General features: G+C 68.8%; 37 protein-coding genes. 11 read left to right on the forward strand and 26 right to left on the reverse strand.

What is annotated here, in order from left to right:
* Window positions 1–37 precede the first annotated feature (37 nt).
* From HUW62_RS14650 to HUW62_RS14670, 5 genes are all read right to left on the reverse strand, one after another.
* A complete protein-coding gene (locus tag HUW62_RS14650; protein WP_176434796.1) occupies window positions 38–1,822 on the reverse strand; it encodes a monovalent cation:proton antiporter-2 (CPA2) family protein in 1,785 nt (594 codons plus the stop codon).
* 135 nt (window positions 1,823–1,957) lie between these two features.
* On the reverse strand, window positions 1,958–2,341 hold the full coding sequence (locus HUW62_RS14655) for a DUF4150 domain-containing protein (protein WP_176434797.1): 384 nt from the start codon (window positions 2,339–2,341) through the stop codon (window positions 1,958–1,960).
* A gap of 53 nt (window positions 2,342–2,394) precedes the next feature.
* Entirely contained in the window at window positions 2,395–3,420 is a 1,026-nt protein-coding gene (locus HUW62_RS14660; protein ID WP_176434798.1) for a DUF2169 domain-containing protein, read from the reverse strand.
* A 28-nt stretch (window positions 3,421–3,448) separates the two neighbouring features.
* On the reverse strand, window positions 3,449–4,735 hold the full coding sequence (locus tag HUW62_RS14665) for a TIGR02270 family protein (RefSeq protein WP_176434799.1): 1,287 nt from the start codon (window positions 4,733–4,735) through the stop codon (window positions 3,449–3,451).
* A gap of 10 nt (window positions 4,736–4,745) precedes the next feature.
* The gene (locus HUW62_RS14670) at window positions 4,746–5,219 is read right to left on the reverse strand and encodes a DUF6484 domain-containing protein (RefSeq protein WP_176434800.1); all 474 of its coding nucleotides are present in this window, start codon (window positions 5,217–5,219) and stop codon (window positions 4,746–4,748) included.
* A gap of 195 nt (window positions 5,220–5,414) precedes the next feature.
* Here HUW62_RS14670 and HUW62_RS14675 point away from each other — a divergent pair, with 195 nt between their 5' ends.
* Entirely contained in the window at window positions 5,415–6,479 is a 1,065-nt protein-coding gene (locus HUW62_RS14675) for a beta-ketoacyl synthase N-terminal-like domain-containing protein (RefSeq protein ID WP_255203436.1), read from the forward strand.
* Between the two features lie 18 nt (window positions 6,480–6,497).
* On the opposite strand, the gene HUW62_RS14680 is transcribed toward HUW62_RS14675, so the two are convergent.
* The 3 genes from HUW62_RS14680 to HUW62_RS14690 form a co-directional block, all read right to left on the reverse strand.
* Window positions 6,498–7,064: a DUF1629 domain-containing protein gene (locus HUW62_RS14680; RefSeq protein ID WP_176434801.1), complete on the reverse strand. Its 567-nt coding sequence runs from the start codon at window positions 7,062–7,064 to the stop codon at window positions 6,498–6,500.
* A 15-nt stretch (window positions 7,065–7,079) separates the two neighbouring features.
* Window positions 7,080–7,982: an AHH domain-containing protein gene (locus HUW62_RS14685; protein WP_176434802.1), complete on the reverse strand. Its 903-nt coding sequence runs from the start codon at window positions 7,980–7,982 to the stop codon at window positions 7,080–7,082.
* A gap of 160 nt (window positions 7,983–8,142) precedes the next feature.
* Window positions 8,143–9,018: a class I SAM-dependent methyltransferase gene (locus HUW62_RS14690; RefSeq protein WP_176434803.1), complete on the reverse strand. Its 876-nt coding sequence runs from the start codon at window positions 9,016–9,018 to the stop codon at window positions 8,143–8,145.
* A gap of 75 nt (window positions 9,019–9,093) precedes the next feature.
* Between HUW62_RS14690 and HUW62_RS14695 the strand changes: the two genes are divergently transcribed.
* Both HUW62_RS14695 and HUW62_RS14700 read left to right on the forward strand, forming a co-directional pair.
* Complete coding sequence (locus tag HUW62_RS14695; RefSeq protein WP_176434804.1) at window positions 9,094–9,522, forward strand: helix-turn-helix domain-containing protein; 429 nt, start codon at window positions 9,094–9,096, stop codon at window positions 9,520–9,522.
* A gap of 98 nt (window positions 9,523–9,620) precedes the next feature.
* Complete coding sequence (locus tag HUW62_RS14700; RefSeq protein WP_255203437.1) at window positions 9,621–12,047, forward strand: arylsulfatase; 2,427 nt, start codon at window positions 9,621–9,623, stop codon at window positions 12,045–12,047.
* A gap of 56 nt (window positions 12,048–12,103) precedes the next feature.
* On the opposite strand, the gene HUW62_RS48730 is transcribed toward HUW62_RS14700, so the two are convergent.
* The 10 genes from HUW62_RS48730 to HUW62_RS14750 all read right to left on the reverse strand — a co-directional run bounded on the left by HUW62_RS48730 (window position 12,104) and on the right by HUW62_RS14750 (window position 24,298).
* Window positions 12,104–12,322, reverse strand: a complete 219-nt coding sequence (locus HUW62_RS48730) for a hypothetical protein (RefSeq protein WP_255203438.1) — start codon at window positions 12,320–12,322, stop codon at window positions 12,104–12,106.
* Window positions 12,323–12,490: 168 nt separating this feature from the next.
* Window positions 12,491–13,135: a helix-turn-helix transcriptional regulator gene (locus HUW62_RS14710; RefSeq protein ID WP_176434805.1), complete on the reverse strand. Its 645-nt coding sequence runs from the start codon at window positions 13,133–13,135 to the stop codon at window positions 12,491–12,493.
* A gap of 57 nt (window positions 13,136–13,192) precedes the next feature.
* Window positions 13,193–14,674 (reverse strand): potassium/proton antiporter, encoded by a 1,482-nt coding sequence (locus HUW62_RS14715; protein WP_163870962.1) that lies wholly within the window; start codon window positions 14,672–14,674, stop codon window positions 13,193–13,195.
* 34 nt (window positions 14,675–14,708) lie between these two features.
* On the reverse strand, window positions 14,709–16,397 hold the full coding sequence (locus tag HUW62_RS14720; RefSeq protein WP_176434806.1) for an ATP-binding protein: 1,689 nt from the start codon (window positions 16,395–16,397) through the stop codon (window positions 14,709–14,711).
* Between the two features lie 100 nt (window positions 16,398–16,497).
* A complete protein-coding gene (gene cheB / locus HUW62_RS14725; protein ID WP_163870960.1) occupies window positions 16,498–17,559 on the reverse strand; it encodes a chemotaxis-specific protein-glutamate methyltransferase CheB in 1,062 nt (353 codons plus the stop codon).
* Window positions 17,556–19,796 carry a response regulator gene (locus tag HUW62_RS14730; protein ID WP_163870959.1) on the reverse strand — a complete coding sequence of 747 codons (2,241 nt, stop codon included), beginning with the start codon at window positions 19,794–19,796 and terminating at the stop codon, window positions 17,556–17,558. Before HUW62_RS14730 ends, cheB begins: the two co-directional genes overlap by 4 nt.
* Window positions 19,796–21,439: a methyl-accepting chemotaxis protein gene (locus HUW62_RS14735; RefSeq protein ID WP_176434807.1), complete on the reverse strand. Its 1,644-nt coding sequence runs from the start codon at window positions 21,437–21,439 to the stop codon at window positions 19,796–19,798. Before HUW62_RS14735 ends, HUW62_RS14730 begins: the two co-directional genes overlap by 1 nt.
* Entirely contained in the window at window positions 21,436–22,038 is a 603-nt protein-coding gene (locus HUW62_RS14740; RefSeq protein ID WP_163870957.1) for a chemotaxis protein CheW, read from the reverse strand. The genes HUW62_RS14735 and HUW62_RS14740 overlap by 4 nt, the downstream gene beginning before the upstream one ends.
* A complete protein-coding gene (locus HUW62_RS49665; protein WP_176434808.1) occupies window positions 22,038–23,828 on the reverse strand; it encodes a CheR family methyltransferase in 1,791 nt (596 codons plus the stop codon). The genes HUW62_RS14740 and HUW62_RS49665 overlap by 1 nt, the downstream gene beginning before the upstream one ends.
* The gene (locus HUW62_RS14750) at window positions 23,825–24,298 is read right to left on the reverse strand and encodes a chemotaxis protein CheW (protein WP_163870955.1); all 474 of its coding nucleotides are present in this window, start codon (window positions 24,296–24,298) and stop codon (window positions 23,825–23,827) included. Before HUW62_RS14750 ends, HUW62_RS49665 begins: the two co-directional genes overlap by 4 nt.
* 266 nt (window positions 24,299–24,564) lie before the next feature.
* Between HUW62_RS14750 and HUW62_RS14755 the strand changes: the two genes are divergently transcribed.
* Window positions 24,565–26,025, forward strand: a complete 1,461-nt coding sequence (locus HUW62_RS14755; protein ID WP_176434809.1) for an RluA family pseudouridine synthase — start codon at window positions 24,565–24,567, stop codon at window positions 26,023–26,025.
* Between the two features lie 18 nt (window positions 26,026–26,043).
* Here HUW62_RS14755 and HUW62_RS14760 read toward each other — a convergent pair whose 3' ends face one another.
* Window positions 26,044–27,924, reverse strand: a complete 1,881-nt coding sequence (locus HUW62_RS14760; RefSeq protein ID WP_176434810.1) for an RICIN domain-containing protein — start codon at window positions 27,922–27,924, stop codon at window positions 26,044–26,046.
* A 262-nt stretch (window positions 27,925–28,186) separates the two neighbouring features.
* On the opposite strand from HUW62_RS14760, the gene fdhA reads away from it, so the two are divergent.
* Window positions 28,187–29,383 carry a formaldehyde dehydrogenase, glutathione-independent gene (fdhA, locus tag HUW62_RS14765; RefSeq protein ID WP_176434811.1) on the forward strand — a complete coding sequence of 399 codons (1,197 nt, stop codon included), beginning with the start codon at window positions 28,187–28,189 and terminating at the stop codon, window positions 29,381–29,383.
* A gap of 303 nt (window positions 29,384–29,686) precedes the next feature.
* Here fdhA and HUW62_RS14770 read toward each other — a convergent pair whose 3' ends face one another.
* A complete protein-coding gene (locus HUW62_RS14770) occupies window positions 29,687–30,796 on the reverse strand; it encodes a TlpA disulfide reductase family protein (protein ID WP_176434812.1) in 1,110 nt (369 codons plus the stop codon).
* A gap of 114 nt (window positions 30,797–30,910) precedes the next feature.
* Between HUW62_RS14770 and HUW62_RS14775 the strand changes: the two genes are divergently transcribed.
* Both HUW62_RS14775 and HUW62_RS14780 read left to right on the forward strand, forming a co-directional pair.
* Window positions 30,911–31,849, forward strand: a complete 939-nt coding sequence (locus tag HUW62_RS14775; protein ID WP_176434813.1) for an AraC family transcriptional regulator — start codon at window positions 30,911–30,913, stop codon at window positions 31,847–31,849.
* 310 nt (window positions 31,850–32,159) lie between these two features.
* Complete coding sequence (locus HUW62_RS14780) at window positions 32,160–33,866, forward strand: DUF3616 domain-containing protein (protein ID WP_176434814.1); 1,707 nt, start codon at window positions 32,160–32,162, stop codon at window positions 33,864–33,866.
* Between the two features lie 10 nt (window positions 33,867–33,876).
* On the opposite strand, the gene HUW62_RS14785 is transcribed toward HUW62_RS14780, so the two are convergent.
* On the reverse strand, window positions 33,877–35,166 hold the full coding sequence (locus HUW62_RS14785; protein ID WP_176434815.1) for a glycosyltransferase: 1,290 nt from the start codon (window positions 35,164–35,166) through the stop codon (window positions 33,877–33,879).
* Window positions 35,167–35,297: 131 nt separating this feature from the next.
* Between HUW62_RS14785 and HUW62_RS14790 the strand changes: the two genes are divergently transcribed.
* On the forward strand, window positions 35,298–35,963 hold the full coding sequence (locus tag HUW62_RS14790; RefSeq protein WP_163870948.1) for a hypothetical protein: 666 nt from the start codon (window positions 35,298–35,300) through the stop codon (window positions 35,961–35,963).
* A gap of 45 nt (window positions 35,964–36,008) precedes the next feature.
* On the opposite strand, the gene HUW62_RS14795 is transcribed toward HUW62_RS14790, so the two are convergent.
* Both HUW62_RS14795 and HUW62_RS14800 read right to left on the reverse strand, forming a co-directional pair.
* Entirely contained in the window at window positions 36,009–36,749 is a 741-nt protein-coding gene (locus tag HUW62_RS14795) for a double-CXXCG motif protein (protein ID WP_163870947.1), read from the reverse strand.
* Window positions 36,750–37,454, reverse strand: coding sequence for a TIGR02269 family lipoprotein (locus tag HUW62_RS14800; RefSeq protein ID WP_163870946.1), 705 nt, complete (start codon window positions 37,452–37,454; stop codon window positions 36,750–36,752).
* 299 nt (window positions 37,455–37,753) lie between these two features.
* On the opposite strand from HUW62_RS14800, the gene HUW62_RS14805 reads away from it, so the two are divergent.
* The 3 genes from HUW62_RS14805 (at window position 37,754) to HUW62_RS14815 (ending at window position 40,155) form a co-directional block, all read left to right on the forward strand.
* On the forward strand, window positions 37,754–38,035 hold the full coding sequence (locus HUW62_RS14805; protein WP_163870945.1) for a hypothetical protein: 282 nt from the start codon (window positions 37,754–37,756) through the stop codon (window positions 38,033–38,035).
* Between the two features lie 150 nt (window positions 38,036–38,185).
* Window positions 38,186–39,688, forward strand: a complete 1,503-nt coding sequence (locus HUW62_RS14810; protein ID WP_176434816.1) for a glycosyltransferase family 39 protein — start codon at window positions 38,186–38,188, stop codon at window positions 39,686–39,688.
* A gap of 98 nt (window positions 39,689–39,786) precedes the next feature.
* Entirely contained in the window at window positions 39,787–40,155 is a 369-nt protein-coding gene (locus HUW62_RS14815; RefSeq protein ID WP_176434817.1) for a hypothetical protein, read from the forward strand.
* Window positions 40,156–40,173: 18 nt separating this feature from the next.
* Here HUW62_RS14815 and HUW62_RS14820 read toward each other — a convergent pair whose 3' ends face one another.
* From HUW62_RS14820 to HUW62_RS14830, 3 genes are all read right to left on the reverse strand, one after another.
* A complete protein-coding gene (locus HUW62_RS14820; RefSeq protein WP_163870942.1) occupies window positions 40,174–40,488 on the reverse strand; it encodes a hypothetical protein in 315 nt (104 codons plus the stop codon).
* Between the two features lie 108 nt (window positions 40,489–40,596).
* Entirely contained in the window at window positions 40,597–43,605 is a 3,009-nt protein-coding gene (locus HUW62_RS14825) for a protein kinase (protein WP_176434818.1), read from the reverse strand.
* A gap of 110 nt (window positions 43,606–43,715) precedes the next feature.
* The gene (locus HUW62_RS14830) at window positions 43,716–44,579 is read right to left on the reverse strand and encodes a class I SAM-dependent methyltransferase (RefSeq protein ID WP_176434819.1); all 864 of its coding nucleotides are present in this window, start codon (window positions 44,577–44,579) and stop codon (window positions 43,716–43,718) included.
* Between the last annotated feature and the right edge of the window lie 18 nt (window positions 44,580–44,597).

Raw genomic sequence — 44,597 nt, forward strand, 5'->3', positions numbered from 1 at the left:
GGGCGGGCCTGTCCGGGGACTCCACCCAGGCGGTGGTTCAGGCGGACTTCTTGGCCTCGGCGTCGTCCTGTTCGAAGAGGCTCTCCAGCTCCCTGCGGGCGCGGGCGGCGGCCTCCACGAGCTTCTGTTCGTCGCGGTGGAAGCGGGCCGTCTCGCGCAGGAGCTTCTCGTCGTGGTCCTTCAGGCGCTCCATGACGCGGTGGCTCTCGGAGAAGGTGAGGCCCATCGTCTGGAGGATGTCGCCGCCCATCTCCACGCTGCCGGCGAACGTCTCGCGCATCACGTGTTCGATGCCCAAATCCAGCAGTTGGTACGCGTGCACGCGGTTGCGGGCGCGGGCGAAGATGGTGAGGTGGGGGAAGTGCTCCTTCACCGTCCTGGCGGTGCGCATGGAGGCCTCGACGTCGTCGATGGCGAGCACGAAGACGCGGGCCTTGTCGGCGCGAGCGGCGCGCAGCAGGTCGAGCCGGGAGGCATCGCCGTAGAACACCTGGCTGCCGAAGCGCTTCATGAAGTCGATGTGCTCGGGGCTGGCGTCGATGGCGGTGAAGGTGATGCGCTTGGCGCGCAGCAGGCGGCCGACGACCTGACCCACGCGGCCGAAGCCGGCGATGATGACGGGGTGGTCCTCGTCGGGGGCGACGTCGTACTCGCGGGCCTGCGTCTTCGCCTGGAAGCGGGGGCGGCCCCAGCGCTCATAGGCGACGTAGAGCAGGGGCGTGGTGGCCATGGACAGGCCCACGACGACGACGAGCAGGTCCGAAAGCTCCGTGGACATGACGTGGAAGGACACGGCGAGGGCGAAGAGGACGAAGGCGAACTCGCCGCCCTGGGAGATGACGACGCCCAGGCTGAGCGCGGGCTCGTTCTCCTTGAGGTTGAAGCGTCCCAGTCCGTAGAGCACGGCGCCCTTGATGGCGACGAGGCCGATGACGAGGCCGGTGATGAGGCCGGGGCGCTCGATGATGAGGCCCAGGTTCACGCTCATGCCCACGGCGATGAAGAACAGGCCGAGCAAGAGGCCCTTGAAGGGCTCGATGTCGGCTTCGAGCTCGTGGCGGTACTCGGACTCGGACAGGAGGACGCCGGCGAGGAAGGCGCCCAGGGCCATGGAGAGGCCCACGGCGTTGAGGAGGGCGGCGGTGCCGACGACGACGAGCAGCGCGGTGGCGGTGAAGAGCTCCTGGCTGTGGAAGGACGCGACGGCGCGGAAGAGGGGGCGCAGGAGGAAGCGGCCGGAGAGCACGACGCTGACGAGGACGACGAGGACCTTGAAGCCGGTGCGCCAGCCGGGCTCGGCGGAGGCGGCGTCGGTGTGGCCGAGCAGGGGCAGCAGGGCCAGGAGGGGAATGACGGCCAGGTCCTGGAAGAGGAGGATGCCGAAGGCGAGGCGGCCGTAGCCGGTGGTGAGCTGGTTGCGTTCGGCGAGGAGCTGGAGGGCGAAGGCGGTGGAGGAGAGGGAGAGCCCAAAGCCGGCGATGACAGCGGTGCCGAGCGGCAGTCCGAAGAGGAAGCAGGCGGTGGCGAGCAGCGCGCCGGAGATGAGCACCTGGGCGCCGCCCATGCCGAAGACGGAGTGGCGCAGGTTCCACAGGCGGGAGGGCTGCAGCTCCAGGCCGATGACGAACAGGAGGAGCACGACGCCCAGCTCGGAGAAGTGGAGGACGTTCTCCACGTCGCCGATGAGCTGCGCGCCGGAGGGGCCGATGATGGCGCCGGCCACCAGGTAGCCGAGCACCGAGCCCAGCCCGAGCCGCTTGAACAGCGGGACGGACACCACCGCGGCACCCAGGAACACCAGCGCCTGATGCAGGAAGGACATGACCCGCTTCCTCGCACGGACGGCGGGGCGCGAGCAATCCCGGGTGGTTGCCACGGGCCACTGCAGCGGTGTCTGGAGTCCTCGGCAACTCAGCCAGGGTATTGCGCGCTGCGTGCGGGCCCTGAGGTTGCCGACCTACCCCATGGTGTTCTTCTTGTTGTGGAATAGCGGGTCCCCGAGCCGGCAGACGTTCTTCCCCTCGAACTTCACATCGAACGAGTACAGCATGAATTCCGCGGGCCCTTGGGTCGAACTGCTCACGACGCCTCCGCCGGCGGTCCCAGCCTCATCACCTGACGTCGACTTGTATTGCGCACCCTTGACCATGGGCATCTTGCCATTGACCGTCACCTTCTTCGGTCCCTTGCTCGCATCTGAAGACTTGCCAATGTTTGGATAAGGGATGGGCACGGGCCCTCCCGGGCTGGGCGTCTTGCACACATCTGGAAAGACGATGCTCTGCCCGCCTCCATCCTCTGTCGCAATCCCTCGCCCATTGGCGAAGACCTTGGTTCCCATCTCGTTCTTCTCGGGTGTTGCCCGTCCGCATCGCCGGACATGGACATGTCTGACTATCCCTGCACTCCCTCCAGGGCTTTTACCCCGAAGCGTACTTCCTGAATCTTCAGTGAGCGCTTGTCGCAGTTCACGGCCCCGCGCCATGTGAGGCTTATCTGTCTGGCGTCCGGCTCCAGCAACACGGTTTCCAGCCGGAGGATTGGGCGTTCCAGTGTCCCGCCGATGCGCGCCTCGACTTCCCACTCACAACAGGGCAGCGCGAATCGATGACTTCCCTGGGGCGACACGTTCAGGAGCTCCACCCCTTCGCCTCCCTTCAACCCCTCGTGTGCCCATAAGGGTGGAGGCGCCACCTGGAAGAAGGCCGGACGGAAATCCACCGGAAGATAGGGGGCGCGGGTCGACTTCCAGGCCGCGCCGTAGGTTCCCGCACACCCCTTTCGAGGTTGCCAGGACGGAGCTATCGGGCCCGGGGCCATGGGAGTTGGCGTGTCCGAGATTCCGCGGATGGGGTTCTCGGGGTCCTCGAGATTGGGCAGGGCGCGTCCCTTCATTTCCGAAGCGCTGCGCCTTCCCCTGAAACCTCGGCCCACGGGATTGCGTGCTTCACCCAGCACCTCTCCACCCTCTGGCGCATGAAGGCCTCCAAAAGCCCTCTCCCAAACGAGCGGCATCGTCACGAAGGGTTCCGGAGATGATGCCGTGGGAGAAAACACGCCCCCTTGCCAATGGCGATCCCCGAAGACCTGAATCACTTGCCGAACAGGCCCCACGCGAACGGAGGCCCAACACGTGTCGACGGGCTTCCCGCGCGGTGCGTGAGCCGAGCCTTTCAACAGGACATCCGTCCCTGGCTTCAACAGATGTGCCTCGGTCGCACTCTTGAGGCTCGATTGCCCCGGGACGCCCCAGTGCTCATCCGCGAGCACCAGTGGTTGCTGCTTTGACGCAATGGACAGGTGATTCCCCTCCAGCTCGAACGTGGCCTTGACCACCACGTAAAGCGTGTCCACCCCCTGCTCATCTGGGAACAGGAACAAACCCGGCACAAAAGGAGATTCGTTGCGGAGCTGGAGCATGGGATACCAAGGACCCTCGACCCGAGGTTCATCTCCATTCGAGGCGGCGAAGGGGGAGAGCCGCGGCCTTTGCCTGTGTCAATGCGGCGTACTGAGTGCGCGTCCAGGCCCGAGTCGGGACGAAGAGTCTTCGGCGGGTGTGTAAATCCAAAACTCGCGCCAGCACGTGCCGACGTCTCAAGGGGCCTTGCTCCAGTGCTTCGAGGAGCACACCTGCCTGGAAGGGCTGCCCCCTCGAATAACGAATTTTCCCGTCGAGGTTCGCACGGTTCGTGTGCCACCAGCGGGCGACGGATTCGGCATCCGGCACGGGAAGTTCGTCCTCGGGTCGCGGCACGAGGTCCGCATCGAGGTCCTCCTGGTTGAGGGGAATGGGCTCTTCCAGGGGCTCTTTCGGGGGCACGGCATATGTTCCTTCCAGTCGCAGCCCTGAGATGGCGCCAAAAGCCTCTCCCGCGAGCCGGGCCACCTTCAGATTCGAGTCCCCCATCCATTCCAGGCAGGCGTCCGCGGCGGCAAGCCGTCCACTGAACCCGAGTGCCCACAGCGCTTCCATGCGCCTTTCGGGCACATGCAGCAGCGAGAGCAACAGCGCCAGCTCCGTCTGCTCACATCCCAGCGCCCAGAGAATCATGGGTTCACGGGCGTGGTCGTCCCCCTTCTCCACGGCCTTCTGGCAGGCAGTCCATGCATCGCGAGTCCCCATCGCCATCCCCCACTCGATGGCCGCATCGCGAATGTCCGGATGAGCGGAGACAAGGGCGTGCATGAGTGCTTTTCGGGGAGTCGAATCCGACAGGTCGCGGCTCCCTTTCATGGCGGCGATACGCGCTCGCGAGTCATCGCTCGCGAGGAATGGCACCAACCGGGAGTCCTCGATGTCACTTCGGGCGACGAGCACCTCCAACGCCGTAGCGGTCACGTCCAGGTCGTCCGAGGATAGCAGTGGCTGCAGGATGTTTCCGAGTCGTGACTGGTCGCAGAGCTCCAAGGCTCTCCGCACGGCGGGGCGCTGGGCCAGACTTGCACCGCGCACCAGGGCCAGCACTCCTTCGGGTACTGCCTCGACCAACAAGGCGTAGGCCGCGACGCTGGCGTGCCAGTCCTCTTTGGAATCCAGCCCTGGATGGAGAAGGACCTCTGCCACGTCCTCCCCGCCTTCCGCCAGCCCATCCAAGTGGGCCAGCAGCCGGACTTCCAGCTCCGCCAGCTCCGAGAGGTCATGGTCCGGCGCAAGCAGGGCTCGCTCCCATCGCCCCCAAAGCCAGGTCGCCTCGTCGAGATGCTCCTCGAATACGTCCTTCATGTATCGCATGGTCGCGTGCTCAGCCGAGCTGGATTGACCCGCCCTTGATGCGGTTCACTCCTTCGGACTGCGTCTCGACATAGGTTCCCTTGATGATGATCTTGCCGTTACGCCGCAGCGTGATGCTCGCCTTGCCGCACTGGAAGACCAGCTCATCTCCTCCTTTGATGACATGAACCGGAGAGGTCGGGTCCGCGGTCGCTGGTGGGGCGGATGAAGGAGGGGGAGGCCCCAACGAAACGATGATGGGGAGCTGGGCATGCCCGTCCTCGAAGCGCAGCTCGACCCGCCGTCCACTATCGATGAAGGCACGCAGCGTGCTCGACTCAAGTGGAATCGTCTTGCGAGCGATTCTGGGTCCTTGCGTGTTGCCAATGAAATCCACGAGAGGCTGCCCTTGCTCGTTCATTCCGACGATGCGGCCCTCGCGACCCTCCCAGATGCACTCATCCGCTTCTTCTTTGACAAGACCACTCCCCAGCTTCGTGGGCATTGGCGAGGCCATGAGTCCTGGTTCGTTGGCAAGGGTGTGCTTCAGGCAATACGTTACCATCGCATCGGTTGTCAGACAAAACACGCGGAATGCCTGCTAAGAGAAAGCCGGCGTTGAACCCTGTCATCTGGAGGGTGGGTCGGTGTGGCTGGGATGCGCACCGCTGTCCACTTGGGCCAGGGGAGTCGGAATTCCATGAACGAGATTGCAGACATCCTGTCCATTGGAATGACCACGCCGGTAGGACTCACGGCCGGAGCCTCGGCGGCGGCCGTGCGCGCGGGCATCTCCCGCGTGAAGCTTTCCCCCATCCAGGACAGCAAGCTTCAGGCCTTGCGTGCGGCCTTCCTGGAAGACGAATACCTGCCGCCGCTGAACAAGGGACTACGGCTCGATGAGCGCCCGCTGACGGCCCGCTACCGGCGGATGCTGCGGCTGGCGACGCGAGCGCTCCAGGAGGCGTGTCCTGACGGTGACGTTCCTCCCCTGTTCCTGGCTCTGCCCGAGACTCCGAACCCGGAGGAACCCATCGGTGCTTCCTTCCTCGAACACCTGTCCGTGCAGTCCGGCGTGAAGTTCGACCTGCCCCAGAGCCGCCTCTTCCCTCTGGGAAGGGCTGGGGGGTTGGTCGCCATGGAGAGCGCCTGCCAGTCCCTGCGCGAAGGGCGCTTCCGCACGGTGCTCGTGGGCGGTGTGGACACCTACCTGGACCTCCGCTTGCTCGGAGCCTTGGAGATGGAGGGCCGGCTCCTCGTGGAAGGCGCGCTCGAGGGGTTCATTCCAGGGGAAGGGGCGGCCTTCCTGCGCCTTGGAACATCCTGGGAGGCGCGGCGACGGAAATATGTTCCCCTGGCGCGGTTGCTGGCGCTCGGTCAGGACAAGGAACCGGGGCATCTCTACAGCCAGGAGCCGTACCGGGGAGAGGGGCTTGCCCGAGCACTGGGGCGGCTTTTCGCGGCCAGTCAGGCGCACATGCCAAGGGTTCGCAGCGTGTACGCCAGCTTCAACGGTGAGAACTTCTGGGCCAAGGAGTGGGGTGTGGCGCATCTTCGCCACAGCCAACACTTCGAGGAGCACCTGCACCTCGAGCATCCCATCGAGTGCACGGGAGACCTCGGCGCCGCGCTCGGCCCCATGATGTCGGGCCTCGCGGCCCTGGGGCTCGACAAAGGTTACCGAGCAGGACCCATCCTCGTGTGGGCCTCTTCGGACCGGGAGAGCCGAGCCGCGGTGCTTCTGGGAGAGGCACGCGGAAGCTGAGTCCGGGCACGAGCCTGTTCAGGACTCCTCGACCTCGATGGCGGAGATTCCCCAGCCGCCCGTCCGGGGATGGTCCTGAAGGGCATCAATGACACGCTCACTTGCCAGGAGCGTCCCCATGTTCTCAGCCAACCGGAACAAATCGAAGGGGCGCGCCTTCTTCCCATCCACCACGAGTTCCGTGAAGCCAGCGAAGGGCGTCCCGCCTGGAGAACTCATGATTTCGGTATACCTTGACTTCGACATGTCCGCTGCCGCCACCAGTCCGAGGACGTTGATGGCGAAATATCCACGCCATTGAGCACCTGTCCCCTGGCCCTGGATGGTCGCCTCGAAGCACTCGAAGTTGTCCACACCAATCCGCCTGAGGAGTTCCACGAGGTCGGCGGACCACACCGGAATGGACGCTCCAAGAAAGGCCTTGGGTGGGTTGGCTTGAGTGAAGTTCGACTCGAAGATGAGAGGGCGCGGAAGCGGCTCGATGATTCGCGCTCCTCCCAGGAATGTGGTGCCAAACCCCGGGAGAGAAGGGTCTTCCCTGATGCCAGCGGTCGCGTAGATATCGGGTTCGAGTCGGAAGAACATGCGCGCTTCCTCGGATTACAATGAACGAATCTTCTTGGATTTGAGTGCCTGGCTCCGCCGCATGGCGTGTGCTGAAATGAAGTACGTCCAGGACGCGGGGCTCGACAGTTGAATCTCGTTGCGAATCCATCCGGAAATGAGGTCCAGCATCTCATTGACCCGCCAGGCGGGGTCATAGGGAGGTTTCGATGGCTTCGCCTCGCAAAGAGAGCACACCTTCGACCAGGCCACGATTCGATTGTCGAGTTCGGTCAGTCGCTTCGACACGACACTCGGGTAGCTCTCAGCGGAGCCTTCCTCATTGGTAATGGCATGTTTGCCGTAATGGAACTGGCCCTCCGTCTTCATGGCGAAGTCGGCAATCTCGTTCTTCTCCCGTTGCGTCAGCGCGTCGGGGTGGGGACTGGGGTGCGCATCACGCTCCCAGGGGCGCTCCGGGGTGCGGCCACGGAGCTTCTTGACGTTCTCCGGAGCGGATGCGAGCCAGGCACCGTTGTCCGAGTTGTTGATGGAGTACCCCGTATCCTTCTTGATGGCTTTCCCCTTGCGTATCCATCTCTCGATGGGGTGTCCGTCCATCACCTTTGCATCGCTTTCCGATTTGAGCAGGCGTTGCTTGCCAGGGATGAGGTGATGGGCTTCGTACGAGTAGGGACCGAATTCTGGATGCGATAACGGAGGCGATGGCCTGGGCTGTGCCTTGGATTTCGCCTGCCGCTGCTCCCCTCCATCCTTGGGCCTTGCTCCCCCCTGTTGTGACGGGAGTTCGTCCGGAGCCACCATGATTTTCCCGAGCACCGTACCTGTGGCCTTCGCACCAGGATGACTGACGAAGTCCTCGTCCTTCGCCGCAGGACAGAATGGGCATTTCTCCGGGTGATGAGCGGATGCCTGTGAGATGATCTCTCCCATTTCCATAAGCGCGCACCTCCATCCGAGTGCACCCGTCTGTCTAGTCCTTCAAGAGCCTCTGGGTCCAGCGGGGAGGAGGTTTGGCGGAGGCCGGACATGAAGCCTGTTGTGCGAAGCTGGACGACGTCAGTGCATGGACTCATACCCTGCACAGGTCGTCGCGGCGTCACCGGCTTTGGTTGGGACCCGATGACGCGGCGGGCGCACGCGCGGTAATCCACCAGCAGGCCGCGGTGAAGCGGACCTCTTCTCCTTGCACGAAGGTCTCGAAGGCCGCGCGCACCGCGCCGAGAACCCGCGTGCGAGTCTGCTCATCCGCCCCTTGAAGAAACGAGCCCACGGGGCCGAGCCGACTCAGGTAGCGGACCAGCTCCTTCTCGGGGAAGGCGCAATTCACATCGATGGGCCGCAGCTCGACGTCAGCCCAACCGCTCTGCTCCAGGAGGGCCTGGACGCGGCTCGGGTCCGCGAACGCGAACTGCCCTGGCCCGTCCGATTTCCGAACGGGAAGCTCTGGCAGCAGTGGCGCAGCCGCGCGCTCGGCCGTGGTCATGAACGGATTCTCCGAGCCACTCCGCCAGGCGATGAACCTGACCTCGCCACCCTCCCTCACGGCCCCTCTCAGATTCGTGAAGGCCCGGACCGGGTCGTCGAAGAACATCACACCGAAGCGCGAGATGAGCACATCGAAGCTCGCGGGCTCTAACACATGGCTCTGCGGGTCGCCGTGGACGAAGCGCGCCGGCGTACCGTCCTGCTCGGCCCGTGCCCGTGCGACGGCGAGCATCGGCTCCGAGATATCGATGCCGACACAGCGCCCCTTGGCTCCCAGCTTCCGAGCGACAGCGAGTGTGGTCGCGCCCGTGCCACAGCCGATGTCGAGCACCCGTCCTCCGGAGTCCGGGGACACCGCCGCGACGAGCAGGTCCTCGAACGGCTGGAACATCCCATCCAGCACCTCCCGCAGGTCGACCCAGGCGTTCCCGGAGGTGCCGTTCCACATCTTCGACTGCTCGTTCTCGGGCGCGTTCGTGGCACTCATGCGTGTCTCCTTCGACTTGCCTTCAGGCAGCGGAAGCTCAACTGTGCCAGTTCAAGTCGACTTGAGGTCAAGCGGGTGAGAGACCTGGACATCACGGAGGTGGCGCGGCGGTCCGGCGTTCCCGCCTCGACACTCCGGTTCTACGAGGCCAGGGGACTGTTGTCCTCCACCGGCCGGCGCGGTCTGCGCCGACTGTTCGCTCCTGACGTACTGGAGCGCCTGTCGCTCATCGCCATGGGCCGCGCCGCTGGCTTCTCGCTGGAGGACATCGCGCGCATGTTCGCGCCGGACGGACGCCTGCGCCTGGACCGGAAGCTGCTCTCGGCCCGGGCGGACGAGCTGGACAGGACGATTCGAGAGCTCAGCGCCATGCGCGATCGCCTGCGCCACGCCGCCGTCTGTCCCGCGCCCAGCCACCTGGAGTGCCCCACCTTCCGCCGCATCCTGCGCTCCACCGCGCCGGCCGCGCGAAGCAAGCGAACACCCCCGAAACCACGGCGTTAGTCCGCACCCTCCGCCCGCTCCCTCGAACGCCCGCGCCACCGGGACGATGCCGAAGCGCTCGCGCCCTTTCACCTTCAGGCGGTGCCTGGGAGGCCCGCATGAGCAAGGACAAGCGCAAGAAGCAGGGCGCCAACGGTGGTGGCGGGGGCGTGAAAGCGGACACGCCGATGAAGACCTATCGGGAGGGAGAGCGCTTCCCGGGCCGCATTGGTCGCACGTACGAGGAATCCGAGCCGGCCTTCCCGATGCCGCCCAAGGCACCGAAGGACGCGCCCAACATCCTCTACGTCATCCTGGACGACGTCGGCTTCGGCTGGTGTGAGCCCTTCGGCGGCATGATTCGCACGCCCACGCTGATGAAGCTGGCCAGGCAGGGCCTGCGCTACACGCACTTCACCACCACGGCGCTGTGCTCGCCCACGCGCTCCTGTCTCGTCACCGGCCGCAACCACCACTCCGTGGGCATGGCCAACATCACCGAACTGGCCACGGGCTTCCCCTGCTACAACGGCCGTCAGCCGCAGGACAAGGCGGGAGTGCCCGCCATGCTCCATCAACACGGATACACCAGCTACTGCATTGGCAAGTGGCACAACACGCCGTCCGAAGAGACGACCATCGCCGGGCCCTATGACCGCTGGCCCACGGGCTCCGTCTTCGGCTTCGACCGCTTCTATGGCTTTCTCGGGGGCGACTGCGACCAGTGGGAGCCGAAGCTCTTCCTGGACCGCGAGGCCGTCGACCCGCCAGCCACGCCCGAAGAGGGCTACCACCTGTCCGCGGACCTGGTGGACCGGGCCATGAGCTGGATTTCGCAGCACCACTCGGCGGACCCGGCGAAGCCGTGGCTGACGTGGCTCGCGCTGGGGTGCGCGCACGCGCCCCACCACGTCGCGCCCGAGTGGGCGGACAAGTACAAGGGCCAGTTCGACATGGGCTGGGACGCCTACCGCGAGAAGGTGCTGGCCCAGCAGAAGAAGCTGGGCATCATCCCCGAGCACTCGAAGCTCGCGCCCATGCTGGAGGGCGTGCAGAAGTGGGACTCGCTCTCCGCCGACGAGAAGCGCCTCTTCGCGCGCATGGCGGAGCTGTACGCGGGCTTCATCGAGCACGCCGACGCGCAGCTCGGCCGGCTGATGGAGTTCCTGGAGCGCACGGGGCAGCTCGACAACACGCTGGTGTTCGTCTTCATCGGGGACAACGGCTCCTCCGGTGAGGGCACGCTGACGGGCCTGTTCAACGAGCAGTCCGTGGCGAACAACGCGCAGGAGACGGTGGCTCGGAACCTGGCGCGCATCGACCAGTTCGGCCAGCCCGGCTCGTACAACCACTACCCGGTGGGCTGGGCCATGGCTGGCAACACGCCGTTCCAGCTCTGCAAGCAGTACACGCACTTCGGCGGGGTGAGAAACCCGCTCATCGTCCACTGGCCGCGCGGAATCGAAGCCAGGGGCGAGCTGCGCACGCAGTACCACCACTGCATCGACATCGTCCCGACGATTCTGGAGGCGATTGGCGTGGAGGAGCCCCGCTTCATCAACACGGTGCAGCAGGCGCCCGTCGAGGGCTTCCCGATGAACTACTCGTTCGACGACGCGGAGGCGCCGACCAACCACGCCACCCAGTACTTCGAGATGCTCGGCAACCGGGGCCTGTACCACGACGGCTGGAAGGTCGTGACGTACCACGGGCGCAAGCCGTGGGAGAACAAGGCGCGGTGGAGCTTCGACGAGGACCACTGGGAGCTCTACAACGTCGTCGACGACCCCACCGAGTCCAACGATTTGATGAAGGGCCGGGACCGCGCCAACCTGAGCGACCCGATGGTGAAGAAGCTCATCGAGATGGTGGGCATGTGGTGGGCGGAGGCGGGGCGCTACCAGGTGCTGCCGCTGGATGACCGCTTCCAGATGCGCGCGCTGGGCCGCGCGGGGCTCTACGCGGAGCGCGAGCGCATGACGTATTACGAGGGCGCCGTGCGCATCCAGGAGTTCGCCGGGCCGGACACGAAGAACCGCTCCTGGGAGATGACGGCGGAGGTGGAGGTGCCCGCGGGCGATGCGAATGGCCCCATCGTCGCGCTCGGCGGAAGCTCCGCGGGCTTCACGCTGTACCTCAAGAAGGGCGTGCCGGTGTTCTGCTACAACTTCCCCGGACCCGAACTCACATACATCCGTGGCAAGGAGGCGCTGAAGCCCGGCAAGCACTTGCTTCGCTACGAGTTCGAGAAGACCGGACCGGAGCCCTTCGGCGCGGGTGGCACGGGGCGGCTCTACGTCGACGGGAAGAAGGTGTCGCAGGCGCCGATTCCCCGGACGGTGCCGGTGGGCTACTCGATGGATGAGACCTTCGACGTGGGCTGGGACAAGGGCACGGCGGTGAGCCCCGAGTACCCGTCCAACTCCCGCTTCACCGGCCGCGTGCTGCGCGTGGACTTCGACCTCAAGCCGGACTTCCACCCGGACCACGCGGACCCGGCGAAGAAGGCCGAGGCCCGCTTCCAGCACGAGATGATGCGGCAGTAGCGCGCCGGAACGAGCAACGCTCCCGGCCCGCCGCGCCGGGAGCGTCACGCTTCACGTCACTTCAGACAGACGGCCTCGATGTTGTTGCCGTCGGGGTCCTTCAAGAACGCGGCGCAGTACGTGGGGCTGTAGTCGGCGCGCACGCCGGGCCTCCCGTTGTCCTTGCCGCCAGCCTCCAGTCCGCTGGCGTGGAAGCGGTCCACGGCGGCGTGCTGCGAGGCGCAGAACGCCAGGTGGCTGCCGGGCCCCGCCGTGCCTTGCGTGGGTAGAGCCACAGCGCGGGCTCCCCCGGAGGACCGAAGCCCGCGCTCGAGTCGTCCCGCGAGCACAATCCAAATCCCAGGGGCGCGAGCGCGGCGGTGTAGAAGCGCACGCTGGCGTCCAGGTCCTTCACCTTCAATCCGATGTGGTCGAACACGATGACCTCTGTGTGAGAGAGGCCGTCACCGTACGGGGCGAGGGGCGAGTCGCTCTTGGAGGAAATTGCGCTCGCCGCGGGCCGCCTGGCGGAAGCGTCCGGGAGACACGCCCGCCGCGCGGTGGAAGGTGCGCACGAAGTTGGAGAGGTCCCCGAAGCCCACGTCGAAGGCCACGTCGGTGATGGAGCGCGAGTCATCCGCGAGCAGCCGCGCCGCATGGCGCAGCCGGGAGCGCGGCACGTACTGGTGTGGCGTCACGCCCACGACCTTGTCCATCCCCAAATCACTCGAGCCCTCGGCGGTGGCCTGGGCCAGCTCCCCGAGCACCATCAGCTCCGGCAGGGGAGGCACTCCGCCGCTGCGCCAGCCCTCGGGCGAAAGCCCCATCGACTCCAGCAGCGCCGGGGCCAGCTTGAAGGACAGGCACTCATCGCCGCGGAGGTGCTCGTGCGAGCACATGTACTCATCCCCGGGGTGGCCAATCAGCAGCGAGCCCGCGACGAGCTCGAAGGCCTCGCCGCGCGTGCGGTAGCAGAAGGTGCCCTTGCGCACATAGGCCACGGAGAAGGCGCGGTGCTGCTCGACGAAGGGCGCGTCCTCGGGGCCGGCGTCGCACCGGAAGTCCGTCACCTGAATCGACTCACGCTCCAGGATGGTCGAGGCCCGCATCGCCGGCCCAAGCCAATGGCGGGGCCGTACCCGGGCAACGGAAAGCCACGGACGGGGCTACTCGTCCTCCTGCTGGCCGAAGAGCAGCCGCAGCAGGGCCAGGTCCTCGGTGTGGCCAATGACATACACGTGGTCCCCCTGCTGGAACACGGTGTCGCCCTTGGGTGCGACGAGCTCCTGGCCTCGCACCAGGAGCATCGCGGAGGAGCCCGGGGGGAAGGGCAGGTCCGCCAGCCGCTCACCCGCCACGGCCGAGGCCTGGTGGATGTAGAACGAGCTGACCTCGCCCTTGAGGAGCTGGGTGGAGGCGATTTCGAGCACGGCCTGGGGCGGCTCGGGCACGTTGGCGGCAAGTCCCAGCTTGCGCGTCACCCACGGCACCGTGGCGCCGGGCACCAGCCCGTTCACCACCACGATGAAGAACACGATGTTGAAGATGTCGCGCGCCCCCTCCGTGCCGGACAGCACCGGGAAGGTGGCCAGGATGATGGGCACCGCGCCGCGCAGCCCCACCCACCCCGTGAAGACGATTTCCCCCAGGGGGAACTTGAAGGGCAGCAGGCACAAGAGCGCCGCCAGCGGCCTCGCCACGAAGGCGAGGATGAGGCCCAGGACCAGGCCCACCCAGGCCACGTCGATGAGGTTGCGCGGATACACCAGCAACCCGAGCACCAGGAACATCAACACCTGGGACAGCCACGCCAGCGCGTCATGCACGCGCAACAGTCCGGTGCGGTAGCGGATGGTCTCGTTGCCCAGCGCGATTCCGACGATGTACACGGCCAGGAAGCCGCTGCCGTGCAACAGCGTGGGCAGGCCGAAGGACAGGAACGCCAGCGCCAGCGTCATCACCGGATACAACCCCGCCACGCGCAGGCGCAGGCGCTTGAGGACCAGCCGCGCGCCCCAGCCCATGGCCAGGCCCAGGCCGGCGCCCACCACCATCTCCACCAGCGCCGCTCCCACCAGCTCCCAGCCGGGAGCCTTCCCGCTCGCCAGGCTCTGCGTCAGGCCGATGGTGAGGATGACGGCCATGGGGTCGTTGAGCCCCGACTCCAGCTCCAGCGTGGTGCCCACCCGCCGCTTCAGGTGCAGCCCGCTGCCTCGCAGCACGGAGAAGACAGCCGCCGCGTCCGTGGAGGAGACGATGGCGCCCAGCAACAGCGCCTGCGTCCACCCGAAGCCGAACAGGTAGTGCGTCGCCGCGCCCATCAGCGCGGCCGTGGCCACCACGCCCACCGTGGCCAGCGCCGCCGCCGGGCGCAGCGCGGAGTGGATGGCCGCCAGCGGCGTGTTGAGGCCACCGTCGAAGAGGATGAGGACCAGCGCCACCGTGCCCAGGCGGAAGGCGAAGCTGTAGTTGTCGAACGCGATGCCGCCGGGCCCATCCGAGCCCGCCAACATGCCCACGCCCAGGAACAGCAGCGCCACGGGGATGCCGAAGCGTCCGGACGCGCGACTGAACAGCACGCTGAGCGCGAGCAACGCGCCGCAGACGGCGAGCAGGAATGCGGTGGGAAGCGGCTCGGTGGTGAGCATGTCCGGGGAGGACTCTACTCGCCCCCGGAGAAACTCAGGCGTCCACGCGCGATGACGTGCGAGTGGAGTGGGTCGCGGAGGACAGGGGCAGCGTGAAGGAGAAGGTGCTGCCCTCGCCCGGCGTGCTCCGGGCGTGGATGCTTCCGCCGTGGGCTTCGACGAGCCCCTTGGCGATGGCGAGCCCCAGGCCCGTGCCCCGGCTGGCCGCGTCGCGCGCCTGCCAGTACCGGTCGAAGATGTGCGGCAGCGCCTCGGCGTCGATGCCCGCGCCCGTGTCCCTCACGTGGAAGCACACCTCGCCGTTGCGCACGACGGCCCCCACGTCCAAGTCCCCTCCCGCCGGGGTGAACTTCACCGCGTTGCCCAGGAGGTTGCCCATCACCTGGAGCACGCGAGTCCGGTCGCACCGGGTGCGCACGTCCTCGGGCGGGGGCTGGGGGTGCAGGTGCAGTCCCTTGGCCTCCGCGAGGGGCCGGATGGACTCCATCGCCTCCGCGACGAGCCCCGCCACCGAGTGCTCACCCAGCTCCAGCGGCAGCCCGCCCGCCTCCAGCCGGCCCCAGTCCAGCAGGTCCGAGATGAGGCGCGACATCCGGTCCGTCGCGTCCTGGATGCGCGTGGCCTGCTTGGTGACGATTTCTCCACCCGGCCGCGCGCCCGGCCCGCGCAGGAGCAGCGCCGCGCCCAACTGCACCACGCCCAGCGGGTTCTTCAAGTCGTGCGAGACGACGGCCAGCAGGTCCTCGCGCGCCCGAGCGGCCCGGCGCGATTCGCCCACCAGCCGCGCGTTGTCGATGGCCAGGCTTGCGCGCAGGCACAGGTCCTCCGCCAGCGCCAGGTCATCCGGTCCATACCGCCGCCCGGAGCCCGAGGAGACGAACGTCACCGCGCCCAGCGTGTTCCCGCGCGCGCGCAGCGGGATGATCATGTACGAGCGCGCCTGGAGCGTGCGCAGCAGGGTGGGGTGCGCGGGCTCCGCCGCCGCCGCGCGCAACAGCGAGTCCGTCACCGCGGGCACCAGCTCCGGCTCCCCGGTGCGCAGCACGCGCAGCAAGCCCACCGGCGCGTCGTCGCGCTTCTCGATTCGCTGGGGCAGCGCGCTCGCGCGCTCCTGCTGCGTCGGGTCCAGGCACGCCACCGCCACGCGGGACACGAAGGGGCCCTGCTCCAGCGCGTCCACCAGACACCAGTCCGCCAGGTCCGGCACCGCCAGGTGCGCCAGCAGCGTGTACATGCCGTGCGGATCAGGCGGATGGGTGAACAGCGTCGTCATCGCCTGGTACAGGAACGAGCGGCGGCGCTCGGCCTGTTCGACCTCGGCCCGCGCGGCCTGCTCCAGCTCCAGCGCGCGCGAGTACACGGCCTCCGCTTCCGTGAGCGGCCTCGCCGTCACCAGCACGGTGCGGGCGCCACCCTCGGAGGGCAGCGGCGTGAGCACCAGGGCGTGGCGGCGCAGCCCCGCGTCCACCGGCCACGGCAGCTCCACCGTGACGGCGTCGCCGCGAGTCGAGGCCTGCACCCGCGCCGCATCCAACCGCGCGGCATCCTCCAGGGGGACGCCCAGCTCGCCCCAGTGCCGGCCCACCAGCCCCTCCGGCCCCTGGCCGAACGCCCGCGCTCCCGATGTGCTGCACGCCAGGATGCGGCCCGTGGCATCGAGCACGTAGGCCGGGTCGGGAAGCGCCGTGAAGGCGCCGAGGAAGGAAGGCAGGTGGGTACTCATCGAGGTGCGGGGGGCTGACGGGATATTGACATCGCTCGGCCCCAAGGCCATTCCGGACCCGTCAGGCCCCTCTCAAGGATTCAGTACTGGATAATGTGTCTCACCCCGGCTGCGTGTCTGCCCGGACGGCGAGCAACACCCGGGAAGGCAGGGCGGACAGGGAGACGACCTCGTCGGCCAGTCCCGCGTTCACCACGACGCCAGGCATGCCGAAGACGACGGAGGACTCCTCGTCCTGGGCCAGCACCCGGCCTCCGGCCTCTCTCAGCTCCCGCGCCCCCTCCAGGCCGTCCTGTCCCATGCCGGTGAGGACGACGGCCAGCCCCTCCGAGCCGTGCGCGCGCGCCACCGAGCGGAACAGCCACGTCGCGGACGGGCGGAAGCCGTTGACGGGCGCCGCCTTGGACACTTGCGCCCGGCCGTCCTGGACGCCCAGGTGCCGGTCATCCGGCGCCAGGTAGACGTGCCCTGGCAACAGCAGCTCGCCCTCCTCCGCCACCCGCACGGGCAGCGGGCCGGCCGTGGCCAGCCAGGACGCCAGGCCCTGCCCGAAGCCGAGCGCGATGTGTTGCACCACCAGCAGCGGCGCGGGGAAGTCCGCGGGCAGCTCCGACAGGAGCCGGAACAGCGCGGCCGGCCCCCCCGTGGACGCGGCCAGGGCCACCACCGCCGTCCGCGACGTCTGCGCGCGGGGCGCGGGCTTGGGCGCGGGCGTGGCATGCGGGGTGCTCCGGTCCGGCCAGCGGCGGACGACCTTCACCTCGGCCATGGCCTTGAGGGTGTCGCGCAGGCGGCGGCTGTCCGCGTCGAAGTCCGGAGTCTCCGGGCCCAGGGGCTTCTGGAGCACCGCGAGCGCGCCGGCCCGCAACGCGGCCATGGACGTCTGGATGTCGCGCTCCACCAGCGTGGAGACGACGACGACGGGCGTGGGCACCTCCGTCATGATGCGACGGGTGGCCTCCAGGCCATCCATGCGCGGCATCTGGATGTCCATCGTCACCAGATGGGGCCGCAGGCGCTGGGTGAGCTCCACCGCCTCCACGCCGTCCCTGGCTTCTCCCACCACGCTCAGCGCCGGGTCGGCGCGGAGGATTTCCACCAGCAGCCTGCGGGCGGTGGGCGAGTCCTCGGCCACCACGATGCGCAACGGTTCGGTCCTCATAGCAGTCGTCTCAAGGTCTCCAGCAGGCTCGTGGGGTCGAAGGCGCTTTTCACAAGATAGGCACTGGCGCCAGCTTGCAGCCCGCGCGCCTTGTCCTCCGGGCGGCCCCGGGCGGTGACGAGGACGACCGGCAGCCGCGCGAAGCGCGGGGAGGCACGCACGGCCTCGGTGAGGGCGATGCCGTCCATGCGCGGCATCTCCACGTCCAGCACCAGCGCGTCGGCGCCGCCCGCCTGCAGGCGCTCCCAGGCCTCGGCTCCGTCGGCGCAGGGCACCACGTCGTAGCCCGCGCCCTCCAGGATGCTCTGCTCCAGCGCGCGCGTCGTGGGCGAGTCGTCCGCCAGCACCACGCGCCGGCGCGCCCGCTGGGTGGCCGGGGCGGGGAACAGCGCCGTGGAAGGACGCCCTCCCGCGGCCCGCACCAGCGACACGGGGTTGAGCAGGAGCGACAGCCGCCCGTCCGGCAGCACCGCCGCCGCGGACACATGGCGGGCGCGGCGCACCCGGGGGCCGAGCGCCCGGACGAGCGCCTCCTGCTCCTCCAGGACTTCATCCACCACCAGCGCGGCCCGCGCGGTGCCGGCCGCGAGCACCACCGCGCTCCGGCGCTGACGCGGAGGACCCGGAGTCAGCCCCAGCACGTCCGCCAGCGAGGCCAGGGGCACCAGCGCGTCCGGGGCCACCCACGTCGGGCGGCCCTCCACGTCGCGCACCTCCTCGGGCGCCAGCCGCACCAGCCGTGCCACTCCCTCCTGGGCCAGCGCGAGCGTCTGTCCTCCCGCGGACACCAGCAGGACGCGCAAGGTGCTCAGCGTGAGGGGCACGTCCAGCGTGAAGCGCGCGCCCTTCCCGGGCCAGGTGGTCACCTCCACCGTGCCGCGCATCGCCTCCACCTCCGTGCGCACCACGTCCAGGCCCACGCCCCGGCCCGCGACCTCGGTGACGCGAGTGGAGGTGGACAGGCCGGAGTGGAAGGCGAGGCGCGCGGCGTCCTCGTCGTCCTCGGGCACGTCGAGTCCCCGGGCCTGTGCGCGGGCGCGCAGCGCTCCCACGTCCAACCCGCGCCCGTCGTCCTCCACCGTCACCTCCACGCGACTGCCGCGCAGGCGGGCCGACAGCGCGACGCGGCCCTCCTCGGGCTTGCCCGCGCGGACCCGCTCCTCGGGGGACTCCATTCCGTGGGCCACCGCGTTGCGCACCAGGTGGAGCATGGGTTCGCGCAGGGACTGGAGCAGCGAGCGGTCCAGCTCCAGCGCGCCGCCGTTCACCTCCAGCCGCGCCTTCTTGCCCTCGGAGCGGGCCACGTCGCGCGCGGCGCGCACCAGGCCCTCGCAGCCCTCCAGGAAGGGCAGGGTGCGCGCGCGGCGGACCTCGTCGTCCATGCCGGTGGCCACGCCACTCAAGGTCCGCTGGTCCGCGGCCAGCTCGCGAGTCACGCGCGCCAGCTCCTTCTCGGCCTTGCGCAGCGAGCCCTCGGCCTCGGTGCCCTGCACCGCCTCGCGCATGCGCGCCAGCTCCTCGCGCACGCCCTCCAGCGTCTCCGTGCGTCCCTCGAGTCGCAGCGAGGCGACCCGAAGCTCGCCACTGCGCGACAGCAGCGCGTCCAGCTTCTGCGCGGACACCCGCACCGGCAGCGTCGTCTCCACCGCGGGGCCCACGGGCGCGTGCTCCGGCGCGGAGGGCTCGGCCGCACGCGAGGGCTCGGCCGCGCGCGAGGGCTCGGCCGCGCGCGCGGGCTCCGATGTCGAGGTCCTCGCCGCGCGAGTGTCCTCCGTCGTCCGGGTCCTCCCGGTGCGCGCCGTGTCGGAGGACGCGGACGGACGCGTCGTCGCCTCGGACGGGCCCGCCGCGCGCTCCAGGTCCGGCAGCAGCTTCTCCAGCGGAGAGCCGGTCAGCTCCTGCTTCGTGGCGAGCCGCCGTCCCGCGTCGTCCAGCGCGTCCACGGTGGAGAAGCACAGTTCGTACAGCTCCGGCGCCGCGGTGCGCCCGTCGCGCAGCGGCTCCAGCACCTCCTCCAGCCGGTGACACGCCGTCTCCACCAGCATGGCGCTGGCCGCGCGCGCGGCGCCCTTCACGCTGTGCAGCGTGCGCAGCAGCGAGGCCACGCGCTCGGCGGCGCGCGACGTGCCCTGCTCCCGCTCCAGCGCGAGCAGGTCCCGGTTGAGCGAGGCCACGTGCCCCTCGAGCTCCTCGAGGAACGTGGCCAGCAGTGCCTGGGCGAGCCTGTCGCGGTCCATCAGCGCCCGTACTCTTCGAGCAGGTTCTTGAGCTTCTGGCCCATGGAGTTGATGTCCTGCATGGCCCGCTCCGTCTGGCGCGAGGACATCAGGCCCTGCTGGGTGGCCTGGTTGACGTCATGCATCGCCTGGCGAATCTGGGCGATGCCGGTGGCCTGCTGGTTGGCGGAGGCCGCGATTTGCGCGGCGGTGAGCGACGCCTGGGCGAGCAGATCAGACAGCGTCTGGATGGTGGAGCCCGCCTCGGCGACGATGCGCGTGGTCGTCGCCACGCTCTTGGTGCCTTCCTCGGTGGTCATCACCGCGCCGTGCGTGGCCTTCTGAATCTGTCCCAGAATCTGGCGCACCTGCCCGGTGGCCTTCTTGGACTGGTCCGCGAGCGCCTTCACCTCGGCGGCGACCACGGCGAAGCCCCGGCCGTTCTCCCCGGCGCGGCTGGCCTCGATGGAGGCATTGAGCGCGAGCATGTGCGTCTGCTCGGAGATGTCATTGACGGTGGTGATGATGTCGCCAATGGCCTGCGCCTGCTCGGCGAGGGCGAGGATGCGCGAGGCGATGGACTCCACCTGCTCGCGCACGGTGCCCATGGAGGAGACGGCCTCCTCCACGGAGCGCCGCCCGCTGCGGCCCACCTCCTCGGCGTGACGGGCGGACTCGCTGACGTTGCGCGCGCGGCCGGCGGCCTCCTCGGACGTCTTGGTGATTTCCTCGATGGTGCTCACCGTCTCCGTCACCGCGCTGCCCTGCTCCTGCGCTCCGGCCACCTGCTCCGTGGTGCTGGCCAGGATTTCGGAGCTGGCGCCCGCGAGCTGATTGACGAACTCCGCCACGGTGCGCAGCGTGTGCTCGCGCTGCTCGGACTGTTTGGCGATTTGCGCCTCGGACTGCTGGCGGCGCTCGGCCATGGTGTTGAAGGCGCGCGCCAGCTCCGCCGTCTCGTCGCTGCCCCGGATGTCGATGCGATGGGTGAGGGCGCCCGCGCCGAGCTTCTCGGTGCCCTCCATGAGCTTGCGCAGCGGGACGGTGATGCTGCGGGTGACCACGTAGCTGCCGGCCGAGACGATGAGCAGACCCAGGACGGTGCAGATGCCAAGCACCCACATGATTTGTCGCGCGGAGGACTCGGCGGCCTCGGAGTGCTCCGTCCACCGCTCCTGCTCCTCCGCGAGCATCTCGTTGATGAGATCTCGAATCTGGTCCATCAACTGCCTGCCCCGGTTGTTGCGGACGATGACCAGCGAGCCCTCCAGGCCCTTCTCGCGGCGCTGGCGGATGCCCTCCTCGAGCAGGGCCAGGCGGCCCGTCACCAGCGGCTCCAGGCGCACCATGCGGTTGCGTTGCTCGGGGAAGGGGGCCATGGCGTCGCGCAGCATGTTGATGTCTTGCTGGAGCGAGGCGAGGGCCGACTGGTAGGGCTCCAGGTACGGGTCTTCGCCCGTGAGCAGGAAGCCGCGTTGGCCCGTCTCCGCGTCGATGAGCAGGGCGCGCACCTCGCGGACCAGGCGGAAGTTCTCGTGGGCCTTGAGCAGCCCTTCAGTGGTCTCATTCAGTTGACGTGCGCCCTGGAAGGCGACGGCCGCCAGGACGAGCAACACCATCAACGACAGTCCGAAGCCGATCGTGATGCGGTTCCCGATGTTCATACGACTCCTTCGTCGGACAAATCGAACACGAGGCGACTGTCACCCAGCAGTGCCTCGCCCTCCAGCATGAGTGTTCCCGTCCTGTCCGCCGCGAACACCAGCTCGCCGGCGGGGCCCGCGGGGGCGGGCAGCAGGTCCTGACTCGACACCTGGGTGACCTCGTGGACTTCCTCGGTGCGCACGCCCAGCTCGGGCCGGTTCGTTCCCAGCACCAGCAGGGGCCCCGGGCTGTCCATCGGGGGGCGGCCGAACAGCGGTGCCAGCTCCACCACGGGGAGGACCTCGCCGTGGAGCAGGGTGAGCCCGCGCAAGGCCGGAGGCGCGCCGGGCAGCGGCACCACGTCCACGCTGCGGACGACCTCCAGCACGAAGCGGGACTCCAGGGCGTACGTCTGGCCGGCGGCGCGAAAGCGCACCACCTCTCGCAGGGTGCCCGGGGCGACGTCGGGCGCGGGAGGGCGGCTCAGCGCGCGGGCGCGCTCGTCGAGCAGCGCGGCCTCCTCCTCGGGGGTGAGGGCGCCTTCCGCCTCACGGGAGGACTCGAGCTCGGCGAGTCGCGCGCGGATGTGCTCCCAGTTCATTCCTTGGGGTCCGGCCATCAGGAGGTCTTGCCTTCAGTCAGGGGAAGCTCCATGCGGAGGCGCTCGTCGCGTGCGGCGCGAGCAAGGTCCCGGGCGAGTTCCCCCTCCGCGAGCGGGAGGGGGGCTTCGGGAGGAAGGGCATTACAGAGGGCTTCTGCTTCGCGCAGGGCCTTGAGGGCGCCCTCGGTGTCGCCGAGTCGACGCAGCACGCGTCCCAGGACGAGCCATGCCACGGCGAGGGTGGGCTCCAGGTAGAGGGCCTGACGGACGGAGCGCTCGGCGTCGGGCAGGCGTCCCTGGCCCAGCAGGAGCAGGGCCTCCAGGTAGCGCAGGCCGGGGACGAGCGGATGGCGGGAGGCGGCCTCGGCGCTCGCGTAGATGGCGGCCTGTGCGTCCAGGTTCGCGATGGAGCGCACGGCGGCGGTGGCCGTGTCGGGGTCGGCATCCAGCGCGCCCATGCGAAGCGCGGCCTCGCGCCAGTCTCCCCTGTCCAGGGCGCGGCGGGCCGCGGCGAGCTCGGAGGGGCTGGGGCCGGAAGCCGCGCCCGTCGTGCCCGAGCGAGGAGCGAAGCCCGGCGCACCCGAGCCACCGCCTGAAGCCGCGCCCGAGCCAGGCGTGAAGCCCGGCGTACTCGTGCCAGCGCCCGAAGCGGTGCCCGAACCTGGAGCGAAGCCAGGCCTGCTCGTGCCACCACCAGCAGCCGAACCTGAGCCGGGCGCGTTCGCGCCAGCGCCCGAAGCAGTGCCCGAGCCAGGAGCAAAGCCGGGTGTGCCCGAGCCGAGCCCGGACGCCGAGCCCGGCGCGCCTCCCACGGTTGTTCCCGAGCCGAAGCGCGCGTGGCCAGCAGCGCCGCTCTCCGTGGCGGTGCGTGCACCGACTCCATGGGGGGCACCCATCTCCTCGGAGGCCGTGCCGCCGGGAGGCGCCGTCATCCGTCCCCGGTCACCGAACAGCGACGCATCGGGGACGGCCACGGTGGTGCCGGGCGGGAGGCGTCGGTAGAACACGCCCCATTCGGTGAGGATGGGCTCCAGCGGAGCGAGTCCCCCGAGCGGCGGGTCCGAGGGCCCGGTGAAGAGCACCCCTCCTTCACCCAGCGACGCATGGAGGCGGCGAGCCACGGCCTCGATGGTGGAGCCGTTGAAGTAGATGAGGACGTTGCGACAGAAGACGACGTCCAGCTTCCAGATGCCCGACTCGGGCGAAGGCCACGTATCGAGCGCGAGGTTCAGGTAGTTGAACCGCACGCGCTGCTTCACCTCGGGAGACAGGACGTACTGCCGACCCTCGGGCCGCAGGTGGACCCGCATCCGCTCGGCCCACGGGCCCCGAAGGGACCATTCGCCATAGTGCGCGCGGCGAGCCCGAGCGAGCGCGGTGCGAGACACATCAGTGGCATACACCGCCATGTGTTCGCCCCAGCCCTCGTTCATCAGCAGGGCCGCCATCGAGTACGGCTCCTCGCCGGAGGAGCAGGCCGCGCTCCACATCTTCACGGTGTAGTCCGGGCCATGCCGTTCGCGGAGCTCGGGCAGCACGACGCGGCGGAGGAACTCGAAGTGTTCGGGGGTGCGGAAGAAGTACGTCTCGCCGATGGTGAGCTCGGTGAGGAGGTCATCCATCGCGGCGGAGTCGGAGGTGATGCGCGCGCGGTACTCGTCGAAGTCACTCAGGCCGGCGCGAGCCATGGCGCGGGAGATGCCTTCCTCGGCGGAGGCGGGGCAGCTCGGCGGCGCGAGGCCCGCGCGCTCCTCGACGAGGGCGAGCACGGCGGGGAAGCCCTCATGGCTCCACGGCCCTTGTCTCACGCGCGCTCCGGCGGAGCGGCGAGCGCCGCGTCCAGCTCCAGCGCTTCGGCTTCGGAGAGAAAGCCGCGCAGGTCATGGACCAGCACCAGTCCGTCCTCCAGCTTCGCGGCGCCCGCCACATAGCCCACGCCGGGCAGCTCGCCCGGCGTCTCGTCCCACTCGCCCGGTGCGAGCACTCGCAGGCCCTCGGCGCGGTCCACGCGCAGGGCGACCTGCCGCGAGCCCGCCTGGGCGATGATGATGTGGTCGAACGCGGACAGGGGGCGGGCGGTGTGCCGGAAGCGGCGGCGCAGGTCCAGCACGGGGAGCAACTGGCCGTGCAGGTTGAGCAGTCCCTCCACGACATCGGGGGCGCGGGGCAGCGGAGTCAATCGCACGGCGCGAATCAGCTCTCGCACGTCCTCCATGGGGAGGCCGTAGCGCTGACCTTCCAGGGTGAACAGCAGGACTTCTCGCGGAGCGGGAGCCATGTAGGAGGGACATAGACGCTGTCCTGCGGGCTGTCGAACCCGGCGTGGTCCCCGCATGGCGTCTGTCCACCAGTCCCCACTGGCGCGGGGAGTCCCCTGTCGCGATACATGTTTTTCGGCTTGCGGAAAGCCGCGGGAGTCGGCCGTTCCCCAGCGCCCTGGGTCCGCTCGGCTCCGGGGAGACCTGGCTTGGGAGGCACCTGCTCGAGCCGTGACACGCCGCACGCGGGGAGCCGGACCTGATAGATGCCGGCCCAGGTATCACCGTGAGCGAGGCGCGTTACTCACAGACTCCGCTGTCCTTCGACGCACCGCCGCTCCCCGGCGAGGTGCCGGCGCGTCTCCCGAGCCCGTTCGATTCAGGCCCTCCGGTGCGACTGGCCAGGATGGCCGCGGAGTCGCTGCAACAGCGTCTGCGGCGCGAGCATGCGCGGTGGGAGGAGCTGTGGAGCCCGGGTGGCGGCAAGATGTTCGGGGTGCTGGTCGTCGCGACACCGGGGGGACGGCTGGGGTACCTGTGCGCGTTCTCCGGGATGTTGGGGGGCGCCTGGGAGGTGGAGGGCTTCGTGCCACCGTTGTTCGACCCCGTGGCACGCGCCGCGTTCTGGCCTGCGGGAGAGGCCGAGCTGGCGGAGCTGGGGCGGCGATACGAGGCGCTGAAGGAACAGGCCGCCTGGGTCGCCCGACAACCCAAGGGTCGGGAAGCGGAGCTGAGAGCGCTCGAAGCACTCAGGCGTGAGGTCGCGCACGAGCGGGCCGAGCGTTCCCGTTCCCTGTGGCGACAACTGTCCGTGGGCTTCGAGGTCCCCAACGCGAGAGGCGGGCACCGCTCGATGTCCGCGTTGTTCGCGCCGCGCCCTCCGCCGGGAGGCGCCGGAGACTGCGCGGCGCCCAAGCTGCTCGCGTGCGCCTATCGTCACGGGTGGAAGCCCCTGGCGCTCGCGGAGTTCTGGTGGGGCGCCGAGCCGCTCGGAGGAGGCCGTCAGTCAGGCGCGTACTACCCGGCCTGTGACAACAAGTGCGGAACGGTGCTGCCGTTCATGCTGGAGGGACTGGAGGTGGACCCCGCGCCGGTGGTGCCCTCCACTCCCGGCGACGAGGACGCGGTGCGCGTGCTGCACGAGGACGCTGCGCTGCTCATCGTCGACAAGCCCCACGGCCTGCCGTCTGTGCCAGGGCGTCATTCCCCCACGCGGGACTCGGTGCTTGTCCGGCTCCAGTCGCGCTTCCCGGACCTGACCGCCGCGCGCTTCGTCCACGAACTCGAGACGGAAGTGTCGGGGCTCCAGGTGATTGCCAGGGACACCGCCACCCAGTCCGCGCTCCAGCGACAGCTCGCGCGAGGCGAAGCCGAGCACCGGCACGTGGCCTGGGTCGAAGGACTCCTCTCCGCCGAGCAGGGCCGCATCGACGTGCCCCTGCGAGGCACTACCTCAGGAACCCTCGAAACGCTCGCGGGCCTGAATCACCACAAGCAGGCCCTGACGGAGTGGCGAGTCGTGGAGCGGAGCGACGCGCGCACCCGCGTGTTGCTGTGGCCCCGGACGCGCCACACGATGCAGCTTCGCATCCATGCAGCGCATCCGTTGGGGCTGGGCCTTCCCCTCGTCGGTGACGTGCGCTTCGGAATCGAAGACACGCGATTGATGCTTCACGCCGAGAGCATGGGCTTCATCCATCCCGCTTCCGGAGAACGGCTGGACTTCTCCTCGCCCGCGCCGTTCTGACGAACAGCGACGCGCGTCCTACTGCGCCTCCATCCGGAACTGCTGGCAGTCGTTGGATGCCCAGACCCATTGTTGGAGCAGCGCGCCGTCGCCGGCCGTCCAGCAGTTGCTCACGTCGAGCACCTTGCCGCTGTGGCGCGCCTCGAAGCGGTGGAAGCCGCCGCTGGTGGCCACGGCCCTGAACTGCTGATTCCAGCCCGGCGCCACGCTCCACTGCTGGACGCGTGCGCCGTCCGTGGTGCTCGCCTCGGCGATGTCCACGGCCTTGCCGCTGTAGCGCGACACCAACCGTGAGTAGCCACCGTCGGTGGCCTGGAGGGCCCACTGCTGGCTCGTCCCTCCGTGGCACGCCCACTGGTGCAGCCCGGTGCCGTCCGTCGCCGACGGGCCGATGATATCCAGACACTTGCCGGTGGCCTTGTTGACCAGCCGGTACCACGGGCCCCCCGAGCTACCGCCCCAAGAGAACGACACCACCGAGCGCGGCGGCAGCGTGTAGTCGAAGGCCTGTCCCGCCCAGCGGACCTTGAAGGTGAGCGTGCTCCCGTCGTTGGAGTTCAGGGCGATGAGCGCGTGCGAGCCATCCGGATTGCGGAAGGCCAGCGTCTCGATGCTGTTGTCGCCGAGTGACGTGGCGCCGATACGCACCGCCCCCGCGCGGACGACTTTCGCCAGGTGCGCCCACGCGTAGTACTCCTCGTTGCGGGTGTACGTGCCGTTGGCGTTGTTCACCGTGAACATGCCCCGGCAGTCCGCGCAGCCGCCCACGCGCGGGCCGTGGTTGGGGTCCAGCGCCAGGTTCCAGTACACGGAGCTGCGAGCCCAGTGGCGAAGCGGCCCGAAGAGGTTGTTCTGGAGCGCCCACTCCAGGTTGGCCGCGGCGTTCGTCGCCCACGCGCCGCCAGTGCACTCGGTGAAGTGGACCTCCTTGGACGGGTAGGCGTCGCGGAAGGCGGACTGCACCGTGTAGCTGCCCTCGGGGCTCTCGTAGCAGTGATAGGCCACCCCGGCGACGGAGGACTGGGCCTGTCCGTTGTTGTAGGCCATGACCTCATGTGGGAAGCCGGCGGGGCCCGCGCCGTCGTGCCAGTTGTGGTCCCACGCGAGCAGCTTCACCCCATTGAAGCCCGCCGCGTTGAGGGCAGGGCGCAGGTGCTGCGAGGCGAACACCGCCTGGTCATTCGACTCCATCTGCATGGTGGCGTAGCTGCCGTTCGCGTTGTGCGGCTCGTTCTGGAGACTGAACGCATGCAGTGGCACGCCTTGCGCGGCGTAGGCCTGCGCGAACTTCACGAAGTACTGCGCATAGGTGCCGTAGAGGTCATTGCGCAGGTAGCCGCCGCCCAGCAGCGAGTTGTTGAACTTCATCCACGCCGGGGCGCTCCACGGCACGGCGAGCACCTTCACCTCGGGATTGATGGCGCGGGCCTGCTGGAGCAGCGGAAGGATGTAGGCCGCGTCGTGTCCCACCGAGAAGTCATTCAAGTCGCAGCAGGTGTCGTCGTACGTGTAGTGATTGCGCGCGAAGTCCGACGAGCCCATGGGCAGACGGATGAGGTTGTAGCCCGCGCCCGCGCTCACGCTGAACAAGTCACTCATGATGGCCGCGCGGTGCGGCGAGCCATGGATGAGCCACGCGGAGGAGTCCGTGAGCGCTCCGCCGAACCCGTCGAGCGTCTGGTACGTCACGCCGTCATTCACGTCGATGACCAGGGCCGTGTTGCTCTCCGGGCCGAACGTCCTGCTCGCCTCCAGGCTCAGCTTCTTGGCCAGGGTGCTGCCGGACGTCGTCGTGAGATGGACCTGGACGGACTCGCCCGCCGCGAGCGCATGGGGAGCGGCGAGCACCGACGCGACGAGCACGGCGGCCGGAAGCGACGACAAAGACGGCAGGGACATGCGGAGGACTCCGACAGCGAGGGGTCCGCAGTCTCTTGAAGCCACTTGCCGTCTTCAATGTAATTCGAGATTTGTCTGAAATTCAAAGTCGCGGCTGGGAGGAAGAACCCAGCCCGTGTTGAAGCGATGGAGGGCAGCCGGGAAGGCACACCCTTCATGGCCCCCACGCCGCTGCGTGCCGGTGGGGCGGAGGGTCCCCAGCCTTATCCGGACTTTGCACGCGGCGCGGCGCGCGGCCGGGCCGCAATGGAGGAGTCCGCTCATGCCCAGCAATCGCGGCGTCGTCTATCTCAGTCCCGGCAAGGTGGAGGTGCGCACCATCGAGTATCCCAAGATGGTGAATCCGGAGGGGAAGTCCATCGAGCATGGGGTCATCCTCAAGGTGGTCTCCACCAACATCTGCGGCTCGGACCAGCACATGGTGCGCGGGCGCACCACGGCGCCGAAGGGCCTGGTGCTCGGCCATGAAATCACCGGAGAAATCGTCGAGAAGGGCAAGGACGTCGAGTACCTGAGCGTCGGCGACCTGGTCACCGTGCCCTTCAACGTCGCCTGTGGTCGTTGCCGCACGTGTCGTGAGCAGCAGACGGGTGTGTGCCTCAACGTGAACAAGGGCCGCGCGGGTGGCGCCTACGGCTACGTGGACATGGGCGGCTGGGTGGGCGGCCAGGCCGAGTACGTCATGGTCCCCTACGCGGACTTCAACCTCATCCGCTTCCCCGACAAGGCGCAGGCGCTGGAGAAGATTCTCGACCTGACGATGTTGTCGGACATCCTCCCCACGGGCTTCCACGGCGCCGTGACGGCGGGCGTCGGCGTGGGCTCCACGGTGTATGTCGCGGGCGCCGGTCCGGTGGGGCTCGCGGCGGCGGCCTCCGCGCACGTGTTGGGCGCGGCGGTGGTGATGGTGGGCGACATGAATCCGGAGCGCCTGAAGCACGCGAAGGCCTCGGGCTTCGAGCCCATCGACCTCACCAAGAGCGACAAACTGGAGGAGCTGATTGAAGCCGTCATCGGCGTACCGGAGGTGGATGCCTCCGTGGACGCGGTGGGCTTCGAGGCGCGCGGCCATGGCGCCCAGTCCTCCACGGAGGCGCCGGCCACGGTGCTCAATTCGTTGATGACGATTACCCGCGCGGCGGGCGGCATCGGCATTCCTGGCCTCTACGTCACCGAGGACCCGGGCGCCAAGGACGAGGCCGCGAAGCAGGGCAACCTGCGCATGCGCTTCGGTCTGGGCTGGGCCAAGTCGCACCGCCTCTACACGGGCCAGACGCCGGTGCTGCGCTACAACCGCCAGCTCATGCAGGCCATCCTCCACGGACGGCTGCCCATCGCGAAGGTCGTCAATGCCACCGTCATCTCGCTCGACGATGCGCCGCGCGGCTACCACGAGTTCGACACGGGCGTGGCGCGCAAGTTCGTCATCGACCCGCACGGGATGCTGAAGAAGAAGTAAGTCCGACTGAGTCCGGTGAGGAGGACTCGGGTGGACTCCTCGTGTCTTCCGCCCGTGCTGTCGCCATCCCGCGCGGGCGGGGGCACAAGGCGCGGCGCTCCTCGGGTGACTCATGCCTGGGAACGCCGCGCGCTGGAGGCGAGATGCCCCGCGCGGGGCGGCCGTGTGTGTCGCGGCCCTTGGCGGGTGGGGTCGTGAGGAGCCGCGCTCCCAAGTCAGTCGCCAGATGTTCCTGAACGAATCCGGGGCAGGGCGGAAGCAGGCAAGGCGCCTGCACTCGTCTCGGAACTTGTGGCTACCTGCTTAGTCTCGCTGACGCTCCGCCAGGTCGACCGGCGCGTAGTAGTGCCGGTCGCCCAGCGCGTCGACCCGCCGCCAGAAAGCCTCGCCCACTGCCAGTCCGCTCGCGTTCTTCTCGGCCGTCTGTCGCCAGAGCGCCCAGGACGCTGGGTGCAGCCGGGTCGCCTCGGCGAACTCGGCCGCGGCCTCATCGGCCTGCCCGTCGCGCAGCAGTGCCTGGCCCAGGCGGAAGCGCGCGTGGGCTTCTGCGATGGCCGCGTCGGGAACGGTCAGCCGCGCCATGACACCCTCCGCATCGAGGGCGTACGGGCTCGCGCTGCCACGGACGGACCAGTCGCGCACGGCGTCGAGATATGCCGCCTTCGCTCGGTCACGCGCCTCTCTCGCCGCCTCCGGCATGGAGAGACTCTTCCGCTCCATCGCGCGGAAGCCATCCGTCATGCCCGCGGCCTCGGGTGGCCGCACCAGATGTCCGGCTTCGTCAATCCAGACGGCCTGCGGCACGTTGACGAGGTTGTAGAGCTCGGCGGTGAGGTGGTCGCGGTCAATCAGGCACGGGTAGCTGGGGGATGCCGCCTCAATCCAAGGCCGGGCCGCGTCGGGCTGGTCCAGCGCGATGGCCAGCACCGTGAATCCATGGGCCTTGGCGGTTTCGTGGAGCGACTGCCAGACGGGCAAATCTCCTCGGCAGCCACACCACGAGGCCCAGGTGACGAGGAAGACCTTGCGGCCCCGGTAGTCGGACAGCCGATGCAGCCGCCCGTCGAGGTCGGGCAACGCGAAGTCGGGCGCATCCAGGGAGGTCAACGCGGCGGCACGGCGCGATGCGCCCTCTCCGAGCACCCAGAGCGTCCCAGAGCGACTCTGTACGACGGGCCAGCCCGCATGCCGCCACACGCCCGCCGCATCGATGCGGTCTCCGTCGACCAGTTTCGGGCCGCCACGTGGAATGGGCATACAGGTGTCGTCTCGACACAGGCCCACGGCCTTCCACTGCCAGCCGGTGGCACGCTCGAAGTCCTCCTTGTCCAGCCAGAGGCTGTCGCCGTCGACCGTCACGCCCACGAGGCGCGTGTCCCGCGCTTCATGAATCACTCGAATCTCGCTCGTCATCGATACTCGCCTTGGTTTGAGTCGTGACGACCCTACGCAGCGGAGCGAATCGAGGCCTGCCCGATGCTCGCGCACCCTTGCCTGATTCTCTCCAGGTGAGCAGGATGGGTTCAAATGCCTGTCGACCTGCCCAAGCGAGCGAGCGACGAGGGGGCTCATGAGGGTCTGCGGAGGCTGACCGAGGAGGCCCTGCGACTCATTCCACCCTCGACGGCCCGTACAGCGCAGCTCGTCACTCCACGGCAGGGCTTGTACCTGCTGCGGCAGCATCAGCGCACGGCCTTCGAGGCCGCCATCTACACCCCGATGCTTTGTCTGATTCTCCAGGGGTGCAAGGAGATGACCTTCGGCGAGCACCACTTTCGGCTGCGCGCCGGCGAGTGCGCGCTGGTGAGCCATGACCTGCCGATGGTCTCCCGGGTCCGTGACGCGCCCTATCTGGTGTTGCTGCTCAACATCGAAGTCGAGGTGCTTCGGAGCCTCTACGAAGACCTCGGCGAGCTGGTGACGGCGGGGACGGAAGCGCGAGCGCTCGAGGTGCATCGGGCCGACTCGCGCCTGCTCGACGCCATCACCCGTTATCTCGCGCTCGCGGAGTCGGAGACGGACGCACGGGTGCTCGGTCCGATGTTGCTCAAGGAAATCCACTACCGCCTGACGATGGCGCCCCTCGGTCACATGCTGCGGAGCCTGATTCGGCACGACAGCCATGCGAGTTCGATTGCCCGCGCCATCGCGCTCCTTCGGCAGGACTTCCGCTCGCCGATGGTGGTGGAGGAGCTGGCGCGCGAAGTGGGGATGAGCGTCTCGTCCTTTCACAAGCACTTCAAGGCCGTCACCTCGTCTTCACCGCTGCAGTACCAGAAAGGCCTGCGGTTGCTCGAGGCGCGGCGGACGCTCGTGGCGGGCACGTCCTCGGTGACCACCGTCGCGTTCGAGGTGGGCTACGAGAGTCCCAGCCAGTTCAGTCGGGAGTACACGCGCAAGTTCGGACGGCCGCCGAGCCAGGACGTGGCGTCCCGGGTGCTCAGTGCCCCTTCACGCGGTACTTGAGCCGCGAGTGGAGTTGCTTCGGGCCGGAGCAGGGGAGCACGCGACCCATCGCCTGTCCGACCTCTCTCGGGACACGGCGGCGAGCCTCGTGCACGGCTCCTGTTCAATTTACTCCTGAAGACAGCCCAGCCTGAAGGAGGCCATCCATACCCAGGTTCCAGCGCACCACCCCGTTCCTGTAGTTTCCCGACCCGGCGCGGACGGAGGCCGCAGGCCAGCCGTTGTCGTGGGGTTTCCACGGAAACGTCACGGCATCCAGTCGCGAGCTGGGGGACGGTGCGGCGTTCGCACGAAGCGCGAGGGTAATGACATGCGTGGATGGAAGCGGCCTCTTACCGGTGTGCTCGTCGCCTGCTCCTGGCTCGTGGGGGGCTGTGGAGAAGTGGAACCCACGTTGAGGGACACGGAGCTGGAGGACTCGCTCCCGTTCTCCCAGCCCCTGGCCGGCGCCCAGAGCACGTCGTTCCAGGACGGCGTCGCCCCGACGACGGGCTACGCGGGCACCCGGGACGCGATGATTGAAGAAGAGGACTCCAACGCCAACCACGGGAGCGCCTCCAGTGTCTCCGCGAGCGGCGACACGCCCGCTGGCAGCGGCAACGAGAACTACATCCTGCTCGCGTGGGACGTGTCCTCCATTCCCGCCAACGCGGTTGTCCGCTCCGCCTCGCTCACCGTCACGGTCTCCGACAAGGCGGACCAGGACTATCAACTGTATGCCCTGACGCGCGGCTGGACGGAGAGCCAGGTCACCTGGGAACAGGCGCACAACAGCCACGACTGGGCTTCCAATGGCGCGGACGGGACTGGAGACCGGGACACCACCGTGCTGGGTGCGCTGCGCGCGCCCGCGACGGGCACCTACACCGTGGCGTTGAACGCGAGCGGAGTGGCGGCGGTGCAGCGGTGGGTGAGCACGCCCGCGAACAACCAGGGCCTCATCCTGGCCAACAAGGACAATGACAATCGCCTGGAGCTGCGCTCGAGCGAGTACTCGACGAAGGCCTCGCGTCCCAAGCTCACCGTGACGTGGGACACGCAGGGGACCCCCAGCGAGGAGGTGCCCGCCTCGGGGACGTTCAAGGGCACCTGTGACGGCTCCGGTGGCGCCTGGGTGGACGGGACGCACTTCCTGAACGTGAATGACGAATCGCAGACGGTGCGCGTCTTCGCCCGGAGCCAGAGCGCCAGCGCGGTGAAGAGCCAGGACGTGAGCTCGGCCATCGGCATCTCCTCGTCGGACGAGGCGGACTTGGAGGACGTGGCCCGGGTAGGCAATCGCCTCTACGTGACGGGCTCTCACGCGCGCAACAAGGACGGAGAGCTGCAGTCCTCGCGCTACAAGTTCTTCGCCATCGACGTCACGGGCACGGCGCCCGCCGTTACCCTCCAGGTGGCGGGGACGTCCTCGACGCTGCTGAGGGACTTGCTGAACGGCGCCAACTGGGACGCGCCGGACGCGGCGGTCATCACGTTGCTCAACGAGCGCTCCCGGTTGTCGGAGCCCACGGTGGCCGCGTTGGCGCCGAAGGTGAATGGCACCAACGTGGAGGGGCTCGCGGCGCTGCCCTCCGGTGAGCTGGCCATTGGTTTCCGCAACCCGCGCGTGGGCACCAGCGCCATCGTGGTGACGCTGACGAATCCGGGCGCTGTCCTGACGGGCGCCACGGCGCGGTTCGGCCGGGCCATCCTCTTGAATCTGGGAGGCCAGGGGCTGCGCGGCATGGCGTGGTCGGAGGCCCACCAGGCGGTGCTGCTCCTCAGTGGTCCGCATGACGAGAGCAGTGGCCCGTTCGCCCTCTGGAAGTGGTCGGGTGACGCGAGCAGCGCGCCGGTGAAGGTGGCGGACCTGACCGCCCCGGCGAACTCCGCGCCGGAGGCCGTCATCCCCTATCCCGGCTCGCTGGACGTGCAGGTGCTCTTCGACATGGGCTCGCGGTTGATTGGTGGGACGGAGTGCAAGGACGTCTCGTCTTCCAGCCAGAGCTTCAGCGACGTGTTCATCCACGTCGACTGAGGTCGAGCGCTCACTTCACCAATCGCAGCACCGCTCGCACCGCGCGCTCCGTTCCGTCCACGCCCTCCAGCGAGGCGGCGAGCGCGCGGGCCCGGGCCGTGACGGCGGGCTCCAGGAGTCGGGAGAGGGCGCTGGCGACCGAGGTGGCCTGGAGCGCCGATGGAAGCACCGCGACGCCCACGCCAAGTCGCTCCACGCGGCGCGCATTCGCGAGCTGGTCTCCGCCAAAGGGAATCACCACCATGGGGCGGCCCGCGGCGAGTGCTTCCTGCACGGTGTTGTTCCCACCATGTGTCACCACGAAGTCCACGCGCCGGAGCAGCGGCACCTGGGGCACGTGGCGGAACACGAGCGTGCGAGGGCCCGCGCGCCGCTCCATCCGTCCGAAGCTGGCGCCAGCGCTGACGATGGTGTGCACGTCATGTCGTGCCAGTCCGTCGAGGATGGCGTCGAACACGCGGGGCTGGCCGTTGAACACGGTGCCCAGCGACACGTACACGTGGCGGCGTCCGGGCTTGATGGAGCGCAGGGCGGCGTCTTCCTGGTCCGCGTCGCGAGCACGGGGAAGGCAGGGGCCGGTCATCTCCACGGGCCCCGTCAGCGGCTTCAGTCCGGGCTCCAGCTCGGGAATCGTCGCCAGCAGGTTGAGGTCGTCGGAGATGGGCGCGGAGAGCAGCCCTCCGGTGCGCAGGCGCACGCCCAGCGCGCCCGCGTCCCGTGCGACGCGCTCATCGAACCAGCGACCGAGGGCCTGCGTGGTCTCCTCCGCGCGCGCCCAGGTCTCATCGCGGGGCGCATCATCAGGCAGGCCGCTGCCGAAGGGAGACGCGCCCTCCACGGGGAAGGGCAGCGCCGAGTGATAGAACGCCGCATAGGGCCGCTTCGTCAGTCGGGCCGCGAGCAGCGCGGCGGGCATGAGGTAGTCGCCGAGCACCACGTCGATGCCGGACGCCTCGATTTCGCGGGCGAGGTGGCGGGCCTGGGATGTCATCCCGGCGGTGAACAGCCGGAGCGCCAGGGCCAGCTCGTCGACCCCCCGGGCGTGGGGGATGCGGGCGCCGTACCAGAGCATGGCGGGTGAGGGCTGGAGCCGGATGAGCCGCAGGCCGTCGCGCTGGACTGCGTGGGGCAGCGTCGTGGCCACGCGCAGGGGTTCGGGCCAGAGGTTGGAGAAGGGAAGGGGTGGCGCGGCCAGGGCCATCGCGACGTCGTGGCCCAGCTCGCGCAGCCTCACGCCCATCGCGCGCAGGGCATTGGTGTGGCCCGCCGTCGGATGGGCCGCCATGAGAATCCTCGCCATGGGGGACGCTTAGCACGGCCCGGCGTGCCGCCTGGCGCACGGTGGCTTGCCCGGGTGTCACAACGGGAGGACCGGTGCTCCACGAGAGAGGAAGCCACGGTGGCTTCCCTTCGTGCCGAGAGGTGGGGACCATGTCGAAGGAAAAGCAGTCCTTCCTGACGGTGCTGCTGTCGCTCGTGCTGGTGCCGGGAGTCCTGCTCCTCGTCAGCGCGGTGACGGGTGGCGCCTTTCCGGCGGGTGTCGCGCTGTTGCTGGGACTTCCCCTGGGGCTCGGGTACGGCCTCCAGACGGGACTCCTGCGCAGCTATCCATTGGCCTCCGCGCAGGGGTGGGTGGAGCTCCTCGTCGACCTGACGTGGAGTCTGCCCAACACGCTGTTCGGCTTCGTCTTCGGCAACCTCGTCTACATGTTCTTCGGCAGGCCCTCCCGCGCTGATTCGGAGAATCAGGGCTGGGTCGTCTACCGGCCGAATCCGGGAGGCTCGTTCGGACACAACGTGCTCCAGACGGTGGGCACGGTGAATCTGGGAGGCGCGGGACAGCACGAGAAGATGCACCTGCTTCAAGCGCGCATCTTCGGACCGTTCTATCTGCCCTTCGTCGCCGCCTCGTATGTCATCACGTCCTTGTTGCAATTGCTGTGGACGTGCACGGTGGGCGGATTGCTGAAGCTGTTCGGCATGCGGGACAAGGCCTACCTTCGTCCGCCCGCGCACTCCGCGGTGGGAGGGTTCTTCGGGTGGATTTATTACGCGACACCCATCGAGCTGTGGGCCTACGCGACTGGCAATCCTTGAGGCAGGATGTTTCAACGCACCCGGGCCAGACTTGGACAGCGTCACTCATGGCAACACGTCAATGCTCGAACGTTGCGCCCCTGTTCTCTTCTCGTCCTCGCCGGTGACGTCCACCGCGACGATATCCGACTCCTTCAGCTCACGTTCCAACCGCTCCAGGACACGCTCGCTCACCACGGCGACGGAGGCACAGCTCCTCGCGAAATCGACGGTCGGCACTTCGTCCAGGTGCAGTTGGCCGAAGGGTGGCAGCACAAAGCCCGTGCGCCCGCAGGTACTGCAGGGCTTGTGGGTAGCGGCTCCCAAAATGCTCCCGCCAGGCCGCACCTCCAGCTCGACCAGGCCAGTCATCCCAGGACGTGCCTTGAAGCGCGTCGGGACTGGGATGGCGCCAGTAAGCCCCTCGAGTTTTGCCACCAAGGCGGGCTCCACGAGGAGCATCCACGGCACGTGGATGACGACAGGAGCGAATTTCCCTTTGGCTCTGCCGGTCAACGCGCCAAACCCTGTGCCTGGCCCAACAACGGCTCCTGGCGGCACCAGCGGCATGACGCGCTTCCGCAGGCTCACGAATTGGTTCCAGGGCACGCATCGCGGCTGCTCGAAGTCCTGCCTCCCCGGCAGCTCAGAGAGGTCGACCGTCGGGTAGTCGTACCCGCCGCCCCCCCAAACGGCCTTGCAGGTCGGGCACTCCACCCCGGGAAGTACCCACTCCCGTCCCAGGTCGTAGGCACCGGTCCATCTGGACCGTTCGATGCGTGCCTGGGTCAGCGTGTAGTACCGCATTCACTCTCCCGCGGCGGCGGACAGTGCCAGCCGCTGCCAGTACGTCATGGGGACACCGATGAGACCATAACGCTCGACCATGTATCCGCCATGCTGGAAGTGGGCCGCGCGCGTCGCGCTCAGTTGGTTTGCTCGTATCCAGTCGAACCAGTCTTGATTCCAGGGGCCACCATCTCTTCCAGCATGTACCCGCCGGTGTTCCACGACGTCGACGAGCAGCGTGTACTGGTGGATGTCGATGCCGACGCCCTTGAAGTACGCCTCGAAAGCGCGTGGGAAGATGTGGTGCCGCTCCTTCTCGCGGCGACGCCAATCAGCGATTGCCTTCCTCGCTGCCGCGACGCTCGGCAGGCTTTCTCGCCGGTACCACGGGATGATGAACACCGCCTGCCGCCCTGGGAGGGGGACAGCTCCGCCCCAGTATCTCTGGATGCGAGCTGTCGCGCCTCCTGCCGCCTGGGCCGGTGGAAATCTCAGCGCATACGGTGGCGAGGCGAGGTCCTCGCAGCGGTAGAGGCCACACTCTTCCTCGCCACAGGACGGGGCATAGCAGCCTGCCTCGGAGGCGCCCGCCGACTGCGCGCAGCCCTCCGCCGAGTCCGCCACGCTCACATCGAGCAAATCGGCGCTGCCGACGTGTTCCGGCGCTCCGGCACAGCCAGCGGCGAACAGGAGCAGAGTGGCCCACCACTTGAGCATCGTCATCGATATCCCCCGGACACGCGCTGCATCGCGGGAATGCAGGTGCGCCGCGCATGCGTGTCACCGCAGTCTGCGCGCGCCTTCCGGCATTCACCATTGCCTCAACGGTAGCGAAATTCTCCGCCGCCACGGTGCGGCGCAGGGCCTCTGGCTTTCAACCCTGACGTCTTCAACAGACTGCCAGAACGTGTCGAAGTAGCATTGCGCGCGCTGTCCCCACGCTCACGGAGTGCGGTGCCAGAGGAGACTGGTGCTAGGGTTTACCCCACCGGGCCCCCAATCGCCCGGTGGAGGATTCACACATGCGAAGCAGCAACATCCTGGGTGGAGTGTTGGCGGCAGGGCTGCTGATGGTGGGCTGTGGTGGTGTGGAGCCGGCGATGGAGGAAGAGCAGTCTTCACTCGACACGCGCGCGGACGCGCTGCCCTTCTGCGGCAATCAGTCCTACTGGATTGACTACTACTCCGACGCGACGCTCACGAAGTGGGTCGGGTACAAGTCCTGCGAGTGCTACCAGACCGCGTGGATTTCCGGGCGCCAGACCAGCTTCGCGGTGACGGACTTCTCGTCCACCTGCGGCTGACAGGGACGCCTCGAACTCCCTTCCCGGTGCTCCCTCGGGCACCGGGCCTTCCTTGAAGTGAACGTGAGTTGTTGTTGAAAGGCCTCTCTTCACGATGCGGTGAATTGAGCCTTCTCGACACACCGGGGGGCCTTTGGTACGCGTGGTTCGGTGCGTTCCGCGACTCCCTCCACTTCCCGACTGCACCACCCCTGGTGGTCCTTGGTGCTCGTCGCGGCGGGGGCATGGGTGCTGCGCATCGCGGGCTTCTTCCATCGGGGCGGTGCCCTCGGGCATCCCGTGGACTACGACGAGGGCGTCTACTTCAGCGCCGCGGCGCTCCTCTCCCACGGCCTGTTGCCCTACCGCGACTACTTCTTCGTCCACCCGCCCGGAATCGCAGTGTTGCTGGCGCCCGTGGCCGCGCTCGCACGCGGCTTCGACGCGGCCCTGACCTTCACGGTGGTCCGCTGGCTTGTCCCCGGGTTCGGGGCGCTGAGCGCGCTCCTGAGCGGACGCATTGCCCAGGAGCAGTGGGGTGTCCGAGCAGGCGTCGTGGCCGCGCTCGCCTATGCCGTCTTTCCGGAGGCCGCCGCCACCGAGCGCGGGCCCTTCCTGGAGGCGCTGCTCAACCTGACCTGCCTTGCCATGGCCTGGGTCTCGCTCCGGCCTGGGTCTGATGTCTCTTCATGGCGAAGGGACCTGCTGGCTGGAGCCCTCCTCGCCACCGCGTGCGCCATCAAGCTGACAGCCGGCGCCTGGGTCATCGCCATGGTGTGGGCCCTGAGCCTGGCGGGGCAGGGAAGGCGCGCCCTGCGAGTCGTGCTCGTCGCCGCCGTCGTGGGCCTGCTCTGGCTGGGGCCCTTCTTCGCGCTCGCTCCGGCCGCGATGTTCGATGGCCTTCTGCGCTTCCAGTTGCTCCGCCCTCCCGATGGTGAGCCTGATGTCTGGCAACGGCTCCTCATGATTCTGGGCGAGGGCCGCACGGGGCTCTCCGCCCTCTGTCTCTGGGGCCTGGTCGTGGCCCTGGCGCGGACCTGTCGAAGAGAGGCCGTCGCCGAGCGACTCTTCTCGGCCGCCTGGCTCCTGACGGTCGCGACCTTCTTGTCGTCGAAGAGCTATTGGACTCAATACAACGCGCACCTGGCGCCCACCATGGCGGTCCTCGCGGGGCTGGGGGCCTCCGTGCTGCTGCGGTGGGCGGACACGCGCTCGCGCAAGCAAGCCGCGCTCGTCACCGCCACGGTAATGCTCATCGCGCTCTCACCGCTGCCCGCGGCCATCCGCTCGGCGAATCAGCGGGACCGCTTCCTGCTCACGCTCGGGCACACGCTCCGGGTCGCCGTCCCCGGTGACTCGGCGCTCTGCACCTTCGAGCCTGCCTGGGCCATCGCCGCCGGGCGGCTTCCTGGAATCCCGAGGGGCGCACCCGTCCTCGTGGACCCCTATGGCCTCATGCTGAACGACGCACTGGGAACTCCAGGGCGCTTCGCCAACGCGGGAGCGGCTTTCGAGGATGAGCGCTCGCAGAGGACCATGCTCCCCCTGCTCTCACGCTGTGACTACCTGGTCCTGGAGGGACGCGGCGAATGGCAGCTGTCCTCCGCCAGCGAGCGGTGGGTCCAGGAACACTTCGTGCGGGAGGGTACCTTCTGGCGGCGCGCCACGAAATGAAGCCGCGTGGAACGCCTGTGCCGGTGCTGAACGGACATCGGACAGACGCCAGTGGACCCGAGTTGCTGTTGAACATGAATTGCGTCTAGCGTCGCGGCATGACCAACCTGAATCGCATGTCGTGGCGCTGGGTGGTGGCGGGCCTCTTCCTCGCGCTGAGCGCCTGTGGCGGCGCGGCGGAGGTGGAGGACGTCCTGGGAACGTCGGAGTCCGCGCTGACGTGCACCTGTGGCGCCGAGACGTTCACCGTCGTGAGGCGGGCGACGTCGGTCAACTGCGCGCGGGCCTACGACCAGGCGAACAGCCTCGCGGACGAGGCCATCGCCGCCGCGTGTCCCGCGGGTGGCTGCAACCTCACCCGCTCCCTTCAGTCGTGCGCCCCGGTGGGCCCCCAGGGCAGCCAGGGCTTCAGCATGGGCGTGCTGGTGACCTACTCCTGCAACGAGCCCGACACCTGCGTCGAATGACGCCGCGCGCGCCGACGCTCAGGGGCAGATGTTGTAACAGGAGCCCGCGCCGCGAGCCCGGCACTCCGCGGTGCTGGAGCAGCCCGAGCAATCAAAGGAACAGTAGCCCAGCAGGCCCACCGGCTCGTCCGAGAAGAGGGCCGGCGTGGCGTCTGCCGGAAGGCCGCCGCGGGCCCTCGACATGAGGAGCTTCTGCTTGTCCGCCTCACAGGCGCTGGAGGTGGGGGCGGCGGACTCGGCCGCGAGGGGCTCATCCCGTGGGAAGGTGGTGACCACCATTCCCACCGCGACGGTCAACGCCAGCACGAATCCCAAGGCAGGCTTCAGCATCATCCGGAGCTCCTGGAAAGGGGAACTCCTGGATGATGCCCAGGAGCGCTGACTTGCCCGCACCCGTTTTCGGTGGGGGCTGTGCGCCGCTGAACACCGGGGCCCGCGCGCTCAAGGGGCTGTCTTGGCGGCGCGGCGAGCCCCCTGGCGTTGCTGGATGCCCCGGCGCAGCTTGGCGATGAGCACCTCGGGGCTCGCGGAGCGGACCAGGACGTCATCGGCCCCCGCCTCCAGGCTGGCGGTGAAGACGGTGGGGTCCTCCTTGTCGACGATGAGGTAGATGGGCAGGTCCTCGGTGGCCGGGTTCTTCCGGAGCGCTTGCAAGAGCGAGCTCAAATCTCCATCCGGCAGCGGGTTGGCGAGGATGGCCGCCTGCGCGCCGCCGTTCACCGCCTTCTCCACGTCGACGCGGTTCTTCGCGCGCACGGTTCTGAAGCCCTCCGCCATGAGTCGGATTTGCAACGTCATCGCGTTGGCGCTGTCCGTCTCGGCCACCACCACCTTGGGGGTGGTCTGGTCAGCGAGGGTGTTCCCCTCCCACTCGAGGGTGAGCGCCTCCAGCACGGGGACGGGCAGCCGCGCATCCTGGCGCAGGGTCTGGAGCGCCTGGGCCGCCTTGGCCGGAGTGGGCTGCGCGCTCTGGACCTCCTGGACGAAGCGCGCCGCGCCCAGCAGGGCCCCCGCCGCGCGTCCCACGGGCGGGGTGCGCTCCTCTCCTTCGGGCAGGACCGACACGAGCAGCTCGGTCACCTCGGGCATGGCGTTGCCCGCGAGCACCAGGGCGCGAGCGCGCGAGGGCAGCTTGAAGCGGCGTGGCTCCTCCAGTCGCGCGGCCAGGGCCAGCGCGCAGGCCGCCGCGCCGAGGAGGACTTCCTCCACGCGCCCCGCGCCCAGCCGCACCGCGATTCGTCGCGCCAGCTTCGTCATGAGGGGCGCCAGCGTCGCGCTGCCGCCGAGCATGGACAGCATTCCATCCAGCAGCCGGGCCTGGGTCTCCGCGAGCCGCGCCAGCGGTCCGCCCTCGCCCATCAGCGCCGCGCTGTAGGACAGCAGCAGGCGCACCTCCACCAGCGGGTGCGCGGCGCGCAGCTTCTGCGCGAGGACAGCGGGCTCCTTCACCGAGTCCTCGAGCACGAGCACCAGGTCATAACCCCCGAGCGAGAGCGCGCGCTCGGCGTCGGCGGCCGGGCTGGTCGCCGCCGCCAGCCCTTGCATCAGCAGCAGCCGCACCACGGCCTCGCGAGGCTCGGAGGGCTCCGCCACCAGCAGCACCATGCGCGCGCGCACGTCGCTCCGGGCCGGCGTCGCCCGGCTCACGGGCTCCAGCGACGCGGGCGTCTTGACCTCCTGGGGTTCGGCCGGCGCGAAGGTCCCGCCGTCGAGCACCGCGCGCCCGGTGAACTGCTCCGCGAACTGGAGCACGCGCGCGCGTCCACCCGGGTCGGGCTCGTCGTCCAGGGGGATGGGCTCATGGGAGCGATGCGCGGGCTGGGGCTGCTCCTCCTCGTCGTAGAAGCGGCGGATGGCCTTGCGGATGGCCTCTTCCGTGGCGAACAGCCCCTGGACGGCGACGGCGCGCGTGGAGAACTTGAGCGCGTCGGTGACCTGCACATCCCGAGGGTCCACCACCGCGCAGAACAGCTCGCGACCGCGCAGGCCGATGGGGACGGCGCACAGCCGCTCGCACAGCTCGCGGGGGATCCGTTGCACGAGCTCCTTCGGCACCGGCAGGGCCTGGAGCTTCTCGTCGGTGATGTGCGGCAGGCCGGCCTGCTCGGACAGCGCGCGCATCAGGTGCTCGGGCTCCAGCCACTTCTCGTGCACGAGCAGTTGACCCAGCCTGCCGCCCTTGCGCCGCTGGAGCGCCAGCGCTTCGTTCAGGACGTGCGGTGTGAGCAGGCCGCGCGTCAGGAGGATGGCGCCCAGTTGCTGGCGCGAGCGGATGGCGCGGGGCGCGGGCGGGCCCACCGTGGTGGCCAGCTTGGTGGGAGGCTCGAGGCCTGGCTGGGGAGGGGTCGCGAAGAAGGAGGGGCGCCCCACCGCGGTGACTCCCGCGCCGCCAGGAGGGGGCGTCACGGGCTTCAACGTGGGCGGTGGCCCTGGCGGCGGCGGGCGCCGTGCATCCCGGTTCGGAGATGAACGCGCGCGCTGGAAGTCCTCGCCCTCCAGGCGAATCTCCTCGCCAGGGCTGCTGGCCAGGTCCACCAGGGGAGAGCGCCATTCGGGAAGCGCGCGGCTGAAGAGGCTGGCGATGTCGGAGGCGCCCACGCGCAAGCGGTGGTCGAAGAGGAAGTTCTGGATGGACTCGGAGAACTCGCGGGCCAGCGGGCAGCGGGCGGCGGGGTTGGCGGCCAGCGCGCGCACCAGCAGGGCCCACAGCGGCGCGGGGACGCCGGGCAGCGGCTCCAGGGTGCGCTCGTCGAAGCTGCCCAGGGCGTGGATGATTTGAGGCGTGGTGCCTTCGAAGAGGCGCCGTCCGGCGAGCATCTCGAAGAGCAGCAGGCCCAGGAGGAAGATGTCGCTGCGCTGGTCCACGGGGCGGCCGTGGACCTGCTCGGGAGACAGGTAGTTGATCTTCCCCTTGAGGACGCCGACCTGCGTCTCCTGGTGTCCCTCGTCGGCGGCCTTGGCGATGCCGAAGTCGGCCAGCTTCACGCCTCCGTTGCTGGAGACCATGACGTTGGAGGGATTGACGTCGCGGTGGATGATGTTGAGCGGCGCGCCCCCGGAGTCCGTGCAGCCATGGGCATACGCGAGGCCGTCCGCGACCTGCTGCGCGATGAAGCAGATTTCGCGAATCCCCAGGGGCACCTGGCGCTTGCGGGCCGCCTTGAGCAGCGCGCTCAGGTTCTCCCCGTCCACGAACTCCATCACCATGTAGTACTGGCCGGCGCTGGAGCCCAGGTCCAGCACCTGCAAGACATTGCCGTGCTGAAGGGAGACGGAGAGCTTCGCCTCGCGCAGGAAGAGGTCCACGAAGGCCGCGTCCTGCACGAAGGAAGGGAGGATTCGCTTCACCGCGACAGGCTTTTCAAAGCCTTCCGCGCCCACCACCTTGCCCAGATAGACCTCGGCCATGCCGCCCGCGGCCAGCTTCTTCACGATGCGGTATGTCCCCACGCTGTCTCCGAAGCCGCAATGGCATTGCAGACGTACGAAGGGAGAGGAAAGGTCACAATCAGGCGTTCAGGGCCGCGGGGGCGGCGAAAAGCAGCCAGATTGTCTCTCGCTCAACGCTTGTCGGCCTGGGAGTGTCGGGTCTTGGACGCCGCGGACGGATGGCGGATGCCGGTGGTGAGGTATGCATTGAAGAGGCCGACCTGGGGACCGGCGCCCAGGAGGGCGGAGACCTTCACTTCCAGGGCTTGTTGGAGGGAAGGCCACGTGTCGCCCAATGCCTTGCGCGCCAGGACGACGGGGGCGCTGGAGCGCATCAATGCGTCCACCATGGCGACGGTGGTGGGGTATTCCACGCGGGCCGTGACCTCGTGCACGTCGACCTCATCGAACCCAGACGCGGTCATCTCCCGCCGACAGGTCTCCTTGTCTGACAGGGGCATCATGCCGTCGCGGGGTCCGCCGCTTCCTCCGCCCATCAGCTCCGCGAGGGATTGATAGACGGTGTTCATCGTGGGCGAGTGTTCGAAGGGCAGCCAGCTCGACACGACGGCACGGCCGCCCGGGACGAGGACGCGGTGCAGCTCGCGGAAGCCGCGCGGGCGGTCCGGGAAGAACATCAGGCCGAAGAGGGAGAAGGCGGCGTCGAACTTCTGGTCCGGCAGTGGAAGGGCCATGCCGTCGCCCGTGAGCGCTTCGATGTCGAGCCCTTCCGACGTCGCGCGCTCCCGGAGGGTGGCGAGCATCCGGGGGGAGAAGTCCACCGCCGTCACGCGGGCACCCTGTCGCGCCGCGAGCAGGGACAGTGTTCCGGGACCCGCCGCCACGTCCACCACGCGTGAGCCCGTGCTGGTGCCGGTGCGGGCGAGGGCGTCCCTGGCGAAGGTCTCGAACATGGGGAGCAGCTCGCGCACGTAGTCAGGCGCGACGAGGTCCCAGGGTTCCGGCACGGCGAGGGGTGAAGCGGTCGACGACATGAGGGTGGGCTCCAACAG

The organism is Myxococcus sp. AM011 (assembly GCF_013372595.1).
GTDB lineage: Bacteria > Myxococcota > Myxococcia > Myxococcales > Myxococcaceae > Myxococcus > Myxococcus eversor.

Coding starts and splice junctions, on each gene's coding strand:
- HUW62_RS14685 (WP_176434802.1), bottom strand. CDS start 7,982: ATGGAAATGGGAGAGATCATCTCACAGGCATCCGCTCATCACCCGGAG.
- HUW62_RS14670 (WP_176434800.1), bottom strand. CDS start 5,219: ATGCCCACGAAGCTGGGGAGTGGTCTTGTCAAAGAAGAAGCGGATGAG.
- HUW62_RS14800 (WP_163870946.1), bottom strand. CDS start 37,454: ATGACGATGCTCAAGTGGTGGGCCACTCTGCTCCTGTTCGCCGCTGGC.
- HUW62_RS14660 (WP_176434798.1), bottom strand. CDS start 3,420: ATGCTCCAGCTCCGCAACGAATCTCCTTTTGTGCCGGGTTTGTTCCTG.
- HUW62_RS14700 (WP_255203437.1), top strand. CDS start 9,621: ATGAGCAAGGACAAGCGCAAGAAGCAGGGCGCCAACGGTGGTGGCGGG.
- HUW62_RS14770 (WP_176434812.1), bottom strand. CDS start 30,796: ATGACGAGCGAGATTCGAGTGATTCATGAAGCGCGGGACACGCGCCTC.
- HUW62_RS14830 (WP_176434819.1), bottom strand. CDS start 44,579: ATGTCGTCGACCGCTTCACCCCTCGCCGTGCCGGAACCCTGGGACCTC.
- HUW62_RS14690 (WP_176434803.1), bottom strand. CDS start 9,018: ATGAGTGCCACGAACGCGCCCGAGAACGAGCAGTCGAAGATGTGGAAC.
- HUW62_RS14675 (WP_255203436.1), top strand. CDS start 5,415: ATGAACGAGATTGCAGACATCCTGTCCATTGGAATGACCACGCCGGTA.
- HUW62_RS14665 (WP_176434799.1), bottom strand. CDS start 4,735: ATGCGATACATGAAGGACGTATTCGAGGAGCATCTCGACGAGGCGACC.
- HUW62_RS14710 (WP_176434805.1), bottom strand. CDS start 13,135: ATGCGGGCCTCGACCATCCTGGAGCGTGAGTCGATTCAGGTGACGGAC.
- HUW62_RS14775 (WP_176434813.1), top strand. CDS start 30,911: ATGCCTGTCGACCTGCCCAAGCGAGCGAGCGACGAGGGGGCTCATGAG.
- fdhA (WP_176434811.1), top strand. CDS start 28,187: ATGCCCAGCAATCGCGGCGTCGTCTATCTCAGTCCCGGCAAGGTGGAG.
- HUW62_RS14750 (WP_163870955.1), bottom strand. CDS start 24,298: ATGGCTCCCGCTCCGCGAGAAGTCCTGCTGTTCACCCTGGAAGGTCAG.
- HUW62_RS14715 (WP_163870962.1), bottom strand. CDS start 14,674: ATGCTCACCACCGAGCCGCTTCCCACCGCATTCCTGCTCGCCGTCTGC.
- HUW62_RS14655 (WP_176434797.1), bottom strand. CDS start 2,341: ATGGGAACCAAGGTCTTCGCCAATGGGCGAGGGATTGCGACAGAGGAT.
- HUW62_RS14820 (WP_163870942.1), bottom strand. CDS start 40,488: ATGATGCTGAAGCCTGCCTTGGGATTCGTGCTGGCGTTGACCGTCGCG.
- HUW62_RS14730 (WP_163870959.1), bottom strand. CDS start 19,796: ATGGACCGCGACAGGCTCGCCCAGGCACTGCTGGCCACGTTCCTCGAG.
- HUW62_RS14740 (WP_163870957.1), bottom strand. CDS start 22,038: ATGGCCGGACCCCAAGGAATGAACTGGGAGCACATCCGCGCGCGACTC.
- HUW62_RS14735 (WP_176434807.1), bottom strand. CDS start 21,439: ATGAACATCGGGAACCGCATCACGATCGGCTTCGGACTGTCGTTGATG.
- HUW62_RS14785 (WP_176434815.1), bottom strand. CDS start 35,166: ATGGCGAGGATTCTCATGGCGGCCCATCCGACGGCGGGCCACACCAAT.
- HUW62_RS14795 (WP_163870947.1), bottom strand. CDS start 36,749: ATGCGGTACTACACGCTGACCCAGGCACGCATCGAACGGTCCAGATGG.
- HUW62_RS14780 (WP_176434814.1), top strand. CDS start 32,160: ATGCGTGGATGGAAGCGGCCTCTTACCGGTGTGCTCGTCGCCTGCTCC.
- HUW62_RS14790 (WP_163870948.1), top strand. CDS start 35,298: ATGTCGAAGGAAAAGCAGTCCTTCCTGACGGTGCTGCTGTCGCTCGTG.
- HUW62_RS14650 (WP_176434796.1), bottom strand. CDS start 1,822: ATGTCCTTCCTGCATCAGGCGCTGGTGTTCCTGGGTGCCGCGGTGGTG.
- HUW62_RS14760 (WP_176434810.1), bottom strand. CDS start 27,924: ATGTCCCTGCCGTCTTTGTCGTCGCTTCCGGCCGCCGTGCTCGTCGCG.
- cheB (WP_163870960.1), bottom strand. CDS start 17,559: ATGAGGACCGAACCGTTGCGCATCGTGGTGGCCGAGGACTCGCCCACC.
- HUW62_RS14805 (WP_163870945.1), top strand. CDS start 37,754: ATGCGAAGCAGCAACATCCTGGGTGGAGTGTTGGCGGCAGGGCTGCTG.
- HUW62_RS14680 (WP_176434801.1), bottom strand. CDS start 7,064: ATGTTCTTCCGACTCGAACCCGATATCTACGCGACCGCTGGCATCAGG.
- HUW62_RS14815 (WP_176434817.1), top strand. CDS start 39,787: ATGACCAACCTGAATCGCATGTCGTGGCGCTGGGTGGTGGCGGGCCTC.
- HUW62_RS14720 (WP_176434806.1), bottom strand. CDS start 16,397: ATGAGTACCCACCTGCCTTCCTTCCTCGGCGCCTTCACGGCGCTTCCC.